Annotated in this window: 50 protein-coding genes and 1 tRNA gene (1 of these 51 running past the window's edge); 19 read left to right on the top strand and 32 right to left on the bottom strand. The window is 66.3% G+C overall.

From position 1 onward, the window contains the following. A protein-coding gene (gene eccD / locus EII42_RS08375; protein WP_158676455.1) for a type VII secretion integral membrane protein EccD crosses the window boundary here: on the bottom strand, window positions 1-667 show its beginning. 746 nt of this gene lie to the left of the window's left edge; the window shows 667 of its 1,413 coding nt (coding positions 1-667); its start codon is at window positions 665-667; the stop codon falls past the left edge of the window. Between the two features lie 56 nt (window positions 668-723). Beyond that, a complete protein-coding gene (locus tag EII42_RS08370; protein ID WP_125171670.1) occupies window positions 724-1,587 on the bottom strand; it encodes a DMT family transporter in 864 nt (287 codons plus the stop codon). 113 nt (window positions 1,588-1,700) lie between these two features. On the opposite strand from EII42_RS08370, the gene eccCa reads away from it, so the two are divergent. From eccCa to pheA, 3 genes are read left to right on the top strand one after another with little or no spacing between them, the layout of a single operon-like run. Next, window positions 1,701-5,780 (top strand): type VII secretion protein EccCa, encoded by a 4,080-nt coding sequence (eccCa, locus tag EII42_RS08365; protein WP_125171669.1) that lies wholly within the window; start codon window positions 1,701-1,703, stop codon window positions 5,778-5,780. Beyond that, complete coding sequence (locus EII42_RS08360; RefSeq protein ID WP_125171668.1) at window positions 5,777-7,102, top strand: S8 family serine peptidase; 1,326 nt, start codon at window positions 5,777-5,779, stop codon at window positions 7,100-7,102. The genes eccCa and EII42_RS08360 overlap by 4 nt, the downstream gene beginning before the upstream one ends. A gap of 15 nt (window positions 7,103-7,117) precedes the next feature. After that, the gene (pheA, locus tag EII42_RS08355) at window positions 7,118-8,020 is read left to right on the top strand and encodes a prephenate dehydratase (protein WP_125171667.1); all 903 of its coding nucleotides are present in this window, start codon (window positions 7,118-7,120) and stop codon (window positions 8,018-8,020) included. Window positions 8,021-8,061: 41 nt separating this feature from the next. Here the strand turns inward: pheA and EII42_RS08350 are convergent, their stop codons facing one another. Beyond that, window positions 8,062-9,561, bottom strand: a complete 1,500-nt coding sequence (locus EII42_RS08350) for a diacylglycerol kinase family protein (protein WP_125171666.1) — start codon at window positions 9,559-9,561, stop codon at window positions 8,062-8,064. Between the two features lie 60 nt (window positions 9,562-9,621). Between EII42_RS08350 and serS the strand changes: the two genes are divergently transcribed. Together serS and EII42_RS08340 are read left to right on the top strand one after the other, a co-directional pair. Further along, window positions 9,622-10,884, top strand: a complete 1,263-nt coding sequence (gene serS / locus EII42_RS08345; protein WP_125171665.1) for a serine--tRNA ligase — start codon at window positions 9,622-9,624, stop codon at window positions 10,882-10,884. Between the two features lie 34 nt (window positions 10,885-10,918). After that, window positions 10,919-11,704: an HAD family hydrolase gene (locus EII42_RS08340; protein WP_125171664.1), complete on the top strand. Its 786-nt coding sequence runs from the start codon at window positions 10,919-10,921 to the stop codon at window positions 11,702-11,704. On the opposite strand, the gene EII42_RS08335 is transcribed toward EII42_RS08340, so the two are convergent. The 5 genes from EII42_RS08335 to EII42_RS08315 all read right to left on the bottom strand — a co-directional run bounded on the left by EII42_RS08335 (window position 11,701) and on the right by EII42_RS08315 (window position 16,917). Further along, window positions 11,701-13,245, bottom strand: a complete 1,545-nt coding sequence (locus EII42_RS08335; protein WP_233558326.1) for a DUF6056 family protein — start codon at window positions 13,243-13,245, stop codon at window positions 11,701-11,703. The genes EII42_RS08340 and EII42_RS08335 overlap by 4 nt on opposite strands. 67 nt (window positions 13,246-13,312) lie before the next feature. Beyond that, entirely contained in the window at window positions 13,313-13,792 is a 480-nt protein-coding gene (locus EII42_RS08330) for a WhiB family transcriptional regulator (RefSeq protein WP_158676454.1), read from the bottom strand. Window positions 13,793-14,238: 446 nt separating this feature from the next. Further along, the gene (locus EII42_RS08325; protein ID WP_125171661.1) at window positions 14,239-15,222 is read right to left on the bottom strand and encodes a Gfo/Idh/MocA family protein; all 984 of its coding nucleotides are present in this window, start codon (window positions 15,220-15,222) and stop codon (window positions 14,239-14,241) included. Between the two features lies 1 nt (window position 15,223). Further along, window positions 15,224-16,315, bottom strand: coding sequence for a DegT/DnrJ/EryC1/StrS aminotransferase family protein (locus tag EII42_RS08320; protein WP_125171660.1), 1,092 nt, complete (start codon window positions 16,313-16,315; stop codon window positions 15,224-15,226). Further along, window positions 16,312-16,917 carry an acyltransferase gene (locus EII42_RS08315; RefSeq protein ID WP_125171659.1) on the bottom strand — a complete coding sequence of 202 codons (606 nt, stop codon included), beginning with the start codon at window positions 16,915-16,917 and terminating at the stop codon, window positions 16,312-16,314. Before EII42_RS08315 ends, EII42_RS08320 begins: the two co-directional genes overlap by 4 nt. Before the next feature lie 180 nt (window positions 16,918-17,097). Between EII42_RS08315 and EII42_RS08310 the strand changes: the two genes are divergently transcribed. The 4 genes from EII42_RS08310 to EII42_RS08295 are packed head-to-tail and all read left to right on the top strand — an operon-like array spanning window position 17,098 to window position 21,368. After that, window positions 17,098-18,294 (top strand): hypothetical protein, encoded by a 1,197-nt coding sequence (locus EII42_RS08310; protein ID WP_125171658.1) that lies wholly within the window; start codon window positions 17,098-17,100, stop codon window positions 18,292-18,294. Next, entirely contained in the window at window positions 18,291-19,274 is a 984-nt protein-coding gene (locus EII42_RS08305) for an ATP-grasp domain-containing protein (RefSeq protein WP_125171657.1), read from the top strand. The genes EII42_RS08310 and EII42_RS08305 overlap by 4 nt, the downstream gene beginning before the upstream one ends. A 26-nt stretch (window positions 19,275-19,300) precedes the next feature. Then, window positions 19,301-20,419: an AI-2E family transporter gene (locus tag EII42_RS08300; protein ID WP_125171656.1), complete on the top strand. Its 1,119-nt coding sequence runs from the start codon at window positions 19,301-19,303 to the stop codon at window positions 20,417-20,419. Continuing rightward, window positions 20,385-21,368, top strand: a complete 984-nt coding sequence (locus EII42_RS08295; protein ID WP_125171655.1) for a 5'-nucleotidase — start codon at window positions 20,385-20,387, stop codon at window positions 21,366-21,368. Before EII42_RS08300 ends, EII42_RS08295 begins: the two co-directional genes overlap by 35 nt. On the opposite strand, the gene EII42_RS08290 is transcribed toward EII42_RS08295, so the two are convergent. From EII42_RS08290 to EII42_RS08265, 6 genes are all read right to left on the bottom strand, one after another. Further along, complete coding sequence (locus EII42_RS08290) at window positions 21,340-21,816, bottom strand: hypothetical protein (RefSeq protein ID WP_125171654.1); 477 nt, start codon at window positions 21,814-21,816, stop codon at window positions 21,340-21,342. The genes EII42_RS08295 and EII42_RS08290 overlap by 29 nt on opposite strands. Next, complete coding sequence (locus tag EII42_RS08285; RefSeq protein WP_125171653.1) at window positions 21,792-22,151, bottom strand: hypothetical protein; 360 nt, start codon at window positions 22,149-22,151, stop codon at window positions 21,792-21,794. The genes EII42_RS08290 and EII42_RS08285 overlap by 25 nt, the downstream gene beginning before the upstream one ends. After that, window positions 22,148-23,419: a hypothetical protein gene (locus tag EII42_RS08280; RefSeq protein WP_125171652.1), complete on the bottom strand. Its 1,272-nt coding sequence runs from the start codon at window positions 23,417-23,419 to the stop codon at window positions 22,148-22,150. The genes EII42_RS08285 and EII42_RS08280 overlap by 4 nt, the downstream gene beginning before the upstream one ends. Further along, window positions 23,413-23,718: a hypothetical protein gene (locus EII42_RS08275; protein ID WP_125171651.1), complete on the bottom strand. Its 306-nt coding sequence runs from the start codon at window positions 23,716-23,718 to the stop codon at window positions 23,413-23,415. The genes EII42_RS08280 and EII42_RS08275 overlap by 7 nt, the downstream gene beginning before the upstream one ends. A gap of 254 nt (window positions 23,719-23,972) precedes the next feature. After that, on the bottom strand, window positions 23,973-24,584 hold the full coding sequence (locus EII42_RS08270; protein WP_125171650.1) for a sugar transferase: 612 nt from the start codon (window positions 24,582-24,584) through the stop codon (window positions 23,973-23,975). After that, window positions 24,581-25,738, bottom strand: coding sequence for a DegT/DnrJ/EryC1/StrS aminotransferase family protein (locus EII42_RS08265; RefSeq protein ID WP_125171649.1), 1,158 nt, complete (start codon window positions 25,736-25,738; stop codon window positions 24,581-24,583). The genes EII42_RS08270 and EII42_RS08265 overlap by 4 nt, the downstream gene beginning before the upstream one ends. Before the next feature lie 118 nt (window positions 25,739-25,856). On the opposite strand from EII42_RS08265, the gene EII42_RS08260 reads away from it, so the two are divergent. After that, window positions 25,857-27,113 (top strand): O-antigen ligase, encoded by a 1,257-nt coding sequence (locus EII42_RS08260; RefSeq protein ID WP_125171648.1) that lies wholly within the window; start codon window positions 25,857-25,859, stop codon window positions 27,111-27,113. 36 nt (window positions 27,114-27,149) lie between these two features. Here the strand turns inward: EII42_RS08260 and EII42_RS08255 are convergent, their stop codons facing one another. Further along, complete coding sequence (locus tag EII42_RS08255; protein ID WP_125171647.1) at window positions 27,150-27,782, bottom strand: hypothetical protein; 633 nt, start codon at window positions 27,780-27,782, stop codon at window positions 27,150-27,152. A gap of 149 nt (window positions 27,783-27,931) precedes the next feature. On the opposite strand from EII42_RS08255, the gene EII42_RS08250 reads away from it, so the two are divergent. Next, window positions 27,932-28,978 carry a glycosyltransferase gene (locus EII42_RS08250; RefSeq protein WP_125171646.1) on the top strand — a complete coding sequence of 349 codons (1,047 nt, stop codon included), beginning with the start codon at window positions 27,932-27,934 and terminating at the stop codon, window positions 28,976-28,978. Here the strand turns inward: EII42_RS08250 and EII42_RS08245 are convergent. Continuing rightward, on the bottom strand, window positions 28,944-30,185 hold the full coding sequence (locus EII42_RS08245; protein ID WP_158676453.1) for a glycosyltransferase: 1,242 nt from the start codon (window positions 30,183-30,185) through the stop codon (window positions 28,944-28,946). The genes EII42_RS08250 and EII42_RS08245 overlap by 35 nt on opposite strands. Before the next feature lie 54 nt (window positions 30,186-30,239). Here EII42_RS08245 and EII42_RS08240 point away from each other — a divergent pair, with 54 nt between their 5' ends. Genes EII42_RS08240 through EII42_RS08230 form a run of 3 tightly spaced genes read left to right on the top strand, consistent with a single transcriptional unit; the run spans window position 30,240 to window position 32,545 of the window. Beyond that, window positions 30,240-31,307, top strand: a complete 1,068-nt coding sequence (locus EII42_RS08240) for a glycosyltransferase (protein WP_125171644.1) — start codon at window positions 30,240-30,242, stop codon at window positions 31,305-31,307. A 60-nt stretch (window positions 31,308-31,367) separates the two neighbouring features. Then, entirely contained in the window at window positions 31,368-31,832 is a 465-nt protein-coding gene (locus tag EII42_RS08235; protein WP_125171643.1) for a GtrA family protein, read from the top strand. After that, window positions 31,829-32,545, top strand: coding sequence for a glycosyltransferase (locus EII42_RS08230; RefSeq protein WP_125171642.1), 717 nt, complete (start codon window positions 31,829-31,831; stop codon window positions 32,543-32,545). Before EII42_RS08235 ends, EII42_RS08230 begins: the two co-directional genes overlap by 4 nt. On the opposite strand, the gene EII42_RS08225 is transcribed toward EII42_RS08230, so the two are convergent. Genes EII42_RS08225 through EII42_RS08215 form a run of 3 tightly spaced genes read right to left on the bottom strand, consistent with a single transcriptional unit; the run spans window position 32,526 to window position 37,502 of the window. Next, entirely contained in the window at window positions 32,526-35,072 is a 2,547-nt protein-coding gene (locus EII42_RS08225; RefSeq protein WP_125171641.1) for a YfhO family protein, read from the bottom strand. The two genes, EII42_RS08230 and EII42_RS08225, sit on opposite strands and share 20 nt — an antisense overlap. A 52-nt stretch (window positions 35,073-35,124) precedes the next feature. Continuing rightward, window positions 35,125-36,243, bottom strand: a complete 1,119-nt coding sequence (locus tag EII42_RS08220) for a glycosyltransferase family 4 protein (protein ID WP_125171640.1) — start codon at window positions 36,241-36,243, stop codon at window positions 35,125-35,127. Beyond that, on the bottom strand, window positions 36,240-37,502 hold the full coding sequence (locus tag EII42_RS08215; protein WP_125171639.1) for an O-antigen ligase: 1,263 nt from the start codon (window positions 37,500-37,502) through the stop codon (window positions 36,240-36,242). Before EII42_RS08215 ends, EII42_RS08220 begins: the two co-directional genes overlap by 4 nt. Before the next feature lie 91 nt (window positions 37,503-37,593). On the opposite strand from EII42_RS08215, the gene EII42_RS08210 reads away from it, so the two are divergent. The 3 genes from EII42_RS08210 to EII42_RS08200 are packed head-to-tail and all read left to right on the top strand — an operon-like array spanning window position 37,594 to window position 42,150. After that, complete coding sequence (locus EII42_RS08210; RefSeq protein ID WP_125171638.1) at window positions 37,594-38,952, top strand: lipopolysaccharide biosynthesis protein; 1,359 nt, start codon at window positions 37,594-37,596, stop codon at window positions 38,950-38,952. Continuing rightward, entirely contained in the window at window positions 38,949-40,295 is a 1,347-nt protein-coding gene (locus tag EII42_RS08205; RefSeq protein ID WP_125171637.1) for an O-antigen ligase, read from the top strand. Before EII42_RS08210 ends, EII42_RS08205 begins: the two co-directional genes overlap by 4 nt. Beyond that, complete coding sequence (locus tag EII42_RS08200) at window positions 40,288-42,150, top strand: nucleoside-diphosphate sugar epimerase/dehydratase (RefSeq protein ID WP_233558325.1); 1,863 nt, start codon at window positions 40,288-40,290, stop codon at window positions 42,148-42,150. The genes EII42_RS08205 and EII42_RS08200 overlap by 8 nt, the downstream gene beginning before the upstream one ends. A 75-nt stretch (window positions 42,151-42,225) precedes the next feature. Here the strand turns inward: EII42_RS08200 and EII42_RS08195 are convergent, their stop codons facing one another. From EII42_RS08195 to EII42_RS08170, 6 genes are all read right to left on the bottom strand, one after another. Further along, window positions 42,226-43,671, bottom strand: coding sequence for a catalase (locus tag EII42_RS08195; protein WP_199729837.1), 1,446 nt, complete (start codon window positions 43,669-43,671; stop codon window positions 42,226-42,228). Next, complete coding sequence (locus EII42_RS08190; protein WP_125171635.1) at window positions 43,668-44,102, bottom strand: Fur family transcriptional regulator; 435 nt, start codon at window positions 44,100-44,102, stop codon at window positions 43,668-43,670. Before EII42_RS08190 ends, EII42_RS08195 begins: the two co-directional genes overlap by 4 nt. A gap of 129 nt (window positions 44,103-44,231) precedes the next feature. Next, entirely contained in the window at window positions 44,232-44,897 is a 666-nt protein-coding gene (locus tag EII42_RS08185; protein ID WP_125171634.1) for a WbqC family protein, read from the bottom strand. Beyond that, complete coding sequence (locus tag EII42_RS08180) at window positions 44,894-45,532, bottom strand: PIG-L deacetylase family protein (protein WP_125171633.1); 639 nt, start codon at window positions 45,530-45,532, stop codon at window positions 44,894-44,896. Before EII42_RS08180 ends, EII42_RS08185 begins: the two co-directional genes overlap by 4 nt. A gap of 223 nt (window positions 45,533-45,755) precedes the next feature. Beyond that, window positions 45,756-46,850, bottom strand: a complete 1,095-nt coding sequence (locus EII42_RS08175; protein ID WP_125171632.1) for a glycosyltransferase — start codon at window positions 46,848-46,850, stop codon at window positions 45,756-45,758. Next, entirely contained in the window at window positions 46,850-48,148 is a 1,299-nt protein-coding gene (locus EII42_RS08170; protein WP_125171631.1) for a nucleotide sugar dehydrogenase, read from the bottom strand. The genes EII42_RS08175 and EII42_RS08170 overlap by 1 nt, the downstream gene beginning before the upstream one ends. Window positions 48,149-48,238: 90 nt before the next feature. Between EII42_RS08170 and EII42_RS12940 the strand changes: the two genes are divergently transcribed. Then, window positions 48,239-49,285, top strand: a complete 1,047-nt coding sequence (locus EII42_RS12940) for a glycosyltransferase (protein ID WP_158676451.1) — start codon at window positions 48,239-48,241, stop codon at window positions 49,283-49,285. Between the two features lie 7 nt (window positions 49,286-49,292). Here the strand turns inward: EII42_RS12940 and EII42_RS13295 are convergent, their stop codons facing one another. From EII42_RS13295 to EII42_RS08135, 6 genes are all read right to left on the bottom strand, one after another. Beyond that, window positions 49,293-50,552, bottom strand: coding sequence for a L,D-transpeptidase family protein (locus EII42_RS13295; protein WP_199729836.1), 1,260 nt, complete (start codon window positions 50,550-50,552; stop codon window positions 49,293-49,295). A gap of 493 nt (window positions 50,553-51,045) precedes the next feature. Beyond that, on the bottom strand, window positions 51,046-51,726 hold the full coding sequence (locus tag EII42_RS08155) for a hypothetical protein (RefSeq protein ID WP_125171630.1): 681 nt from the start codon (window positions 51,724-51,726) through the stop codon (window positions 51,046-51,048). Then, window positions 51,726-53,099, bottom strand: a complete 1,374-nt coding sequence (locus tag EII42_RS08150; RefSeq protein ID WP_158676450.1) for a M15 family metallopeptidase — start codon at window positions 53,097-53,099, stop codon at window positions 51,726-51,728. The genes EII42_RS08155 and EII42_RS08150 overlap by 1 nt, the downstream gene beginning before the upstream one ends. A gap of 376 nt (window positions 53,100-53,475) precedes the next feature. Continuing rightward, complete coding sequence (gene argG / locus EII42_RS08145; RefSeq protein WP_125171628.1) at window positions 53,476-54,900, bottom strand: argininosuccinate synthase; 1,425 nt, start codon at window positions 54,898-54,900, stop codon at window positions 53,476-53,478. Between the two features lie 53 nt (window positions 54,901-54,953). After that, a complete protein-coding gene (locus EII42_RS08140) occupies window positions 54,954-55,925 on the bottom strand; it encodes an NAD(P)H-quinone oxidoreductase (RefSeq protein WP_125171627.1) in 972 nt (323 codons plus the stop codon). A 54-nt stretch (window positions 55,926-55,979) separates the two neighbouring features. Continuing rightward, window positions 55,980-56,804, bottom strand: a complete 825-nt coding sequence (locus EII42_RS08135) for a pseudouridine synthase (protein WP_199729838.1) — start codon at window positions 56,802-56,804, stop codon at window positions 55,980-55,982. Between the two features lie 168 nt (window positions 56,805-56,972). Between EII42_RS08135 and EII42_RS08130 the strand changes: the two genes are divergently transcribed. After that, window positions 56,973-57,057 (top strand) — tRNA-Ser (locus EII42_RS08130). A gap of 201 nt (window positions 57,058-57,258) precedes the next feature. Here EII42_RS08130 and EII42_RS12935 read toward each other — a convergent pair. Beyond that, a partial coding sequence (locus EII42_RS12935; RefSeq protein ID WP_158676449.1) for a hypothetical protein occupies window positions 57,259-57,671 on the bottom strand: 413 nt, incomplete at its 5' end.

Raw genomic sequence — 57,671 nt, 5'->3', positions numbered from 1 at the left:
TCAGCACCATCGACGAGGACATCAGGATGTTGATGTGCATCGCGGGGTCGACGGCGATCACGTAAGCCAGGTTCCAGCCCATCAAGCCCGCCAACACAACGCTCACCCAGGCCAGCACCGTCGCAGTGGGCACCTCCTTCGCGGCCCGAGCCAGCGAAACCGCCGCGACGAACGCCCCGAATGCGATGATGCCCGTTGCCGCCAACACCAACGCTTGCAGCAGGCGACCCTGCTCCAGCACGGAGGCGAACGTGATGATCGGCGGGAACACCAGCATCATTGCCATGCAGATCAGGCCGATCACCTGCGAGTTGTTCTGCGTCCAGGAGGGCCGCGAATTCGTGGCCCCCGCGACCGCGTCCACCACGTCGTCGAACGCGGCATCCGGCATCGCGTTCTCCCGCTGCCGTAGGTGCAGGGTCTCGCCGTCACGGATGCCCAGCTTGCTGATCGGGGAGTACAGGTCGAACGGATCCTGCCCGAAGCGCTGCAACACCCAGGCGTGTACAGCGTCCGTCGGGCTGTTGGCGTCAATGCCCGCGAACTTCAGCATACTGGGCAGCAACTCGCTCAGGCTCACGGAGCCCGGCAGCGCCAGGTCGACGCGTCGGATCGACGAGATGATCGTGACGCGCGTCAGGTCTTCCTCTTGGATCGGGGTACTCACGAGAAGCAAGCCTAGTTGCACAAGGGGCTAACGAACAGCTAACCAGCCCCAAGTGATCAATACCGGGCAGCTTTCTGTCTGCTGGCTGCCCGCACCACCAGCACATTCGCCACGCAGATCACGCCCAAGCCCGCCAGCTCGGCCAGACCCAACCGCTCGTCGAGGATCAACCAGCCAAACAGCACCGCCATCACCGGGTTCACACTCATCATCGTGGACGCGACGTTCATCGGCACCCTCCGGAGTGCGACGATGTCGAAGGCGTATGGCACCGCCGACGACGCCACTCCGGCCGCCAGCCCCGTGAGCAGCACCGGCCAGGACAACTCGCCGGGCACGCCAAGGTAGGCCACCGTCGGCAGCAGCACCACTAAGCCGAGCAAGCTGGCCATCGCCGTGGGTGTCAAGCCGCTGAGCCGCGCCCCCGCGACGCGAGCGGCCACCAGGTAGGCCGCCCAGCTAGCTGCCGCCAGCGTCGCCCAGAACACGCCCAAAGGTGTCGCGCTACCTGTGGGCCCTGTGACCAGCACCATCCCGATCGCTGCCAGGCAGGCGCCCACCCAACCCGGCCAACTCCGGGCCGTGACCACCGCGAGCAGGATCGGCCCCAGTAGCTCGATCGTCACGCTGAGCCCCACACCCATCTGCTCGAAAGCGAGATAGATGGCGGTGTTCATCACGATGAGCGGGACGGCGACGAGCATCCCCCAGCGCCAATCCGGCAGCCGGGCCGAGGCTAGCCCCTTCCAAGCCAGCGGCACGTGCACCGCAGCCTGAACCAGGTAGCGCACTACGACGATGCCCGCCACCCCGGTCGCCGGGATGACGCTGGCCCCGAGTGCAGCCCCTGCCTGAACTGACACCGCCCCGAGCACCAGGAGAAGCACGCCGATTGCGAAGGGGGAAGGGTTTGGCCGCACGAGTTAAGCGTAACGTCTGAAAAATACTCCACAGCTGTCGGCGAAGAGATGCTTCCTGACCGCAATGGGCAGTAGGTTTAGACGCGGAAAGTGTCCTCGGAGGATTGAGAGCAATGGGTGTCATCACCTTCCATCGCCCGAAGCGGGTAACGCCACCGGCGATGCCCCGCGGTGACCTGCTGCTGGAGTCGCCGCCCGAAATCCCGCCGCCGTCGCCGTCCAAGCCGTTCGGCGCGGTGCTTCGCATGCTGCCGATGGCGGCAGGCATGCTGGCCATGGGCCTCATGATGTTCGGCGGCTTCACTGCGGGCATGGGCGGTTCCAACGTGCTGCGCCCCATCATCATGGGTCTCTATGCGGTCTCCATGATGGGCATGATGCTGACCCAGACTGGCCGCCAGAACGACGACCAGTCCGCCCAGCTGGACGCCAACCGTCGCGAGTACTTCCGTTACCTCGCCCAGACCCGACGCAACTTCTCCAAAACCGCTGATGAGCAGCGGGCCTCCGTCGCCTACCGTCACCCGGAACCGGAGTCACTGTGGACAGTGGTCGGCGGTATGCGGATGTGGGAGCGCCGCCCCGACACCGAGGATTTCGCCTCGGTGCGGATCTCCGTGGGTCTGCAGCAGTCCGCGAAGCGCATCACGCCGCCGGAGTCCCAACCCATCGAAGACCTGGAGCCCCTCACCACAGGCGCCCTACGCCGCTTCATCCGCACCCACCGGTTGATCCAGTCGGTGCCGCTGTCCGTCGACCTCCGTGGCTTCCACGCCATTCGGCTCGTGGGTGACGAGGAGGTCTGCCGACGCATGGCGTACTCGATGGTGGCGCAACTCGTCACCTGGCACGCGCCCACGGACGTCGCGTTGATGGTGGCCGCAAGCAAGGAGCGCCAGGAGGACTGGCAGTGGGTGAAGTGGTTGCCCCACCTTCAGCACCCCACGGAGGTTGACGGGGTGGGCAGTGTGCGCATGTTCGCCACCGGGGCCTCCGAGATCAGCCAGCTGGGCACCTCCGCTCAGGCGGCGGACGCGCCGCCGTCGCTGATGGTGATCCTCTCCGATGGCGTCGATGGGGTGAACGCGCAGCAGTTCGTCACCCCCACCACCCGGGCCGTGAGCGTGCATCTCACCGGCGAGCGCAACCTGCCCCGTTCCATGGAGATCGGCGTGGCATACTTCCTGGTTCAGGAGGACAGCGTGGTGCTGCACCGGCGCACGTCCAAGATCCAGCACGCCACCACGGGCTTCGGCCGGCCTGACCAGACCAAGCGGCTCTACGTCGAGATGCTGGCCCGTGCGATGTCGCCCTACCGGATGCCCTCGCTGGTGTCCGCCGACGACGGCGAGCCCGCTGAGGTGGTGTTCGAGCCGCCCAAGGATTACCCGGCGATGTTGGGGGCCGGTGATCCGCTGACCCTCGACCCGCGCACCGCCTGGCGGCCCCGACCGCTGCGCAACCACTTGCGCATCCCCTTCGGTACCGCCGACGACGGCACCCCCGTCGAACTGGACATCAAGGAGTCCGCCCAGGGTGGCATGGGCCCGCACGGCATCTGCATCGGCGCCACCGGCTCGGGCAAATCAGAGTTCCTCCGCACCCTGGTGCTCGGCCTCGCCATGACCCACTCCACCGAACAGCTGAACTTCATCCTCGTCGACTTCAAGGGTGGCGCCACGTTCCTTGGCTTGGAGGAGTTGCCGCACGTCTCGGCGGTCATCACCAACCTGGAAGGCGAGCTTAGCCTCGTTGACCGTATGCAGGACGCCATCGGCGGCGAGCTCGACCGCCGCATGGAGGTACTGCGCGCCGCGGGCAACTTTAAGAACCGCGAAGACTACGAGAACGCCCGGCAGGCTGGCGCGGACATTCCCCCGATGCCGAGCCTCCTGATCGTCGTCGACGAGTTCTCCGAGCTGCTGAGCGCGCGCCCCGAGTTCATCGATCTGTTCGTGCAGATCGGACGCGTCGGACGGTCGATCGCGGTCCACCAGCTGCTCGCGTCGCAGCGATTGGAGGAGAACAAACTGCGCGGCCTGGACACGTTCCTGTCCTACCGCATCGCGCTGCGTACCTTCTCGCCGGCGGAATCCCGCACCGTCATCGGCGTCCCCGACGCTTACGAGTTGCCTACCCCGCCCGGCAACGGCTATCTGAAGTTCGACACCACGGGCATGACCCGCTTCAAGGCAGCCTACGTTTCGGGCCCCTGGCACGGCACGACCACGGTCACACAATCCAACCAACAGCCGATGGACGAGGTGGCGCGCGTGGTCAGCCGGGCCTGGACGCCGCCCGCGCTGGAGTTCACCGCCGACTACGTGATCCCGGTGGTCCCGCCGGAGCCCGAGGCGGTGCGCGTCGACTCCGCCGACCCGGGGGCCCCCATACAGCCAGACGTCATCGTGGAGCCGGAGGAGGACGAAGAGGAGGAGACGCTGCTCTCCATCTGCGTCAGCCGCCTCAAAGGCCACGGCTGGCCGGCGCACCAGGTGTGGCTGCCTCCCCTGAACGAGCCCCCGACGATGGACCAGCTGCTCAACGACCTGGAGGAGAGCGAGCGGGGACTGCAGGCTGCGGAGCGGTCCTGGCTGGCCAAGCTGCGCGCCCCGGTCGGCATCATCGACCGGCCGCGCCACCAGCGGCGGGACCCGTGGTGGATGGACTTCTCCGGCGCAGGCGGCAACCTCGGTGTCGTCGGCGGCCCGCAGTCGGGCAAGTCGATGGCGCTGCGCGCGGCCATCGCAGGCCTCTCGCTCACCCACACCCCGAAGGAAGTGGGCTTCTACTGCCTCGACTTCGGCGGCGGCGGCCTGATGTCGATGCGTGAACTGGCGCATGTTGGCTCCGTCACCGGCCGCCTCGACATCGACCGGGTGCGACGCACCGTCGCGGAGCTGACCAGCCTCCGTGGCCGCCGCGAGCAGCAATTCGCGGAGTTGGGGATCGATTCCATGGCCACCTACCGCAGGGGGCGTGCGGACGGCACAATCACGCCCGACCGCTTCCCGACGGACGTGTTCCTGGTGATTGACGGGTGGGCCACTCTGAAAACTGAGTTCGAGGAGATGGAGCCGCAGGTGCAGGCGCTCGCTGCCGGCGGCCTGGGTTTCGGTATCCACGTGTGGGTCAGCGCGGCCAAGTGGTCGGAGATCCGCGCGGCGACGAAGGACATGCTGCAGAGCCGCATCGAGCTGAAGCTCGGCGATCCCTTCGATTCGGAAATTGACCGGAAGGTTCAAGGCATCATCCCCGCGAACCGCCCCGGTCGCGGCATCACCGAAGGTGGCCTGCACACCCTGATCGGCCTGCCGCGTGTCGACTCCGTCGAGAGCGCCGACGATGTCAGCGTCGGCCAGAAGGGCTTCATCGAGCTGGTCAACCGGGCCTGGAAGGGCCCGCGCGCCGCCGAGGTTCGCATGCTGCCGGAGATGTTCAGCCACAAGGATCTGCCGCAGATCACGCACGACCCGGAAGACCGTCGGATCCCTTGGGCCATCGACGAACTGGAGCTCGAACCGGTCTTCCTGGATCCGCGCCACGATGCGCACCTGGCGATCATCGGTGGGCCGGAGTGTGGCAAGACCACCATCCTGCGGACCCTGGTGCACGGCATCGTCGCGCGCTACACCCCGAAGGAAGCCAAGATCGCGATCGTCGACTACCGGCGCACGCTGCTCGGCGAGCTCGACTCGGAGCATGTCATCGGCTACTACGCCTCGGCCTCCGCAGCCACCGACAATCTGCGTCAGCTGGCCGAGGCGCTGCGCCGTCGCCTGCCCGGGCCCGACGTGACCCAGCAGCAGCTGCGTGACCGCTCCTGGTGGACCGGCGGCGAGGTGTTCGTCGTGGTCGACGACTATGAGCTGGTGGCGACCCCTTCCGGCAACCCGCTGGCGGCCTTCGCGGACCTGGTGAATCAGGCCGGCGACATCGGCCTGCACATCATCGTCGCGCGCTCCTCCGGCGGCGCCTCGCGCTCGGTGTTCGGCGACCCGATCATCGCGAAGATGCGTGAGCAGATCAGCCCCGGACTTGTGATGTCGGGCTCGAAGGACGAGGGCAAGCTGTTCGGCGATGTCGTCGGCAGCCGGATGCCGCCCGGCCGGGGCACGCTCGTCACCCGCACCTTCAAGGGGCTCGTCCAGGCCGCCTACCGGCCGCCGGTGGATGAGGAGGGGCAGCAGTGAGCAGGAGACGATTCCTCGCGGGCCTCCTTGCGCTGTTGCTCACCTGCACGCAGCTGACGCTGAACGCGCACGCGGAGATCGTGGTGTTCACGCCCTACGACTGCGCTGCGGCGAAGAACGATAAAGCGGAGAAGCCGCCGAAGTCGTGGCACATCGACCGGATGCGGTTGGAGGAGCTGCACCACGTCGCAACCGGGCGGGGCGTGAAGGTGGCGGTGATCGACACTGGGGCCGCCATCGAGGGCACCGTCTACCTGAAGGACGGCGACCGGAGCCGCTTCGTCCACTATGACGGACTGGGCGGGCGGAAGTCCTACGACGACAGCGAGGTGCTGGAATACGACTGCGTGCACGGCACGGTCGTGGTGTCGCTGCTGGCGGCGGGCAAGAAACCCGACGGTCAACCCTACGACGAGCACGTCGACTTCTATGGCGTCGCGCCAGAGGCGGAGGTGGTGCTCTACCGCACGCTGATGAGGTCCGGCAAGCCGGAGCCGAACGACCCACCGGTGCCGCTGTCGCCGCTCACCGAGGCCATCCGGGACGCCACTCGCAAGGGCGTGGACGTCATCAACATCTCGCAGGCCTTCTACGGGGACCTCCCCGGCAAGGGTGAGATGGAGATCGCGATCAAGGAGGCGATCGACGCGGGTGTCGTCGTGGTGGCGGCGGCAGGCAACAAGGATCAAGGCAACGGCCAGGACGCCTATCCCGGAGCGTTCCCGGGCGTGATCTCGGTGGGCGCGAGCAATATCAACGATGCCCCTTCGGAGCAAGCCCAAACCGGCGGCAAGGTCGACATCGGCGCGCCCGGCGAAGGGCTGGTGGCGTTGGCCCCGTCGCGCAGGGACGAAACAGCGGGTATGAGCAGCCAGGTCTACGCGTTGAACCAGGTCGGCTCCAGCTTCGCCACACCAATCGTCAGCGGGGTGGTGGCACTCATGATCGAGAAGCACCGGCTGGATATCCAGAACGGCGTGCTCAAGAGCGACGCCAAACTCACCCCCGCCGAGATCCGCAAGCGGATCGTGCTGACCGCCGATCCGCCGCCGCGTTCGACGAGCGATCTCCAGCTGGGCGGGGGCATCATCAACCCTGTCCGGCTGCTCTCCGGCGACGCAGGTTCGCTCAGCAATCACAAGGACGGACCCCCCATCAACCCTCCGGTGGTGCTACCGGAGGAGCGACGCGTTGACCAGGTGCCGATCGTCGTCGGCATCGCGATGGGCGTGGCCGCGGTCATGATGGTGGTGGCCGGCCTCGTGCTGGCGATCGTCCTGCCGGCCGCGAAGCGGGCGCGGGCCGCGGAGAGGCGCCGCTAGAAGTACGCTGGGGCGATGCACGGATACTTCGGCCCCGCAGGCACATTCACGCACCAGGCGTTGCTGAGCATCACCGACGATGAAGCCCGCCCGTACAGTTCGGTTTCCGCGGCCTTGGCGGCCGTGCGCTCCGGGGAGGTGACAGCCGCCGTCGTGCCCATCGAGAACTCGGTGGAGGGCGGGGTGTCGGCCACGCTGGACGAGCTGATCAACGGCTCGCCGCTCATGATCCGCCGCGAAATCCTGGTTCCGGTGTCCTTCGGGCTGTACGCCCGTCCCGGGACGGCGCTGGCGGACGTCCGGCAGGTGCTCACACACGGGCACGCGGCCGCGCAGTGCCGAAGGTTCCTGGTCGGGCTGGCTGGTGCCCAGGTCACGGAGGCGGGTTCGACGGCGGGTGCGGCCCTGGAGGTCGCCCGGCCGGAGTCGCGCTTCGACGCCGCCATCTGCGCGCGCGTGGCCGGGCAGCTCTACGGGCTGAGTGAGCTGGCGTGGCCGATCGAAGACAACACCGGGGCGGTGACCCGGTTCGTGGAGGTGTCGGCGGCCGGCGCGCCCGGCCCGGTGACCGGGACGGACAAGACCACGATCGTCGCCTACCTGGACGAGGACCGCTCGGGCGCATTGCTGGAGATCTTGGAGCAGTTCAAGGTGCGTGGGGTGAACTTGACGCGTATCGAGTCGCGCCCCACGAAGACCCTCCTGGGCTCCTATTGCTTCTCGATTGACGCCGAGGGGCACGTGCGGCAGCGGCGCATGGCGGAGACGTTGGAAGGCCTGGCTCGGGTGTGCCCCCGGGTGTACTTTCTGGGTTCCTACCCGCGGGCCGACGAGCGGCCGCCCACGCTCGACGAACGGTTCTCCGAACAGTCGTATGAGCTGGCCAACCGCTGGCTGAAGACGGTCGCCGAGGGCTGAGCGCTCCTGGGCCCGGGGCGGGGCGGCGGGTGTGCCAAACCTCAGGGCAGCACCAGCTGCACGGCACCGGGGAGAACCTCGAAGGTGACGTCGGACACCTCGCCGACGACGTCTCCGTCGATCTGGCACAGCGCCCGCCCGTCGATCTGCAGCCGCACCCGCCTGCCTGTGTAGCGGGCGACGTGGTTGCCGCCCTCGGCGTCGAAGAGTTCAGCGATCATCTGGGCGGTTTCCAGTGTGCTGTTCGGCGTGGCGACCAGCACGTCGAGCAGGCCGTCTTGGGCGCTCGCGTCAGGCATGATCGCCACGCCCTTCTGCAGCTCGCCGACGTTGCCGACGGACACCAGGGTGGCCTCGGCGTGCACGGGCTCGGCGTCGTCGAGGGTGATGGTGACACCCATCCGTTCGCCGACCAGGCGTTTGGCGCCCGCGACGATGTAGGCGGCCGGCCCGATGGCCCGCTTGAGGTCTTCATCGGTGTTGTCGAGGATGTTGGCGTCGAGTCCGATGCCGGCCATCACCGCAGCCAGCTGGGGGCCGTCGGGCAGGTCGACGCGGATGATGTCGATGGGGGTGACGCGGCCGTTGACTGCGGTGCGCAGCGCTAGCTCCAGGTCGAGCGGGATTTCGAGGTTGCGCGCCAGCAGGTTGCCCGTTCCGGCGGGCAGTACCGCGACACGCTGGCTGGTGCCGGCGAACTCGCCCAGCACGACGCGCACGGTTCCGTCTCCGCCCGCGACGAGCACCAGGTCTACTTTGGCGGCGAGCGCCCGCCTGGCCATTTCGACGCCGGGATCCTCGGCCTCCGTCGGGAGCCAGGAAACGTCGCCGTAGCCCTGCTCGGCAAGCAGGTTGTCCACCAGGCTGCGGAAGGCTTCGGTGTCGACTAGTTTCACCGGGTTGAAAATGACGGCGGCGGTTCGGTCACCGGAACGTTTCTCGCGGACCAGGTGCACGTCGGCGATCAGGTTGGCGACGCCCGCGGTGGTCACGCCCAGCAGCAGGCCGCCGATCACGTCGGTGAGGGAGTGCGCCCCCATGATGAGCCGGTTCAGACCCACGGCGGCGACGGCGAGCGTCCCGCCAACGAGCCAGGGCAGCAGCCGGGTGCGCCGGATCGAGGCGAGCGAGACGACCATGACGGCTGCGGCGCTCCACACGGTCACGTGGATCGACGGGTAGCCGAAGCCCTGCTGGGTGATGATCCCGGCGAACGGGGAGTCGGGCCTGGGCTGCTGGACTAGCGGCTTGAGGACGGTTGAGGTGGCCCAAGACAGAATCATCGCCAGGATGAGCGCGCCGGAGATGTTGAATAGCCGACGGCGGCTCGCCCAAGCGGCGACGCAGGCCGCGCCGATGAACACCAGGATGGGTGAGGTGGCGCCGGCCATGATCACCATGACCTGACCGAAACTCGATGACGGGTCGGGCCTGGTGAAGCCCCACCAGCCGTCGATGTTTGGCAAGGTGATGGTCCAGAGTATGGTGGCCAGCCCGCCCAGGACCGTAGCTACCAGGGTGGTGGAACTTTTGGGCTGCATGTGCTCAGCCTACGTGCTGGCGAGTCCGTTGCGAGCGGTCAGGAGACGTAAGATTGTCCCATGATTGATCCGAAGATGCTGCGCACAGATCCCGACCGCATCCGTCGTTCGCAGGAGGCCCGTGGGGAATCCGTTGAGCTGGTGGACGAGTTGGTGGCGGCCGACGAGGCGCGCCGCTTGGCGATCGCGTCGTTCGAGAACCTTCGGGCTCAACAGAAGACGATGGGCAAGGATGTCGCCCGAGCCAAGGGTGAGGAGAAGGCGGCGCTGCTGGCGGACATGAAGCAGCTGGCTGCGGACGTCAAGGAGGCGGAGGCGGCCGTCGGGTTCGCCGAGGAGCGGTTCACCGAGTTGGCGAAGCGGGTGGGCAACCTGGTGATCGACGGCGTGCCCCGCGGTGGGGAGGATGACGGCGTCGTGCTCTCGACGCACGGCACGCCGCGCGATTTCGCGGCGGAGGGGTTCGAGCCGAGGGATCATCTGGAGATCGGCGAGCTGCTGGGCGCCATCGACATGGAGCGAGGGGCGAAGATCTCGGGCTCGCGGTTCTACGTGCTCACGGGCCTGGGGGCGCAGCTGGAGTTCGCGCTGCTGAACCTGGCGATGAGCAAGGCCACCGAGTGGGGGTTCACGCCGATGATTCCGCCGGCCCTGGTCAAGCCGCAGGCGATGGAGGGCACCGGGTTCCTGGGGCAGGCGGCGCAGGACGTCTACCACCTGCCTGCCGATGACATGTATCTGGTGGGCACGTCGGAGGTGGCGTTGGCGGCCTACCACTCGGACGAGATCCTGGAGGAGCTGCCGAAGCAGTATGTCGCTTTCTCGCCGTGTTTCCGCCGGGAGGCGGGCTCTTACGGCAAGGATACTCGCGGTATCTTCCGCGTGCACTGGTTCGACAAGGTGGAGATGTTCGTGCACTGCGACCCTGCCGATGCGGCCGCCTGGCATGAGCGGCTGCTGGGTTTCGAGAAGGAGTTCCTCACGGCGCTGGAGATTCCGTTCCAGGTGCTCGACGTGGCGTCGGGCGATCTCGGGCTCTCGGCCGCGCGGAAGTACGACTGCTACGCGTGGCTGCCCACCCAGCAGCGCTACCGGGAGGTCACGTCGACGTCGAACTGCACCGATTTCCAGGCGCGACGCCTGGGCATCCGGGGCCGATTCGCCGATGGGGTCAAGCCGATCGCGACGTTGAATGGCACGCTGTGCGCCATGACCCGCATCATCATCATGCTGTTGGAGAACCACCAGCAGGCCGACGGCTCGGTGTATGTCCCGGAGGCGCTCAGGCCGTTCCTGGGCGGTAGGGCGGAGCTGTCGCGCTGACTCGCGTCGTCGGATTTTCTTATTCAGGGAAGTTATGTCTTTTTCGCCGCAGCTTGTCGCGCTCGACATTGATGGCACGCTGGTCGATTTCCAGGGACGAATGCCTGACGCGGTGCGCGACGCGGTGCGCGACGTTGTCTCGGCTGGGGTGCCCGTCGTGCTATCGACGGGGCGCAGCTGGATCGGCACGGATGAGATCGCCCAACAGCTGGGGCTGCCCCCGGGGTGGGCGGTGTGCTCCAACGGGGCGATGGTGCTGAGCTACCCGTCGGTGGTGATCCATCATGATGTTCGCTTTGATCCGCGGCCCTGTGTGGAGAAGGTGATGCGGATGCGACCGAACGCCCGCCTGGCGGTGGAACGAGGGCTGGAGCGTTACTGCACCAAGCCCTTCCCGGAGGGGGAGCTGTCGGGGACCGTGCACGTTGTCGATTACGAGGAGTTGGTATCCGGCCCGGTTTCGCGGCTGATCATTCGCGAGCCGGAGGCGGCTGATGAGGAAGGGCTGTTTGACTCGCTCCTGGCGGAGCTGGGGGTGCACGAGGTGTCCTACTTCGTCGGCTGGTCTGCTTGGCTGGACATCGCTCCGGTGGGGGTGGACAAGTCGTATGGCTTGGCCTACGTGTGCGCTCAGTTGGGGGTGGATCGTGGCGACGTATTGGCCATCGGAGACGGCCGCAACGACATCGAGATGTTCGAATGGGCGGGGCGGGGAGTGGCGATGGGGGATGCGGCCGCAGATGTTCGGGTGGTGGCGGATCACGTGACCGGCAGGTTCGACGAGTTGGGGGCTGTCGAGGAGCTTCGGCGCTGGTTCTAGTTCCCGGTGATGATGTGCACGTCGCTGGGAAGCCCGTAGTAGGTTTTCAGCGACTCCTCGTAGCGGGGGAGGAGGAAAGCTCCGTAGTAGTTCATGTTTGGTGCGGGAAGCGTGGGCGGGAGAATCACTTCGCCGCCGGGCTGCGCCGCGAGCAGCCGGGGTTTGATTTCCTCTTCGACGAACATGTGGTTGAGCTTGGTGCCGAAGAGGGCCAGGTCGTACCAGGTGGCCGTCGTGGCTGCCATTGCGACGACGAGCGCCCAGCAGAGTTTGCGGGCCGCGTGTGGCGCGGTGTGCGTCAACAGGTCGAGGGCCAGCCGGACGACCAGCAACAGCAACAGCAGGGTGGGGACGAAGTGTGCCCGGTGACTACTGACTCCGGAGCCAAACACAAACAGACAGCTTCCGATGAAGCCGCCCCATAGAAGTAGCGGTGCAGAGCCGATGGTGTGGCGCACGTGGGCCAGTGCGTACCATACCGCGAGGAAGGCGACGGCCATCGTCGCGCAGGCCAGGATCGCGTGCGGAAGCACATGATCGGGCAACGGGCCTTGATAGTCACCTTGGATGGAGCGCCGGTGCCAGAAGACCTGGGAGAGGAACCCGAAGGCGGTCGTTGCGCCGATCGCGCTCAGGAGACCGATGCGTGCCTTGCGTTCGCTGGTCTGGAACCACAGCAGCACCAACAGGGCTAGTAGCGCGAACCAGAGCCACCAGGTGCGTTGCCAGAGCAGCGACGATGACTGCGCGGTTCCGCGGAGCAACCTGAGAAGCAGCGGGTCATCGGCGGCCTCCGAGATCAGCCCGTTGCGGCTGCGTAGCCCGGGGTTGGTGATGTGCACAGTGAAGGCTGCTAGGGTGGCGGCGGCGAGTACCCAGGCCTTGCGGTCAAGCTGTCGTCGGTGGGTGATCACTGTCACTGCCACGGCTCCGGCCAGGGTGCCTGCAGGCACCTCCATCAGGGCGTCGGTTGCGATGGCGGCGACGGCGGTGGCGGCAATGGCCGGCCAGGAAAGGGCCCGGCCATCGAGAAGGGTGAACCAGTTCCCGAGCACGATCCCGACGCCGATCAGCGGGAGTACGTAATTGATGGCTCCGGCGGTCCACAGGACAGCGTCTCCAGTCATGGGCGGGTTGGCCCAGAGAATGGTGGGGATGGCGAGGAGCCCGACGATGTAAGGTGCAGGGCCTCGACGCTCGGCGCCTCGGCTGAGCAGCAGGCCAAGTGCCAGGCCCACCGCTGTGAACATGAGTGGCGCGAACAGCGGGTAGAAACTCGTCCCGGGGCGAAGCACCAGCCGGAGCAGGGAGTCAGCCAAGCGGCCGTTCCGTTGGGTCCAATCGATGGAGAGTTCCCTTAGCCATGTCGAGAAGGTGAATCTGCCTCCGAGGTCGCCCCCCGCCGTGGTGAGGAGGTAATCGTCGCCGGCCATGATCCACCACCGGTGCAAGTACCACCAGGCAACAAAGCTTAGGACTGCGGCTGCGGCGACGATGTAGCGATCTCGATGAGAAGCTAGTGCTTTGGGGAGGGACGGCATTCGGCTTCCGTTTCGGTGGCGGGCAGTGCTCCCCACAAGATAGCCCGCTGAATCTGAAACGTGTGAATCAGGCTGCCCGCTGTGTGACGGAACCCTTCATGGCGTTCAGGGTGGCGAGGATGATCTCCGGGGAGGGGATCGGCTTGGGCTTTTTGGGGACGAAGTTGCCGTCCTCGATGCGGCGGAGGTGGCGCTTGACGGTGGATACGGAGCAGCCGAGGCGCTGCGCGATCATGCTGAGGGGCTGGTTGGGGTTGGCGGCGCGGAGACGTAGGATCTCGGCTCCGTCGTACTGGCGGCCGGAGTTTACCCCTGCGTAGGCGTCGAGGTCTTCGCTGGCAACGCTGATGCCCAGCCGGAGCCGCAGGTCGTGGCGTTCCTTTCGGGTGGTGCCGGCAACGTAGCCCACGACGTCGAACTTGGTCACTGCGTCGGACAGGCATTGGGCGGCGAAGGGGCAGCCGGCGCAGAGCCGCTCTGCCTGGGAACGCAGCATGAGCATCTCGTGCCGCTCTGCGCGGCTGGCGGGCGAGCGGGTCTCTTCCATCAGGGGGTGTTGAAAGACGTCCTTGGCTTGGATGCAAGGTGCCGTCGCGTCCATGATTCGTTTCCCTCTCGTCGGCTTTCGGGTGGTGCTGTTTCCAACACAAGGTTCCCATTGTTTTGCCTTGAAAAGTGCCGAAAAGTCTAGGGCTCCGTGCTAGTTCTTTCTAGGTATTCGACCTGCCGCCTCTAAGTACAAATACTCACATCATCAGACAACAGACGTCTTCGGCGAATCGAGAAATCGCTCTGACAAGGGGAAATGATGATGGGCGGCCTCCGGGTCGTCGCAAAAGGGGTATGAGTACCTAGGTGAGTACTCCCGAGTCAAATACCCGATACCTTCATTAGGCATATTTGACGGCATGGCCCTCGGAAAACGCTCGACAGACGCAACGGCGCCTCCTGCCAGCCGGCAGGAGGCGCCTCAGGCTCCCGGTATCGGGTGAGCTAGCGCACGTCGATGAATTGCCCCGTCCTCGACGACTCAATCATCGCCTCGCACACCTCGACGACGCGCGTGCCCTGCTCCAGGGTCACGATGTCCGCAGACTTGCCCAGCACAGCGTCGCGGAAGTTCTCGTGCTCGGTGCGCAGCGGCTCCGGTTTCTCGAACGCCAACCGCAGCACCTCGCCCTCCGTCACCCCGCGGAACTGCGCGAGGTCCTCCCAGGTCTGCTTCACCGACCCGTTGGAGTAGAAGGTCAGGTCGGCTGTCAGGGTGTCCGCCACGAACATGCCCTTCTCGCCCGTGACGATCGTCAGGCGCTCCTTGGTCGGCGTCAACCAGTTCACTAGGTGGTTGCTCATCAGGCCGCCTTCCAACTGGCACGTCGCGGACACCATGTCCTCGTACTGTCGGCCAGACTTGAACATTGAGCGCGCCGCCACCAACTCGTAGCGCCGCTGGGTCACCCAAGCGGTGAGATCAATGTCGTGCGACGCCAGATCCTTGATCACCCCGACATCCGCGATCCGGTTCGGGAACGGTCCCTGGCGACGCGTGGTGATCTGGTAGATCTCACCCAGCTCGCCCGCCTCCAGCCGACGACGCAACTGCTGAAGTGCGGGGTTATAGCGCTCGATGTGGCCGACGGCGCCCACCAGGTTCGCACGCGAGAACGCCTCGGCCAGCGACCGGGCTGCCTCCGTCGTCTTCGCGAGCGGCTTCTCGATCAGAGCGTGCACCCCGGCGGCGGCCAGCTTGAGCCCAGCCTCCTCATGGAACTCCGTGGGCAGGGCCACGACGCAGTAATCAATCCCCGCCTCGATCAACGCGTCGATGCTGGGTAGCACCTCCAGATCCCCGGCGACGCCGTGCGGGTCGCCCACCTGATCGGCCACCGCGACGAGATCAACCCCGTCGATGGCCCGCAGATTGCGGGCATGGTGGCGGCCCATCATGCCCAACCCGATCAGACCAGCGCGCAGCATGTCACGCACCTGCCTTCGCCAGCGCGTTCACCGCAGCCACGATCCGCTCAAGATCTCCCTGGCTGAGCGACGGGTGCACCGGCAGCGACAGGCACTCCAGCGCCGCCTGCTCGGTGTTGGCCAGGTGTACATCCACCTGGAACGGCTTCAGCCGGTGGTTGGGCACGGGGTAGAACATCCCCGAGCCGATGTTGTACTCCTCCTTCAGGGCGCGCGCCAGGCCGTCGCGATCCTCGGCGACGCGGATCGTGTACTGGTGGTAGACGTGCACCGCGCCGTCGGCGACGTGCGGCACGGTCACCCCGTCGAGGTTCTCCGAGAGGAACGCCGCGTTGGCCTGACGCTGGGCCGTCCAGCCGTCCACCTTCGTGAGCTGCACCCGGCCGATGGCGGCATGGATATCGGTCATGCGGTTATTCAGGCCCACGACCTCGTTGTGGTACTGCTGCAACATGCCCTGGTTGCGGTACAGGCGCACGTTGCGTTCGATCGTCTCGTTGGCGCACGAGACCATCCCGCCCTCACCGGAGGTCATGTTCTTGGTGGGGTACAGCGAGAACATCGCAAACTCGCCGAAGGCGCCGACGGGGGTGCCGTCGAGCGAGGCGCCGTGCGCCTGCGCGGCGTCCTCGAACAGCAGCAGGCCGTGCCTGTCCGCGAGAGCCTTCAACTCGGCCATCTTCGCCGGGTGCCCGTAGAGGTGCACCGGCATGATCGCCTTGGTGCGCTCAGTGATCGCCGCCTCCACGGCCTTCGGGCACAGGGTGAAGTCGTCGAGCGCGATGTCGGCAAACACCGGGGTGGCCCCCGTCAGCGCGACGGAGTTCGCCGTCGCGGCGAACGTGAACGACGGCACGATGACCTCATCGCCGGCGCCGATCCCGCTGGAGAGCAGCCCAAGGTGCAGCCCGGACGTGCCCGAGTTCACCGCGACGCAGGCGCGGCCAAGCTTGAAGTGCTCGGCGAACTCGGTCTCGAATGCGGCCACCTCCGGGCCCTGGGCGATCATGCCCGAGCGCAGCACGCGGTCCACCGCGGCACGTTCCTCGTCGCCGATGATGGGCTTTGCCGGGGGAATGAAGGGTTCGGTCATTTCGCTTCCTTTACAAGCTGCAGGGTCTCGCCGGCCTGTTCAAACTCGTCGCCGGTCTTGGGATCTACGAAGGTGTTCTCGCCGGTGGGCTCCAGGGGGAAACCGGAGCGGCCCACCCACTTGATTCGGCGCGCCGGTACGCCCGCGACGAGCGCGTAGGCGGGCACGTCGCGCGTTACCACGGAGCCGGCCGCGACGGTGGCCCACTCGCCGATCGTGACGGGGGCCACGCACACCGCCCGTGCGCCGACGGAGCAGCCGCGCTTGAGGGTCACGCCGATGGGCTCCCAGTCGTCGGCGCTCTTGATGGTGCCGTCCGGGTTGATGGCGCGGGGGAAGGTGTCGTTGGTGAGCACCGCCGCAGGGCCGACAAACACGCCGTCCTCCAGTACCGCGGGCTCGTAGACGAGCGCGTAGTTCTGGATTTTGCAGTTGTTGCCGACGCTGACGCCGGTGCCGATGTAGGCGCCGCGGCCGACGATGACGTTCTCGCCCAACTGTGCCCCGCCGCGCACCTGGGACAGGTGCCAGATCGAGGACCCGTCGCCGATGGACACGCCGTCGTCAAGGTCTGCGGAGGGGAGGATTCGAGGTTCTGCCATGCATACTCCTGTCTGGGTGCCCGCACGTGGCTGCGGGCAGTGCCAGTCTAATGCTCCCAGCGGGAAGATTCGTACTGGAGCCGGTTGTCCGAAGTTCCGTTTGTTGCTTGGTTGAGGCATCAGCTTTTTCCTGGTTGGGGTACGTAGCTACGATGACAGCTGACGTCGAGAAGGATTGAGATGACAGCAACAACCACACCGGCATTCGTGGTGGATGAGGCCGCGCTGCTCGGACAGGTGCACTCTTTCAAGCAGGCTCTGGCAGACTCCTGGCCTAACTCGGTGCTCAGCTACTCGGTGAAGACCAACTCCCTGCCGTGGCTAGTGGCCTGGATGGGCAGGCACGGCGTGCCGGCCGAAATCGTCTCCGAAGAGGAATGGGATCTGGCGGTCGCTGTGGGCCACCATCCGGAGCGCATCGTCGTGAACGGCCCGACGAAGTCGCGCCGCCTCGTCGATGAGGCGCTCGACGCGGGCGCGGTGGTCAACCTGGATTCCCGCCGCGAACTGCGCTGGGTGCTGGAGCGTGCCGCCAGCGGGCGACGGGTGGACACCGTTGGCGTGCGGGTCAACTGGAACGTCGACGGCGACGCGCCGGGGCATACTGCCTCCGGGGCGGAGGGGCTGCGGTTCGGTTTCCACGTCGACAATGGCGACCTCGACGACGTGCTCGCCCAGCTGAGCGAGGCCGGGGTACGCGTCGCCGGGCTGCACCTCCACGTGACCAGCCTGACGCGCGCGTTGGACACCTACGTCTCGGCCGCCCGCACTGCTTGCCGGATCATTTCGCGGCATAAACTCGAACTGGATTGGATCGATTTGGGTGGGGGATTCTTCGGCGGGGACTCCGACCAGTTCCCGAGCCCGGAGGAGTACATCTCCACCATCCGCGCAGAGCTGGTGGATCACGTCAACCCGGACCGCACCACGCTGATCATCGAGCCGGGGGCGGCGCTGATCGCGGTACCCGTCGAGTTCCACACGAGCGTGATTGACGTCAAACCGGTGCAGGACCACACAATCGTGGTCACCGACGGATCACGAACCAACCTGGATACGTTCTTCCGCAAGTCAGGCTACGAGCACGAGTTGCTGACCGACGGCGAACCTACCGACATTCCCCAGGTCATCTCGGGTTTCACCTGCCTGGACAACGATCGGCTGATGACCTTGACAGACGCCCCCGCGCTCGCAGAGGGAGACCGGGTGGTCTACCACAAGGTGGGCTCCTACACGATGACCTTCAACCCGCTCTTCATCCAGTACCTGCCCCGGGTCTACGCCCGCCGCACCGACGGCAGAGTACAGCTGGTGCGGGAGCGTTGGGGCGTCGAGCACTATCTGGCGGGCAACCACTACAGCGAAGAGGACCTATGAACATCCTTATCCTTACCGCGGGCAGCCGCGTGCAGACCGTGACCTACTTCAAGCGGGCGCTCGCGGGCCGGGGGAAGGTCATCGCCACCGACGCCAGCGAGCTGGCCCCGGCGCTGTACGCCGCCGACAAGCACTACGTGGTGCCGCTGATCACCGCGCCCAACTACCTGGAGACCATCATCCGGATCTGTCGCGACGAACAGGTCTCCCTGGTGCTCAGCCTCCTCGACCCGGAACTCAGCCTGCTGGCGCGCCACGTCGAGGAGATCGAAGCCACCGGCGCGCGCGTCATGATCTCCCCCAGCGAGGTGGTTGAGCGGGCCTTCGATAAGTGGTTGATGTTCCAGTGGCTGGAGGACAACGGCTTCCCCACCCCGCGGTCGTGGATTGAGCTCGACGCGGTGGAGGCCGACGTCGCGGCCGGGCGGGCGGCCTTCCCGCTGTTCGTCAAGTCGCGCACGGGCTCCGCCTCCGCGGGAATCGCCCGGGTGGACACCCTCGACGAGCTGCGCGACCAGATGCGTCAGCACGAGGGGCTGATCGTTCAGGAGTTCATGCCCGGCGAGCCGGTGGACGTTGACGTCTTCATCGACCTGGTCTCGGGCGAAGTGGCGGCCATGTTTGCCAAGAAGAAGCTGCGGATGCGCGCCGGAACGGCCGACAAGTCGGTGTCGTTCAAAGACGATTCGCTTTTCGAACTGGTGGCGGACTTCGCGAAGCGCTGCGGCTTCCGGGGCGTGATCGACATCGACCTGTTCTCGACGGAGCAGGGCTGGTCGATCCTGGAGGTCAACCCCAGGTTCGGCGGCGTGTACCCGCACGCCTACGAGTGCGGCGTGGACTTCCCCTCGATGCTGCTCAACAACCTTGAGGGTCGAGCGAACGAGCCGCAGATCGGCGCCTACGAGGAGGACTGGGCCATGCTCGGCTACGACGGCGTCATCATGCAGAAGTTCGACGGGCTGGCCACCAGGAGCTGACCGGAAACAGACAAAAGGAGACCCCGATGAAGGAAGCGTCCGGCAGGAACACGCTGCTCAACATCACGCTCGGCACCTTCCTCGCGGTCCTGCTGGGCTGGCTGCTCTACCTGGGCCAGAACTTGCTGATCCCCATCGTGATCGCCCTGCTCTTCGCCTACCTGCTGTTCGCGGTCGACGAGCTGATGGGCCGGGCGCCCGTGGTGCGGCACCTGCCGCTGTGGCTGCGCCGGGTGGTCCTGGTGCTGGCCGCGATCGCGGTACTCTCGGCGCTGGCCGCTCTCATCACCGTCACAGTGCAGGAGCTGGTCGCCCGGGCCCCGCACTACCAGGTGAATCTGGAGCGGCTGATCGGCGAGGTGGCCCGGATGGTCGGCTTCGAACGAGTACCCGACTGGGAGACCATCCGCCAGCAGGTGGTGGGCCGGATCAACATCCAAGCCTGGCTCACCTCGGCAGCCGGGCAGATCGGCTCCATCGGCGGGGTGCTGTTCCTCATCATCATCTACATCGCGTTCCTGCTCAGCGAGCGCGACGAGTTCGTCGAGAAACTGGATGCGGCCTTCCCCGAGCCCGAGAAGGCGCGCCGGATCAAGCAGGTCATCGGAGCCATCAACGAGCGCGTGGGCCAGTACCTGGCCACCAAGACGCTGGTCAACGCGCTCCTGGGCCTCGCCTCGTATGTCATCATGCTGGCCTTCGGCCTGGACAATGCGGCGTTCTGGGCTCTGGTCATCGCGCTGCTGAACTACATCCCCTACATCGGCTCGATCATCGCGCTGATCCTGCCGGTGGCGCTCAGCATCGTGCAGTTCGGCTCCTGGCCGATGACCATCGGACTCTACGCATGCCTGCAGGTGCTGCAGCTGATCGTCGGCAACTTCCTGGAGCCGGCGATGGTGGGCCGCAAAGTTAACCAGTCGGCCTTCGTCGTGTTGGTGGCGCTGTCGTTCTGGTCGGCGATCTGGGGCATCACCGGGGCGATCCTGGCGGTTCCCCTCACGTCGATCCTCATGATCATCTTCAACGAAATCCCGGCGACGCGCCCGCTCGCGGTGCTGATGAGCGAACGGGTCCGCCACACCAGCAAGTCGAGGAAGGGGAGAGCAGATGGCGTCGGCGAAGCTGACGGTGGGGCTGGCTAGCAGCGCGCTGTTCCAGCTCGACGAGTCGGACCGAGTCTTCCGCGAGCGGGGCAAGGCCGCCTACCTCAGCTATCAGCGCGAGCACCTGGACGACACCCTCCGCCCCGGCGTCGCGTTCGCGTTTGCCGAGCGGCTGCTCTCGCTCAACGAGGTGCCCGGCGTCGAGGTGGACGTGGTGGTGCTGTCGCGCAACAGCCCGGAAACGGGACTGCGGGTGATGCGTTCCATCGAGGCGCACGGCCTGCCGATCAGCCGGGCCGTGTTCAGCGAGGGTCGCAGCCCCTACGGCTACATGGATGCGCTCGGCATGTCGCTGTTCCTGAGTGCCAACGGCGACGACGTGGCACGCGCCATCGAGGAGGGTCGCCCGGCGGGTCAGGTGCTGCACGGCACCCTCGACGACGAAGGCGACGAGTTGCGCGTCGCCTTCGACTTCGACGGGGTGCTCGCCGACGACTCAGCGGAGCAGGTATTCGCCGACGAAGGGCTGGTCGGGTTCCAGAACCACGAGCGGGAGCTGGCCCAGGTGGCGCACGAGCGGGGTCCGCTCGCGGCCTTCCTGGCTGGGTTGAACGAGATCCAGCGGGCGGAGGACGAGCTGACCGAGCAGGACGCGGGCTACCGGCGTCGGCTTAGGGTGTCCATCGTCACCGCGCGCAGCGCCCCGGCGCACGAGCGGGCGCTCGCCAGTCTGCGCGCTTGGGGGCTGCGCGTCGATGACGCGTTCTTCCTGGGCGGGCTGCCGAAGCCGCCGGTGCTGAACCTGCTCCGCCCGCACCTGTTCTTCGACGACCAGCTGAGCCACCTGCCTGCCGACGCGTTGCGCACGCCTGCGGTGCATGTGCCCTTCGGCGTGCGCAACGCTCAGAGCCTGTCCACGGAGGTCGTGCCGGGGCGCGTCCTCCGTGGAAAGCCCTTTCCTAGCCGCAGGAGTACGACGGGCTGTTGACGCGGATGGTGATCGAGGTTTGCAGCCTCACCATTAGTTCCGCGCCCTCCGCGTTCGTGTTGAGATAGGCCGCCAGCTGGGATGGTACATGGCCGATGCTGTCCCGCGCCTCGAAGCCGTAGGCCGTGACGATGTCGTTGACCCGCTGCAGGAGCTCGTCATCCCAACGGATCCAGTGCTCTCTGGTCCACTGATCGTTCTTCTCAGCAAGGAAGTAGATGGACACCCGGCAGTTGCCTTCCGACCTGTAGGCCTGTGCCTGCGGGACCTCTCCCCACGTGTACATCGACGAGCGGCTCGTCAACTCATCCTTGATGCTTTGCACCATCGGCGCGTAGCGCTCGTTCATCTGCTGCGGCGTGAGCGGAACGGTGACGGCACCGGAACAGCCGGCCAGCAGCACCACGCCCGCCAGGAGCGCGCTCAGTTTTGTGGCACGTCGATCCACAGTTCCATTCCTTCCCTGCCCCGCCACTGCACCGTGAAGTGGTCGTTTCGCCGACTCGCGGTCAGCACCAGTTCGCCCCAGGAGCTGCCGGACACCTTCTCCTCAGGGAAGCTGTAGCCGACCAGCACCCGGTTCAAGGCCTCGGTGCAGGTTGGGATGTCCGCGGCGTGCAGCAGCGGCCCGTCGGCGCGCGCTGCGCAGATGCGCAGCACCCGGGAGCCACCCTGGGTGGCCGGGTGGTCCGGCCGTTCGGGGCCCCATGCGAGATCGGGGTAGGCGGCGCTGAGCGATTCTCTGAGCAGCTTGGCCAGCTCGCGAAGGGTTTCGTACCTCATGGCACCATCCTTGCGGTCTGGGTGAACACCTCGCGGAACTCCTCCTCGGTGAGGTGCACCTCGCCCGGGTAGTCCAAGCCGTCATTTCCCCACACGCCCCCGCCGGGGCCCCAGGGGTTGACGAGGATGATCCTGCCCTTATCGTCAAAGCCCTTGACCCAGTAGGCGTGCCTCGGCACGATCCGTTTCTCGTAGGGTTGTTCGGCGGGATCCGGGTACGGCCAGATGCCCGGGTTGGTGCCCGCGGAGACCGCACCAGGTGGTTTCCCCTCCATGGTGCGCCTGATCTCGGCGAAGCTGTGCGGGGTCAACAGGGTGCTGTCCGGATCCTTGCCGGTGAAGGTGGACATCCCCCAGGAGGGCAGGCCTCCGGTATTGGTGAGGATTGTGCCGTCGAGGGTCTTGCGGTAAGCAGCCTCGTAGATGCTGAGGAAGTTGATGCGGCGGTCAGGGCCCAAGACGGGTCGCTCTCCTTCATCGTCCAACTTATCGATGTTTCTTTCCAGCTCGTATGGGTCGACGCTGACCTCGCGAGGCACCGCGCCAAGGGGCGTGCTCATGTACACGGTCACCTTGTAGGTCTGGCTCTCGGGATCCCACCTGAGGCTTTTGCGGATGAACTCCGGGTCGGCATGCGCGACGCCCGCGAGCCCGGAGAGAAAGAAGCAGTCACTGTGCTCCCCCTGCATCGAGGTTTCCGCCTGGAGACGGATGTCCGCGTCGGTCAGCCTCACCGGGCCAGTGTCGGGCAGGATGTCGTAGGGCGACGGCAGCTTCGCGTTCTCGTAGAGCAGCGCCGCCGTATGCTTGAGCATGGCGTCGGTGCGTGTGAGCAGGTCGTAGTACTGGTGCGTGAGGCGGGCGGCGTGGCTGCGCAACTCGGCGACGACCCGCGGTTCCTCCAGATAGCTCAGGGGAATCAGCGCCACCACTCCGTAGTCATCCACTTGCAGTCGTCGGCCGCGCACCACCAAATCGAGCTGGGTCAATTCCGCCTTCGCCTGCTCAACCTTGTCGGCGCACTCTGACATCAGTCTCGCCATCCTGGCGAGAACGTCTGCCTGTTCCCGCAGCTCCTTGACCTGGTCGAGTAGCTTGGCTGCCGCGCTCTCGCCTGTCGTGCCGGGCCACGAGGACCTGACCTTCCCGGCCTGCTTCTCGTGGAAGTGGGCCTCCGAGTTCAGCCGGATCTGTTTCTCGCTCGTGACCGCTGCTGCTCTGCGGAGTTTGTTTGGGTTGTAGCTATGTAGTTGTGAGCGAGTCAGCATCCCAGCCTCCGCTCGAACTTCTCGCTCAGCTGGGCGTTGTGGGTTTCGACCTGCTCGTACTCCTCGCCCGACAGCCGCAGCTTCTGGCCGATGTCCGCGCAGCCCTTGCCAATCTCCGCGATGTTGTCGGCAATCGACGTGGCAACCGCTTCCAGCGCCACATCGACGGGGATATTCGGGTCGCAGCCAGAACCTAGCTCCTGGAAATCACCAATCGTTCCAATTAATGTATCGGCGGCGGTAGAAACCTCGGCGCCAATCGCCTGCAAGGCACGGTAATGTACCTCGATGTTGCTCATGCTTTTCCTCCTTTGACTAGCTGGAGCACAGCCAGTATAGGAGCGAGGCGGGGTCACCAGGCCGGCGAAGCAGCCACGGGTTCCACGTGCAACGGAGGCTAAGGCCTGTTACGAAAATGCTGTCGGGACGGGGAAGCTCCGACGGGAAGAGCCCTCAACATCTGCCTCCTGCGCTGGACGTAGGGGCCAGGACGCCGGGGTGCGGGCCATCCGACCTGGTGCGCCGCAGCCCCGGCATGACCTTCGGAACGGGCCTAAACCTCGACGTCGTCCGCGCCGCTGAACTCGGTGACAGTCGCGTGCCCCTCCTCGGTGATTCCCTCACGCTTCAGCACCACCCTCACGGTGTCCAGCATGATTCGCGCATCAAGCGCGAAACTGCACTGCTCGACGTAACGCACATCCCACGCCAGGCGCTCCGCCCAGGGCATGTTGTTCCGACCCTTGACCTGGGCCAAGCCGGTCACACCCGGTCGCACCTCGTGGCGGCGCATCTGCCTGGGCGTGTAGAGCGGCAGGTACTCCATCAACAGCGGGCGGGGGCCCACCAGCGACATGTCGCCCTTCAGGACGTTCCACAACTCCGGCAACTCGTCGAGGCTGGTCGAGCGCAGGAGCGCACCGAAGCGGGTGAGACGGTCCTCGTCGGACTCCATGCCCGGAGCCGGGTCACGCATGGTGCGAAACTTGATCATGGTGAAGGGCTCGCCGCCCAGGCCGGGCCGCGTCTGCTTGAACAGCACCGGGTGGCCGAGATTGATGCGCACCAGCAGGGCCACCACCAGCTGGACCGGCAGCGTGGCTAGCAGGATCGTGCCGGCGACGACGATGTCCAGCGCGCGTTTCACGAACTCGTAAGGCCTCATCGTCGATCCAACACCTTTCGGATGGTCGCCTCAACCCGATCAAGCTGGGCATCGCTGAGTACCGAGCCCGAGGGCAGCGAGATTCCTTGCCCGAACAGCCGGTCTGAATTGCCGTTCACGTAGGCATCCAGGTGGGCGAAAACTGGTTGCGCGTGCATCGGCTTCCACACCGGCCGAGACTCGATGTTGTCTTCGGCCAGCGCGCCGATCAGGTCGTCGCGGCTGAACCCCGCCTGCTGGGGGTCGATGATGATCGAGGTCAGCCAGAAGTTGTCGTGGTCGTGGCCGGAGCCAACCGGCTGCTCGGCCCCGTCGGGCTGGCCGAAGAAACGCACCCCGGGCACACCGTCGAAGATCGCCCGGTAGCGCTGCCGGTGCGCCCGGCGGCGTTCCAGCATCTCCGGCAGCCGCGAAAGCTGAACCCGGCCCAGCGCGGCAAGCAGGTTGGAGAGCCGGTAGTTGTAGCCGATGTCGGTGTGCTCGTAGTGCAGCACGGGTTGTCGAGCCTGCGTCGCCAGGTAGCGCACGTGCTTGGCCACCTCCTCGTCGTCGGTGAGCAGGGCGCCGCCGCCGGAGGTGGTCATCACCTTGTTCCCGTTGAAGGAAACGATGGCGATGTCGCCGAAAGCGGCCGCCGGCCTGCCGAGCCGCACCGCGCCCAGCGACTCCGCAGCGTCGCTCAGCACGACGAGACCAAACTCGTCGGCGAGCGCGCGGAACCCCTCGTGGTCGACGATGTGGCCCAGCAGATCCACCGGGACGATGCCCTTCATCCGCGCGCCCTTGGCGAGCTGGTCCTCGATGGCGACCCGGGTCAACTCCACGTCCATCGACCCCTCGGGGTCGCTGTCGACGAGCACCGGCGTCGCGCCAGTGTAGGTGATGGCATTGGTGGTGGCCGCGAACGTCATCGAGGCCGTGACGATCGTGTCGCCGGGGCCGAAGCCCAGCGCCAGCCCCGCGAGGTGCAGCGCAGCGGTGCCGGAGGAGAGAACGACGGCGTGCTTGCGCCCGCAGTACTCGGCCAGCTCCGCCTCGAATGCATCCACCTCCGGCCCGAGCGGCGCTATCCAGCCGCTGTCGAAAGCGCGAGTGACCGCCGCGCGTTCGGCTTCGGTCATGTCGGGGGAGGACAGATAGATGCGATCACTCATGGTTGGCAGGATACTCTTTCTGCCACCGGCGTCGTACTCACATGCGTGAAGCTTGGCTACGACAGGCCAAGCGGACGGGGGATAGGCTGTGATGGACAAGCACAGAATAGGAGCGGCAGTGAGGGAGAGAACCATTCCCGTTCGGAGCACGCGTCTGGTGGGCGGAGAGTTCTTCTTGGCCTTCATGAGCCTGGCCGTCATTCTGCAGTTCCCAGGGAACACGTTCCTGGCGCTTGGCCTGCCTATCCTTGCCCTGCTCTGGAACGGAATCCAGCGCCACTACCTGCCCCGACCCTGGGTGGGGGGAGTGGCGGTGGCCTGGCTCGCGGTCTCGTCGGTAGCCGCACTTTTCGCCCTGGCCAAGTTTGATGTGCTGCTGGATCGCAACTATTTCCTGCTGTTTGTCTCGCTCTTGGTGACTGCTCTGGTGCTGACCATGGGGCAGAATCGTCCAGTTGTTGCGAGCCTAGCAAGGTGGATATACATCTCCTTCCTGCTCCTGACCATCATCGGCGTGGCAGAGGTGCTGACCGGGTTCAAACTGGTGTTCATTCGGTACCCCGACACGACCGTGTGGTGGTGGGTGGCAAATTACCGATGGATCACCACCGCTGTTTACGCGAACTACAACGACTTCTCCGTGGCGATCGCGGTATTCGCTCTTTTCCTGCTCGCCCGGATGCTGCTGGCCCCGAAGGCCGTTCCGACGCAGCTCCTGCGAGGTCTGAGCGTCTTGACCATAGCCGTTTGGATTCTCGCCATGGGATCCAGAGGGGCGCTTCTGGGCCTCGTGGTGGGGGCCGCTGTGCTGCTGTTTATCGCGGCGAGGGCGCGCGACAGCCGAGCATTCCCGCCGTGGCTCATTGTCACCGGAGCGAGCCTCAGCCTGCTAGGCGCGACTGTGCTGGCCCAGAGTAGCTACATCCAAGACGGTGACACGGCCGCGCGATTCCGCATTATCAGCCGGATTTGGAGCCTGCTCAGCGAAGACCCCGCCAAGGCGTTGACGGGGTTTGGCTCGCCGGAAGTCCTGCAGAAGCTTGCGGAGAACAGACTAGAAAATCAGCTAGTCAACCCGCACAACATGCTCGTCGAAGCTTTGCTCTGGGGCGGGTTTCCGGCGCTCACTGGGCTGCTGATCCTGTGGGCGCTGGTGGTGTGGTTTTCCCTCACCAACCGAATCGAGAAGAACTGGTACGCCATGGCGTCTGCGGCCTTCACCGTCGCGATGCCGGTATTCGGTTTGGCCCCCAGCGTCTTCCTGCACTACCTCTACCCTCAGCTGATCATGCTGGTAGCGGCCTGCTCAGTTTCCCCACGTCGGCCAGCAGCAGAAGCCAGAGATGGGGATCGGGAACCGACGATGCCTCGATAGGGACAACGAGACAGTCCCCGGCCCAAGCCCCTTCCCTCAGGCTGCGTTCCGCTTCCGCTGCGCCCGGACGTCCAGCGCGGCGGCGGCGATGAGCCAGGCGGCAAACGCGGCCACCAGGCCCAAGAATGCCATGGTGATTCGGCTGGAGGTCTTCTCCGCTTTGTCGACGTCCGCAGGAGCCGTCAACTGGTATTTAGTGACTCCCGACTCTGCCGCGTCGCGCGCGGCCACATGAGTACGAAACGCCTCGGCGAAGTCGTTCGCCAGCAGGGTAGCTGTCTGGGCGCTGTTGCCGTGGGCAGTGAACAGGATCGCCAGGCCGCCGGCCTGCCGTACCTCAACCAAGTTTCCAAGTTGCATCGCGTCCAACTCCGGGTGCTGACCTACCACCGCATGCGCAATCTGAGGGTTAACCTGCGCCACCTGAACATCCGCCAGCACGGTGCTTTCCAACACCGAAGACAGATAGATCGCCTCAGCCTCCGTGGAGGGCCGCGGCGCAACTGCGCCGACTATGGCCTTCGCCTGCCACGACTCGTCGCGGGTCAGGATGATCGGTACGGCGATAGCCAGTACCACCAGGAAGGCCGGAAGCGCGCGGAGCCACTGTCGCAGCAACCTCAGGCAGTAGGATCGGAGGTCGATGATCTCATTTGCTTCATTGGACACGTCGTCATCGTACATTGGATTAGCCGACCGACGAGGCGGCTAGACTGTACCACCCAGCCCGCGGAAGGGAGCGCCAGGAAGTGCGAGCCATATTTCATCACCCACTGCCAGTGGTTGAAGATGGAGCTTCGGGCAGCAGTATCCGGCCGATGAAGATGCTTCAGGCCTTGCGCCAGTTGGGTGAGGTGTGGGTGGTGGCGGGCTCATCGGCACAGCGAGCCAAGCAAATCCGTCGGATTCGTTCTGCGGTGAAGGAAGGGGTCCGTTTCGACTTCGTCTACTCCGAGTCCGCCACCTTGCCCACGGCACTCACCGACGATGACCGCATCCCCCGCAGGCCCCTGCTCGACCTGCGTTTTTTTGCCTTCTGCCGAAGAAAAGGTATACCGGTTGGGCTGTTCTACCGCGACGTGTTCTGGCGATTCCCGGAATTCATGGCCGGGCAGAATCCTGTCAAGCGTTTTCTGGCAAAAGCTAGCTACCATTTCGACCTGTTCTGGTACCCCTTCGCTGTGGACATTCTTTACCTGCCCAGCCTGCCCATGCTGGAGCACGTGCCGATCTCCCGCAGGATCTCGGTCCAGGCACTGCCCCCCGGGGCCGATGTGGGTGGCATAGCGAAGCCCGATACCGACGGGCATCTCGAAGTGCTGTACGCCGGAGGGCTGAGCGCGACCTACGACAATCGTCGGTTCGTGGAAGCCCTCGCCGACATCGAGAACCTGCGGCTCACCATCTGCACCCGGGACTACGAATGGGAGGCGGAACGCGGCAACTACGAGCCGCTGATGGGTGCTAACACTAAGGTGGTGCACCAGTCGGGGGAAGAGCTGCGCCAGACGATGATGCGTTCCCACATCGCGACCGTCTGCAGCTGCCCGAACCCGTACAGGAAATTTGGGGTCCCGGTAAAGGTCTACGAGGCATTGGGGGCGGGCCTACCCATCGTCGCCTCCTCCGACACCCTCGCGGGCGAGATCGTCGAGGAACTCGGAGTCGGCTGGCAGGTGCCCTACGAAGTGGACGAGATGCGCGACCTGTTCACCCGCCTGGCCGCTGACCGGTCCTTGGCGGAGGAGAAACGAGCCCGCGCCGTCGAGCTCAGGCAGGAACACAGCTGGGTGGTCAGGGCACAGCAGGTTGCCGACGAGCTGGGCGCGATCAGGTCTCGCACGTCGCCAGCACCGCCCGAATGAACCGCTGATGATTACGCGCCTCGTCCCAGTTCGAGAGGATCTCTTCCCTGAAACCAGCCCGCCAGGAAGGGTCACAAGTCCTGGGCAAAGCCTCGACGATCTCCGCCGCCCAGCGCGCCGGGGGATCGTCGGGAGGTAGGAGCAAGCCACCCGGAGGAGAGATAAGCTCGGGGGTGCCACCGACGGCGGTGGCGGCCACCGGGATACCGCCCGCCATGGCCTCCATCAAGGAGATCGGTACGCCCTCCGAGCTGGAAGTGTTCAAGGCTAGATTCCAGGCGGAACCCAGGATTGTTTCGTTCAGCTCCTCCCGGCTCAACTGCCCCAGCCAATCGACCTTCGCATTGGGCGGCAGCAGCTCCGAGGCGAGGCCGGCCAACTCCGGCAGCGCATCCCCGGAGCCGGCGTGCGTCCAACTGATCGTTGAACCGGGCAACAGGCGGGCAATCTCCGCAACCGTCTCGACGAGCGCAGGCAGGCGCTTCACCGGGTGGGTGCTCGAAATGGAGAGCAGGCGGACGGTGGCGAGATCCGCCGGACAGGGGGAGCACCCGTCGGGAATCGTGACGCCCAGCCGATGACAGGCCGAGGTGCTCTCCGGTGCGGCGTAGCGGTGGCGGACATACTGCAGGCCAGTTGAACTGATCGGCGCGAGAAGGGACACCCGCCTGGCCATCTCCCGTCGGAAGGGCAGGCGCCCGTCGGGGGACCTCTCCTCGTAAAGGTCGTAGCCGTGTGCCCGGCTCACCACCCGCCGAACATGCCCGCGGCGGGCGGCGGCCAGCGCACCCAGAGTCTGGTGGTCGAACCAGTACGAGTAGGCGACATCGAACGGCCCTCGCGAAGCCGCGAGATCGGCCAGAGCCCTCTCCGTGAGGCCGGCGGCCGCGCTCGGCACCAACGCGCGCCACAGCGTCCGCGGAGCAGCTTTCCCCGCCCGCACGCTGCGCGCGGCCTCAGCCCAGAACCTGCCCGAGAACAGCTGCCCCGCCAGAGCTAGCCGCCATCCGCTGCGGCGCAGGCGATCGAGTCGGTCGTCGACGACGATGCCCTCCGGCACCGGGCGGCGCAGCTCCGTCGACTGCCAGGGCAGGATGGTGAGCTCGACGTCGTCGCGGACCCAGTGGTGCAACTCGGGAGCAATGAACTCTTCTCCCGGTCCCCAGGGATATAGGCTGGTCAGGAGCACCACTCGGCGACGCGTCATGGCGCCAACCATACCGTCGGCTTCCCCGAAGAGTGGGCCAAGAAGGGAACGAAAATGCGTATTCTTCACCTGATCAACGGCCTTGGCACCGGTGGGGCAGAAATGCTCGTCGTTGACCTGGCGGACGCGATGCGGCGTCACGGCCATCATGTACGTATCGCGGTGCTGAGCGATGTTGACGGGGTGCCCAGCCAGAAGGCGGAGCGCCTCGGGCTGGATGTCACGGTGTTGGGCGCCCACCGGTACGACCCTAGGCTGCCGCTCAGGGTTGCGCAGGTGGCGAAAGGCGCCGACGTGGTGCACGCCCACCTGTTTCCCGCCTTCTACTGGGCGGTGGTGGCCCCGACGAGGACGCCGGTGCTCTTCACCGAGCACAACACCTGGAACCGGCGGATGGAAAAGCCGCTGTTTCGGGCCGTGGACCGGCTGATCTACCGCGGCCTCGACCGAGTGGTGGCGATCAGCCGGGGCACCGCGGCCAACCTGGCCGCAGCCCTGGGCACGTCGCCCGACGACTACCCGATCGTGTTGAACGGCATCAGCGACGGACTCGTCGAGGGCCCAGCCGCGGAACGCCCCGGCCAGCAGAGGGCGATCATCGTTGCCAGTCTGGAGAACCGCCGCAAGGACATCTCGCGGGCGGTGCGCGCCATAGCGGAGCTCCCGCAGGCGTCGCTCACCGTCGTCGGCGAGGGGCCCGACCGGGCGGAGATCGAGGCGCTGATCGCCCAGTTGGGTGTTGAGGACCGGGTGCGGCTGCTCGGCAGGCGCGGTGACGTGCCCGAATTGCTGCGCCAACACGACGTCTTCCTGTCCACCTCACGCGTGGAAGGTTTCGGGTTGGCCGCCGGCGAGGGGATGGCCGTGGGGCTGCCCGCCGTCGCGCCCGACATCCCGGGCATCAGCGAGGTGGTCACCGACGACGTGTCCGGCATCCTCTACGACCCGGCCGACGCCGCCGAGCCGGCCGCCAGCCTGCGGCGGCTGTTCAACGACCCGGAGCTCGCCAACCGGCTCGCCAAGGATGCGCGGAGCGAGGCGGCCAAGTTCACCGTTGACGCGTGTGCGCGCAACTACGAGAAGCACTACCAAGAACTCGCAGGCGGGAGCGTCACCGGGTAGGCACTTGCGCGGTGTGATCGTAGACTAGCTGCGAGCGACCCCACTGCAGGAAGAGGACGAGTGAGCATCCAGCAACTGCTGAACAACAGCGCGATCAGGTATCTGTTCGCCGGAGGCTTGGCCTTCGTGTTCAACGTGGCGCTCCTGAATCTCTTCCGGGAGGGGTTTGGCTGGGACCTCAGCCTGTCCGCAGCTCTCGCCTTCTGGGGCACGTTCGGTTTCAGCTACGGCATTCAACGGATCATGGCTTTTCGCTCCACGTCGAGCATCACGGGATCCGTGATTCGTTATTCGATCCTTGTTGCCTTCAACTCGGTGGTGGTCACCGCTGTGGTCACCGTCTGCAACGGGTATCTGTCGCTGGGCTTGGGCACCGCTCAGTTGATTGCCACCGTGCTGACCACCACCTGGAACTACTTCGCCTACAAGCACTGGGTTTACAAGAACAAACAGGAGACGAATGCGTCGGGCACTGCTGAGCAGCCCAGCCTGGACGCTGCTGGGATGGAGGAGAGTCGCCCATGAAACGGCTGTCGGTCATACTTCCCGCCCACAACAGCGGGCGGCGGTTGGCGCACGCGGTGGAGCAGCTTGGTGGTTACTCCGGTGATCTTGAGCTGGAGGCCATCATCGTGGAAAACGGCAGCAGCGACGACACCTGGCAGGTTGCGCAGGAGCTGACCCTCGGGGGCTTCGGCTTTCCCGTGCTGGCTACCCAATCGGATAAGGGACTCGGCAACGCCTACCAGCAGGGCATCCGGGAGGCTTCGGGCGACGTGGTGCTGCTGACCGCTGACGATCTGCCCTTCGGGCTGACCGACATCGAATCCTGGGAACGGGTGGGGAAGCCCAACGCGCTCGTTGTGGGCTCGAAGGCGCACCCGGACTCCGTCGTGCCCCGTTCCTTCGCGCGCAACGTGATGTCCTTCGGCTACCGGACCCTGCGCAGGCTGCTGCTCGGCATGACGGTGGCGGATTGCCAGGGCACGCTGTTCATCCCCGCGGACTGGGCCAAAGCCAACGTGGACAAGCTCAGCGAAAGCGGATACCTGTCGAGCACTGAGATTGTTTATCTCGCCCAGGTGCAGCGCTTCCCCACCCTGGAGGTGCCGGTCACCCTGGATGCCGGACACGGCAGCAGCAAAACCCGAATCACCCCCAAGGACGTCGCGAGCATGGCGCTCGGCCTGCTCGGCCTGCGCCGACGGCGCTCTCAGCTCAGCCGTCGGCCTTCGTGACGCCGCGGCGGAGCGGGAACCGAGCCAGAACCAGGTAAGCGGCCAGACCCAGCAGGCCAAGCAACCCGATCAGCAATCCCGTGCTCAGGCCGGGCTGCGTGTATGCGCAGCTGAGTTCACGTTGACCGTCGGCCGGCACCGCCAGGAAACCCTGACGGTCTTGAACTCCGACGGGTGCGCCATCCAGGGCGCAATGCCAGCCCGGATTTGCCGCAGTGGCCACGGTGATCGTGCCGCGCTGCGCGTCGGAGAACCTGGCGAACAGCGTTCGCCCACGTACGATGATCTCCTCCGGTGCGGGCACGCCGACCAGGCTCTTCTCGAATGCTGTGCTGTCGTGGCACTTGAAAGCATCGGCTGGTGGCGGAACCTGCCTGAACGTGCTGAGTGTGATTTCCACCGGGCCGCGCGCCGGAAACTCCTGAATGCCTGTGGAGCTGTGATAGTTGCTGGCCAGCACACGGTCGTCGCCAGCCACCGTCAGCTCAGCGTCTTCGAGGCGCCGGGAGTCGATGGACAGCACGTCGCCCGTCGGGCAGGTTGCGGTCAGCCTGAACTCCGTCAACTGGGTGGCTTTCGGTGGAACGTCCTCCCACCTGTTCGGGAAGGAAACGGGCCTGCCCTGGGTGTTCACGGCAGTCAGCTGCGCCTGATGATAGATCGGCTCCGGGAGCAGATTCTCGCGGGCGGCGAAAGGGGAGTCGGCTTGCTGGGCGGGCCTGTCGTAGGTTCGCACCAGCGGCAGGGCTGGCGAGACCAGTGTCGTCGCGGTTTCGAAGTCGTGGCGTGCGCGGATCGAGAAAATCGCGTCGCCCACGGAACCCGACCGGTCAGCCACCATCCGCCCAGCGGACGCGTAGTGCATGCCGAGATCGATGAACGCGGCGCTCGTTGCGCGCGGCATCATGCTCGACGAGTAGGAAACCCCGGCAAACCTGTCCCGAGCGGACAGGTTCAGATCCAGGTAAAACGGCTCTCTGGTCGGCGATGGAGCCCCAGCTCGGAAGCGCGGCCACTCGCTTGCCGCCTGCACTTCCTGGGCGGCGGGCAGCGACTCACGGGCAGTGATGACAAAACGCTCGCTGGAGGCCAGGAAATCTCGGTTGGCCTCGTTGATCCAGTTAGCATTCAGCGCCGTCTCCGTCAACGTGATTATCGCCAGCAGCACAACTGCGGCGGATCGTGACCATCGACCGCTGGCTCGGAAAAGGAACAGCGCGCCCAACGCCAACAAGGGGTAGATCAGCAGAGACGGATCCAGATAAATCCGCTCCAGAGGTTTGTAGTAGGCGCCGAGGTGCGGTTCGAAGTCGCGCGGCATGGCTGCCAGCAACGTGGACAGCACGACGGCTGCCACGGCGAGCTGCGCCCAGCTGGGGGATCGGAGCCTGCCTTCCTCCCACAGGGACTGCCAGGCGACCGCGATGAGCCAGCCCACCAACACGAATGCGTATCGGTAGGCGTTCCCATGCGGGCTGACGAACGCGCTCCAGACCAGCACGAGAGAAGTCGAGAGCGCGCTGAACACCAGCAGCAGCGCCGTGGAAGACCACCACACGACCCGGCGGCGCACCGAACCCGCGCCAAACAGCGCGGCCCCCGCCAACAGCAGCACCAGGCTTCCGGCGAACAGGGCCGGTGAGTAAGCCACGCCGGACGTGCCGGGCAACAGGCGGGTTGCCAGCAGCTCAAGCGGGTAGGGCCGGAGGTGCGGCGACGGTGCGCTGGTGGAGTCCAACAGGATTAGCGCGGTCGGCACCAGCACGGGAGCCGCGAGCAGGGCCCCCAGCACTCCGCGCAGAGCAAACACGGCAGTGCCTCGCAGAGCCACACGGACGGGCGTGGCCGTCGCCAGCAGCCAAGTCACGAAGAACAGTACCCCGCCCAGGATGGCCATGTAGGACGTGTAGTAGTTGGACCACAGCACCAGGGCAACGCCCAGCACCGAAAGCAACGCATGGCGGCGCTCCACCGAATACATCCCCACCAAACACACCAGCGGGAAAGCTATAAGGCCCCCCAACCACATCGGCGTGTAAATGGCCATCTCAAACACCCAAGCGCTCGATCCATAAAGAGCACCGAAAGCGGCGGCTGCCCAGAAACTGCCCGGCTGGAGCTTGCGCAGCAGGACAGCCATGAGCGCTCCCGCAGTTGCGCATTGGGTCAGCACCATCGTCGTCAGGCCCAACTCCGCCAGGTGCGGCGGAAAGAGAGCGATCAGGAACGGAAACGGACCACCGACATAGTTGGTGATGTCCCCAAAAACTGGTACACCAGCCCCCGAGGTCCAGGAGAACAGGAAATCCGACAGATCGTCGCCGCGTAGAATCCGACCGAACTGGGCATGAAAAGCCAAGTACTGGGTGACGTAGTCGCCCTGCCCGCGTGCCAACGTGCCAAACGGGTACACCCCGGAAACAATCATTGCTAGGACGTGAATCGCTACAGTGAATGCTCCGGCCAACGCAGCCAGCGCCCAACTGCTTCTGATCCGGGCACTCCAGTTTCTGGGGCGGTTCTCCATATCGAGCAGCTTACCGGAGCGGTCCTGACCAGCTAATCCGCTGGCCGCCAGGTCAGCTCAGGTAGAGCTGGTCCAGGCCCCGCCAGATGATCTCCGGCGCGAACTCCTTCCGCGCCCGCTCCCTGGCCGCCTCGCCCATGCTGGCCCGCCGCTGGGGGTCGGCCATCAGCTCCTCGATCGCCGACGCGAGCCCTCGGGCATCGTCGACGTCGATCAGCCGGCCGGTCACCCCGTCAATCACGGAGTCGACGGCTCCCGTGGCCCGGGTGGTGATGGTGGGGATGCCTGCGCTTGCCGCCTCCAGCACCACATTGGGGAAGCCCTCGCGACGGGTGGGCAGCACCAGCACATCCATTGCGGCCAGATGCCCCCAGGGCTGGTCGACGTAGCCCGCCCAGACCACGTTGCTCGCCGACTCCAGCTGCGCGGCCAGCCCGCCCTGCTCCTCGTTGCCGAGCACCAGGCAGAAGATGTCGCGCCCGCTGAGGGAGCGCAGCGCGTCGATTAGCGTGTGAATGCCCTTGTCGTGCACGAGCCTGCCCACGTAGCCGACGACGAAGGCCTCCGCGGGAATGCCGAGCTGGGCGCGCATCGGAGCCCGTCTGCCGTCGGCGCCCGCGGCGATCGCTTCCGCGTCGACACCGTTGCTGCTGCCCGAGCCGATCAGCGGCTGGAGGCGCCTGCCGCCGACGAGCCGCTCGCGGCGCAACACCCGAAGCATGCTGTCGCTGATCGGCAGCACGTGGGTGGCGGTGGCCATCGTCAGCCGCTCGATCGCCCAGAAGATGCGCCGCTTCAGGCCCTGGAAACCCTCGAAGCGCAGCCCCCACACCACGTTCACGCGACGCGGCACGCGCGTCAACCAGCCGGCCAACCCGCCCAGCAGGCTGGCCTTCGGGGTGCCGAGGTTCAGCACCTCCGGCCGGAGCCCGCGCAGCAACCGGACCCACTGCGCGAGCGCCTTGAGATCCTTGAGCGGCGACGGCTCGCGCTCCATCTCGATCACGTGCACCGTGACGCCCGCCGCACGCACCTCGGCCAGCTCCGGGCCGTCGGACGAGACCAGGTGGACGTCCCAGCCCCGATCCCTCATCCATTCCAGCTGCCCTCTGAGCAGGCTGGTGCTCGTGGGCACAGTGACGCTATACAGCAGGCGACCGCGTTTGCTCATGCAGTAAGCGTAGTCGCGCGTCGTGCGCGGCGACGCACTTCGTCGGCAACAACGAACAACAGCGTCACCTCGAACATGCTCCACGACAGCGGCATCCAATGGCTATTGGCCAGGCCGATCAGCGGCCACAGCGCCACGACGGCGGCCGCCCCCGCGCCCAGCCACCGGCCCTGCGCGCTCGCCCAGTGCAGCGTTGCGGAGCGCACAGCCCACAAGAACACGGCACCCAGCAGCGTCGCGAACGCGAGGCCGGGCAGTACGCCGTAGGCCACGAGCACCTCGACGACCGCGTTGTGCGGGTTCACGAGCTGGAACGTCTCGTGCGGCAGATCCGCGGTCGCGCTCCACCGCGCGTAGCCGCCCGGGCCGACGCCCAGACCCCACGTCTCGCGCAACATGTGCAGGCCGTTCAGGGCCAGGTTGGCGCGCGGGTTGTCGCTGCCGAGGGGATCCTTGTCGGCGAACAGCCCGGTGGCGGCCACCAACCCGGGAGCGGCCAACGCCGTCGCCAGCGCACCCGCCGCCGCCACCGCCACCAGGATCCGCCCCCAGCGCCACAGCAGCGCGGCCACCAGCAGCTCGATCGCCAGCACCAGCAGGCCGGTGCGCGACTGGCTCAGCCACACCATCGGGGGCACCGCGGCCGTGGCCGCCAGCGCCGCAAACCGCCACGGCTTCGATTTGTCCGCCAGCGCAGCCCACGCCGCCACCGGGCCGGCGACGACACACAGGTGCGCGAGTTCGTTGGGATTCGCGAAAGTGCCCGCCATCATGAACCACACGCCCATGAAACGGTCGTCGTCCCAGACGAGGGCGAACGTGGGCAGATGCAGGCCGGAGAAGTACTCCCACGCGACGACCCCCGCCTCCGCGAGGAGGGTCAGCACCACGCCGCGCGCGACGACGAGCAGCCGCCGGGCGGCGGGCACCAGGGTGAGTGCGGCGGCAGCGCAGACGAGCGCAGCCACGAGCGAAAGCAGCTCGATGAGGCCGTCGGCGGGCCAGCCCGGCCACAGCCACGTGATCCCGCTCGACAGCAGCGTGAGCGCCGAGAGCCCGCCCGCCGCCAACGCGAGCGGGTGCCGGGCACGGCGCCGCAGCAGCACCACCACACAGGCGACGATGCCCGCCACCAGCAGCAGCCGGTAGGCGAACACCGAACCAACGCCCGCGAGCGGGCCAGCCGCCGCCGCAGGGGCGAGCAGCAGCAGCCACGCCTCGGCGAGGCGGGGCAGCGGGAAACGGGCAACGGAGGTCATCGTCGGATCATCTTCTCATCCCAAGCCCAGAAATGGGCAGCGCGGCAGTTGGGCGGAAGCCAGGCGAGCCGGCGCGATTACACTGAACCGCATGGATTCAGCAGGTCAGCCGCCCACCAAGCGGGAACGTTTCCGCCAGTCCCGCGTCGGGCGCTGGCTGGATCGGCACGAGTTCGTGAAGCACGTGCTGACCCTCATGACGGGCACCGCTTTCGCCCAGGCCGTCGGCCTGCTGATCTACCCGATCGTCACTCGCCTGTTTACGTCGCACGACATGGGCGTGTTCGGCATGTTCTCCGCCATCGTCGGTTTCCTCGTCACCGTCGCGGCGTTGCGCTACGAGTTCGCCATCGTGCCCGCGAAATCCGACGACGAGGCCCGCGCGCTGCTCACGCTCGCGACCCGCATAAACCTGGGAGTCTCGCTCGGTTCCAGCGTGTTGCTGGGCGTTTTCGGTGGCTGGTTGGCGGGGCTGCTGAACACCCCCGGGCTGGGGCCCTGGCTGTGGCTCGTCGGGCCGCTCGTCTTCGTCACCGCGCAGGTGATCATCTACACCCAGTGGCTGAACCGGAAGAAGTACTACTCGTTCGTCAGCAGCAACCACATGACGCAATCGCTGGTGATGTCGACCACCCGCGTCGCCTCCGGCATCCCAGGCAGCTCGGTGCTGGGGCTGATCGGCTCGCAGTTCCTGGGCCAGGCGGTCGCGCTGATCCGGGTGTTTCGCCGCACCCGCGACGAAGTCCGCGCCCCCCGGGCGGCCACGCTCAAACACGTGGCGCGCAAGTTCCGCCGGATGCCGCTGGTCAACGGGCCGAACGCCGTCGTCGACGCCATCCGGCTCAACGGCATCACGGTGCTGATCGGCGTGTTCTTCTCCACCAAAGTTGTGGGTAACTTCAACGTCGCCTGGCTGCTGATCCAGGCGCCGCTGAGCCTCATCAACGGGGCACTGTCGCAGGTGTTCTTCCAGAAGCTGGCCGTCACGCCTCGCGGCGAAATGTTCTCGCTGGTGGCGAAGTCGCTGCTGCGTTCCGTGCTGCTGGGGATCGTGCCCTTCGCGCTGATCTACTTCCTTGCCCCGCCGATCCTGCCGTGGGTGCTGGGCCCCGAGTTCCCCTTGGTAGGTGATCTCGCCGCAGTTCTGGTGCCGTGGCTGTTCTTCAACCTCGCCACCTCCCCGGTCTCGATGCTGTTCATCGTCGTGCAGAAGCAGGGCGTGATGCTCGCGTTCTCCGTGGTCTACATGGTCACCCCGCTCAGCATCCTGTGGCTCCACCATCCGGGCATCCTGGAGACGATGACCGTGGTGTCGTGGGCGATGGCCGGGCTGCTGGCGATCTTCTGCCTGCTGGCGCTGTGGGCCGCGCGCGAATACGACCGCGGCCGGACCGTCAGCATCGAGGAGGGGCTGGCCGCGAAGGACCGGGTGGCCGAGGACGCCGAATGACGACCGAACGCGGCCGCCGACCCGGCGGGGCAGCCGCCCGGGCCTTCGCCTGGGCCGCGCCGCTCATCCTGATGGTGGCGAGCTGGTTCAACGGGCAGGAGGTCATCGTCGAGGAGCCGGTGGGGCTGACCGCCTGGCTGCTCGGCGCCGGGGCAGCTACCACCGTCGGGCTGGCGCTGCTGGCGTGGCTGCCGGGGCGCGCACAGCTGTGGCGCGCCACCTGGCCTGGCCTGCTGGCCTTCGGGCTGCTGCTGGCGTGGGCGCTCGTGCGTACCCTCGGGTTCGCCACCTGCATCGCCACCCGCGACGGCGAGCCGTGGCCCGCCTGCTACCCGACGTGGGTCGCGTGGGTGCCCATCGTGCAGGCGGCGGTGACCATGCTGCTCGCGTGGCTGCTCGTCGCGGCCACGCGAGCCGGGCGCAGGGAGGGCTGGCTGGTGTGCTTGGCCCTCACTATCGTCGGGATGGGGATGGTTGGCCTGGTGCGGGCACTGCTGGACCCGCGTGGTTTCAACCGGCTGGGCACGGGCCTGGGCGGGGCGGCGGTGCTGTCGTGCGCGCTGGTGTTGGCGGTGGTGGTTCTGGTGCTTGCGGGTGTGCGGTCGTCCGGCCGCGCGCGATGGCTGCTTGTGGCGGCGACGATGGGCGTCGCCTTGACCGTGCTGACCTTCTCCCGCGCCGGATTGGCGCTGCTGGTGCTCACCGCCGTCGCCCTGCTCGCCCTCGGCGGCCGACGGCTGTCCGGCCGGGCGCTGTTGGCGATAGCCGGTGCCGTGGGCGCGCTGTCGGTGGGGGCGGTCACGGTGTTTCCCGAGCTTGCGGCGCGGCTGCTGACCCTGGGCGATCCCGGGCGGGCCACCAACTTGGCGACGGCGGTGCAGCACTGGTGGTCCTCACCGGGCCGGGTGCTGTTCGGGGCTGGTAACGGTGCGGTGTGGCCGTGGTTCGGGGTGGACGCCAACCTGATCTGGGCCCCGGAGACGGGGGAGTTGACCGTCGAGGGCATTGGCGGGTCGCTGTTGGTGAACCCGCACTCGCTGTTCCTCGGGGTGCTGGTGGAGTTGGGGGTGGTTGGTTTTGTCGCGCTGCTGGGGCTGGTGTGGTTTGTGCTGCGCGTGGCGGTGCGGGAGGTGCGGCTGGGGCGCGCCGGCGTCGGGTTGGCGTCGGCGGTGTGTGTGGTGGCGTTCGTGTTCGACACTTATCTGCTGCGCAATCCGGGAGTTTCCTTCGTGTGGTGGCTGGCGGTATTCGCGGCCGCGAGCGAGTGCGAGGCGCGGCGGAAATCCGGGAAGCCGGCGGTAGACTCGGCACCAGCTGTGTGCGAAGGAGAAAATTGTGGCTGAGTTCAGGAGCACGCGCGCTCGCCTGGAGCGGGTGGCTCTAGCGGTCTGGGATGCCGGTTGTTGGGTGGTGGCCGCGCTCGGCCTCGTGGTCATGCGCTACAACTTCGATCTGTCGAGTGAGCAGACCCAGATGGTCCTGGTTTACGCGGGGCTGGCGATTACGCTTCAGGTGCTGGTGGGCACGGCGACGAAGCTGTACCGCGGCCGCTACCGGGTGGCTTCCTTCGAGGAGGCGACGCACCTGGCGGCGGTCGGGCTGGCGGTCGGCGGCGTGCTGGCCCTCGGTTTCGCGTGGGTGGCCCCCGAGTACTACCCGAGGGTGATGACTTTCACCGTGCCGTTCGCCGCACTGATCCTGATGGCGGCCGGGCGCTTCATCTCCCGCACGATCTCGGGTCATCAGCAATCGGGGGCCCCGGCAGAGCCGGTGCTCGTCTACGGCGCGGGCAACGCCGGCGCCCAGCTGGGCCGGCTGCTGGAGTACGATCCCGACGCGCCGTACCAGATCGTCGGATACATCGACGACGACCCGAGCAAGCGCAACCTGCACCTGTCGGGCGCCAAGGTGCTGGGTGGTCGCGAGAAGCTGGTGCCCGCCGCGCTGGAGCGCGGGGTGCGCACCATCATCGTCGCGCTGCCGACCGCGTCCAGGGAGTTGCTGCGCGAGATCAACGCGCTGACCGAGCCGGAGGGCCTGAAGACCCTGGTGATGCCTCAGACCAAGGATCTGATCTCGGGGAAGGTCGAGCTGTCGAGCCTGCATCAGTTGGATGTGGCCGATCTGCTGGGGCGGGCCCAGATCAAGACCAACCTTTCGGAGATCTCCGACTACCTCTCCGGCAAGGTGGTGCTGGTCACCGGGGCGGGCGGCTCGATCGGTTCGGAGATCGCGCGCCAGGTGCACAAGTTTGGCCCGAAGTCGCTGGTGATGCTGGACCGCGACGAGTCCGGCCTGCACGGCACCCAGCTGGCCATCTTCAACCAGGGGCTGCTGGACACGCCCAACATGGTGCTGTGCGACATCCGCGACGTGGCGGCCCTGGACAAGGTGTTCGCCGATCATCGGCCCGACGTCGTCTTCCACGCGGCCGCGTTGAAGCACCTGCCGATGCTGGAGCAGTATCCGCTTGAGGGCTGGAAGACGAACGCCATCGGCACCCTGAACGTGCTGCGCGCCGCCGAGAAGTATGGGGTGCAGCGTTTCGTGAACATCTCCACCGACAAGGCCGCCGACGCCACCAGTGTGCTCGGTAAGACCAAGCGCATCGCGGAGGAGCTGACCGCCTACTACGCCCGCAAGACCGGTCACCTGTGGGTGTCGGTTCGTTTCGGCAACGTGCTCGGCTCGCGTGGCTCCATGCTGCACACGTTCCGCGCGCAGATCGACAAGGGCGGGCCGCTCACGGTCACGCACCCGGACATCACCCGCTACTTCATGACCATCCCCGAGGCCTGCGAGCTGACCATCCAAGCGGGCGCGATCGGCCAACCGGCGGACGTGCTGGTGCTGGACATGGGCGAGCCTGTGCGCATCCTCGACGTGGCGAAGGGCCTCATCGCGCGCTCGGGCAAGGACATCGAGATCATCTTCACCGGGCTCAGGCCAAACGAGAAGATGCACGAGGTGCTGTTCAGCGACGACGAGGAGCGCACCCCCACCAGCCACGAACTCATCTATCGGGTGCAGGTGCCGCCGCTGGATCCGGAGTTGCTGGGTACTGTCGACGGCGCCGACCCGGATTCGCTCGTCGCGCTCACCCAGCAGAGCCACGCGGCCGAGGCGGCGCGGCGCAATCTGGAGGAGGCGCGAAGCGGCCTCGACGGGGTGCAGCTCACGCGGCCGGCGAGCGAGTAGCCGCCACCAGCCGTAAACGCCGGAGGGGGGTGCTGCGTGTTCCCACGCAGCACCCCCCCCTCCGGGTTCTTTAAATCAGTTCTTGACCGCTGCCTCGATGGCGGCGCCCACCTCAGCGTCGATGTTCTTCCAGTACTGGAAGGCACGGCTGAGCACGGGCTCGGCCACCCCGGACAGGGCGCCGGCCACGGTCTCCACGAGGCGGGCGCGCTGCTCGTCGCAGAACACCTCCCGCACCAGGGTGTGCGCCTGGCCGAAGTCGTCATCCTCGGCGTGCAGGGTGTACGCGGAGCGGACCAGGGTGCCGTCGGCCTCCCAGCCGTTCTCCGCCGGGCCCTGCGTGTCGGCGTAGGGACGGCCGAAGGAGTTGGGCGCGTAGACCGGGGCGGAGCCGTTGTGCACGAACTCCATGTTGCCCTGGTTGGCGTAGTTGTTGACCGGGCAGGCCGGCTGGTTGACCGGCAGCTGGTGGAAGTTGGTGCCGATGCGGGCGCGGTGCGCGTCGGGGTAGGCGAACACGCGGGCCATCAGCATCTTGTCGGGCGAGATCCCGGTGCCGGGGATCATGTTCGACGGGCTGAAAGCCGCCTGCTCGATCTCGGCGTAGAAGTTGGCGGGGTTCTCGTTCAGGGTCATGCGACCCACCTCGATGCGCGGGTAGTCCTTGAATGACCAGACCTTGGTGAGGTCGAACGGGTTGTAGCGGTAGTCCTTGGCGTCCGCGTAGGGCATGACCTGCACGTGCAGCGTCCAGCTGGGGAAGTTGCCCTCGGCGATGGCGTCGAACAGGTCGCGGCGGTGGAAGTCAGCGTCCTTGCCGGCCAGTTCGTCGGCCTCGGCGTTCGTCATGTTCTCGACGCCCTGGTCGGAGACGAAGTGGTACTTCACCCAGAACTTCTCGCCCTCGGCGTTCACCCACATGTAGGTGTGGGAGGAGTAGCCGTTCATGTGGCGCCAGGTGCGCGGCAGGCCGCGGTCGCCCATGAGGTAGGCCACCTGGTGCGCGGTCTCCGGGGACTGGGTCCAGAAGTCCCACTGCATGGTGGCGTCCCTGAGCCCGGAGGCGGGCATGCGCTTCTGCGAGCGGATGAACTGGGGGAACTTCAGCGGGTCGCGCAGGAAGAACACGGGGGTGTTGTTGCCGACGATGTCCAGGTTGCCTTCGGAGGAGTACCAGCGCACCGAGAAGCCGCGGACGTCGCGCCACGTGTCGGGGGAGCCCTGCTCGCCGGCGACGGTGGAGAAGCGCACCAGCATCCGGGTTTCGGTTCCCGGCTGGAAGCAGGCGGCCTTGGTGTAGGCGGTGACGTCGCCTGTGACGGTGAAGGTGCCGAAAGCGCCCGAGCCCTTGGCATGCGGGTTGCGCTCAGGCACCCGCTCCCGGTTGAAGTGGGCAAGCTGCTCGACGAGGTGCACGTCGTGCAGGACGATCGGGCCGTCGGGGCCTACAGTGAGCGAGTGGGCGTCGGTTTGAACCGGGGAACCGTTGAGGTGGGTGGACGGGGTGTTGATCGTGTTCATGCTTCTCCTCCATCTTCGATGCATGCGGGGCAGGTGCCCCAGTAGATCACCTCTGCCTCATCCACGATGTAGCCGGCGGCGTCGTGTGGGGTGAGGCAGGGGGCGTGGCCGATGTGGCAACTGACGTCGCGCAACGCTCCGCAGCGGCGGCATATGAGGTGGTGGTGGTTGTCGTCGGCCACCTCGTAGCGGGGCGTCTGCCCGGCGGGCTCGATGCGACGGATGAGCTGGCGCTCGTGCAGAGCGGACAGCACGTCGTAGGTGGCCTGCACGGATAGGGAGCCCAGGTGGCTGATCGCCCGGTCGCGTACCTCGCTGACCGTGGAGTGGGGGTGCTCGTCCAGCACCCCCAGCACCGCGATTCGGGCTGCGGTGACCCGAAGGTCGGCTGCTCGGAGCCGGGCTGCTGGGTCTTGGAATGTTGCGGACACGGTGTCACAATAACACCTAAAGTAGAAAGATTCCAAAAAAGGAAGCCTTCAGGGAAAGCCTGGGGAGGGCACGCTGACGCAGGTGGGATTCGCCGGGAGATTTTTGCGCGGCCGGTTACGGCCGCCGGCCTACCACCAGACCGGAGCGCCGTTGGCGAGGTGGTCCAGCATGCTCAACCCACCGACGAAATCCGCGCCCACCTGAGGGTAGGGCGTCGGCGTGAACGAGTGGTACTCGACCGCTATCCCCAGTCGGTCGAACACCGACCGATCCAGATAGTTTCGGCCCGAAGGGCCGGAGAGGTACACGTCGCCCCCGAGCTCTGCGACGATGTCCGCCAGCAGCTGCGAAGACGACCCCCGGGCGGACAGCTCGGACGCGCGCACCAGCCGGGTGCCGAGGCCGTAGCGGGCATGGAATCGTGTGATCAGGGCGATGCACAACTCCGCGAGGTTGGTGCTGGGGCTCGCGTAAACGGCCTCCAGCAGCTCGATGGCCTCGGAAACATTGCCCGCCTTGCCGTAAAGGGTGCGCAGAGTCTTCACGTGGTCGCCGCGCCACGGGCGGGCCTCGTTGGTCTCCACCTCGTTCGTCGGCTGCCCCAGCCGCCCCTTGGTGATCACCGGCACGGTCAGCCACTGTGGCCCGTTCGGGCCCTTGATCCGCACCCGGTTCTGGTAGCCGCCCTTAGTGAACGGCACCGTGTCCAGCAGGACGAACACGTCGGAGCGGGCCATCTTGTCGAAGTAGCCGGTCCAAGGCGCGAAGTTTGGCTGGTGAATGGTGACGATCACAGCACGATCCGGATCAGCTCGAAGGCCTCCGCCCACTCGTGTTTCACCTGAAGGCCCCGCACCCGGGCCAGGGAATCGTGGAACTCGGGCGTGAAGTAGGTGCGCCCCATCTCCAGCTGCGACTCGTACTTCGTCAAGGCCGCCCACTTTGTGTCCAGGTGGCGACGCTCCAGGGTCACGAAGGCCGACGCGGAGAAGGTGATGTGGTTCCATGGCAGTTCGTAGCCGAGCAGGGTCTTATGCTTGAAGGCCCGCAGCGCCTCGTCGTGGATGGTGGCGTGGTCTTGGTGGAGGTCGGCCCCCGACGGCGCCAGCACCCAGTCCGGATCAATGTCGCGGCCCAGCTGCACCAGGTGCTCCAGGACCTCCTGGCGGTGGTAGCTGAGCTTCCGGACTGGGTAGCTGAGGATCGTGCGGTTCCCGCGCGGCACCCCCAGCACGTCGAGGGACTCGTGGCACTCGTCGGCTAGCCGAGTAGGCGCTGACCCCTCAGGTAGAGATTCTTCTGCGGTAGAGAATACGGCGACGTGGACTTCCACCCCGGCCTCGATCCACTTCGCGATCGATCCGCCCGCACCGAGCTCGGCGTCGTCAGTGTGTGGGGCAAGCACCAGGATGGTTTTGGGCAGTAGCATCGAAATCCTCTCGTAATTCAAGGTCCCCTGAACTCTACCCTCTCAAGGCGGTGCGTGAGTTATGGGGGGAGCTGTCATACCGCATGGTCGCTATGAGGAATTGGCCGGCGGACATCGAAGCTGGTCTATGCGCAGGCGGCGTCGGGGCAAATCCAGGTGTTGTCGAGTGCGACGATGACGGTGGAATGGCTCGCTGGCTGTTGTCAGGTGGCCGACGGGAGCCTCAGAGCCGCTCGTACAGGTCCTTCAGCTTGGCGAACTCGGCGTCCCAGTTGTAGCGGGTCAGGATGGCCTGACGGCCGTTCTCGCCCATCCGAGCTGCCTCCGCTGGGTCGGCGAGCAGCGATTTCAGGGCCGCGGCCGCAGCGTCGGTGTCGAAGGGGTCGACGGTGATGCCGCAGCCGGCCTCCCCGACGATCTCCTGCCACAGCCGGAAATCCGAGCAAAGCACCGGCAGCCCGCACGCCATGTACTCGAACATCTTGGTGGAATAGCCTTCGACGTAGTTGCTGATCGGGTGGTCCAGCACAATCCCGACCTGCGCGTCGCGCAGCCCGGCGACGATCTCCTCGCGCTGCACCAGCCCCGCGTAGTCGACGCGGCTCCAGCCGGGATGGGCCTCGGCGCGGTCCTGATGGTGCTTGAACCTGCCCGCGATCCAGCCGCGCACGCCGTCGGGCAGCTGGGCGACGGCGTCCAGCATCTCGAACAGCCCCTGCTGCACCGACAGTCCGCCGACGTAGATGAACGCGTGGCTGCGCGCCTCGAAGGGGACCTCGTTGCGCGTCGTCGCCAGCCCCTTCTCCGGGAAGTTCTGCACGACGACGGTGCGTCCTGGCGGGAACTTCGCCGCGATCGACGGGGTGGCCGCGACGATCCCGCTGAGCAGCCGTCCCGAGATCCCCTCCAGGACCCTCACGATCCAGGCCAGCGGACGCTTCGCCCAGTCCGGGATCCAGGTCTTGTTCATGATCTGCAGCGGCACGTCCTCGTGGACGTCGTAGACGACCTTCTTGCCGCACAGCCTAAGCGCCAGCCCCACGCCCATGAGCTCAGGGTCGTGGAAGTGGTAGATGTCCGCCTTCTCCTTGAGCGCCCGGAAGAAGATGGCCCATGTCTTGACCAGGATCCGGTGGATGCGGTTCCGGGGCGCGCCAAGCCCGATAACCGGAACACCTGCGACGGTGGTGTCGCCGTCGTGGGTGTTGATGAGCGCCACGTCGTAGCCGGCTTCCTCGAGGCCCCCACACTCCTTGTAGGTCACGCGAGTGTCGGTGATGTCGTGGACGCTGGAAAGGTGGCGGATCCGTCGGGGCATCAGTGCTGGCCGTTGCCGATGGCGCGATAGGTCACACCCTCCCACTTCGCCGCATCGAGGCAGCCGCGGCCGTCGACGATGACCTGCACGCCCGGCAGGTCGGTCGGGGTCCACTCCAGGTACTCGGGGTGGTCGGCCTGCAGGATGGCCACGTCGACGGGCTCGCCCCGGTGGTAGGCGGTGAAGCCGTACCCGGCGAGCTCCTCGTCGGTGAACATCGGGTCGTGGACCGTGACCTCCGCGCCGCGGGTCTTCAGCCCCTCGGCGGTGGGGAAGACCCCGGAGAACGCGGTCTCCTTCACCCGGCCCCGGTAGGAGGCGCCGAGCACGACGACACGTTTGCCCTTGAGATCCCCGACGGCGCCCTCGGCCAGTGCGATGGCGTACTCCGGCATCGTCATGTTGGCCTCGCGGGCGGTGCGCACGATGGTGGCCTCGGGATCGGTGTACAGGTAGAGGCGCGGGTAGACGGGGATGCAGTGGCCGCCGACGGCGATGCCCGGCCGGTGGATGTGGCTGTAGGGCTGCGAGTTGGAGGCGTCAATGACCTTGTTCACGTCGATGCCGTGGGCGGCGGCGAACTTGCCGAACTGGTTGGCGAGCCCGATGTTGACGTCGCGGTAGGTGGTCTCGGCAAGCTTGGCCATCTCGGCGGCCTCGGCGGTGCCCATGTCCCATACGCCGTTGCCCTGCGGCAGGTCGGGGCGGTCGATGAAGGTGAGCACCTGCTTGTAGAACTCGATGCCCTTGGCGGTGCCCTCAGGGGTGAGGCCACCGACGAGCTTCGGGTACTTCTTGAGGTCCTCGAAGACGCGGCCGGTGAGGACCCGCTCGGGGGAGAACACGAGGTGGAAGTCCTTGCCCTCCTTGAGCCCCGAGATCTCCTCGATCATCGGCTTCCAGCGTCCCCGGGTGGTGCCGACGGGCAGGGTCGTCTCGTAGGAGACGAGGGTGCCGGGGGTGAGGTGTCCGGAGAAGGAACGGGTGGCGGACTCCATCCAGCCGAAGTCTGGCTGCCAGGTCTCGTCGTTGACGAACAGCGGCACGACGATGACGATCGCATCCGCCCCGGGGATGGCCTCGGAGTAGTCAGTGGTGGCGCGAAGCCTGCCTGCGGGCACCAGTTCGGCGAGCTTCTCCTGCAGGTGAGCCTCGCCGGGGAAGGGCTCCAGGGCCGCGTTGATCTTGTCAACGACGCCCTGCTGCACGTCAACGCCAATGACCTCGTGGCCCATGTCGGCGAACTGCACGGCCAACGGCAGACCGATCTTGCCCATAGCGATAACGGCGATCTTCACGCTGCTTCCTTCCACCAACCTGAGAACTTGTGTGAGCGTTGCACCGAGTCTACTCGTATCAGCCCGGCTTCAAGACGCTAGCCTTGGCGCATGGGTAGCGTGTGGGCGGTGGGGCCGTCGAACTATGCGGGACAGGCGCATCGCTGGGCGAGGGCTGCGCAGCGAAATCTACCGGTGACGGCGTGGTCGTTCTCGGGCGTGCCGCTGCGCGGCGGCGGATACTCCTTCGACATCGACCACCTTCTCAACCGGTTCGCGTTCCGCACCCCCCTGTTCTGGGGCGCGCGAACCCGCAGGCTGTTCGCGGAGACGACCCACGTCGCGCTCGACGGGTTCAAGACCTTCGCGCGCTGGGATCGGCACGCCCACTTTCCAGCCGACGCCCGGCGGCTCGCAGAGCTCGGGAAGCGCATGGCGCTCATCGCCCACGGCTCCGACGTGCGCGACCCCGCCGCTCACATGGCGCGCGACGAATGGTCCTACTTCACCGTCGGCGACGACGCCTGGCGGGCCACGTTGGCGGAACAGACCGCGCGCAACCGGGGCTTCGCCGAGGAATGCGGCTGGCCGGTTTTCTTCTCCACCCCGGACCTCGCCTTCGACCTGCCCTCCGGCACCTGGCTGCCCGTCGTGGTGGAGGTGGAGCAGTGGGCGAGCCCGTATCCGGTGCTGGAACGTGAACGGCCACGGGTGCTGCACGTGCCCAGCCAGCGCAATCCGCCCATCAAGGGCACGCACCTGATCATGCCGGTGCTGGAGCGGCTGGAGCGGGAGGGCGTGATCGAGGTGGTGGCGCCGTCGGGGCTGCCGCACGCCGAGCTGCGCACCCTCGTGCAGGGGTGCGATGTCGTCATTGACCAGTTGTTGTTCGGCTCCTATGGCGTGGCTGCGGTGGAGGCGATGGCGGCGGGCCGGGTCACTGTCGGGCGCATGATCGACGGTGTGCGCGCCAAGATGCCGGAGCCCCCCGAGATGCTGGAAGCCACCCCAGAGACCCTCTACGACGTGCTGTCCTCCGTGCGGGACCGACGCGACGAGTTGCGTGAGCAGGCGGAACGGGGTGTGGCTTTCGCGAAGAGGTGGCACAACGGCGACGAGGCAGCCCGCCGGCTGGCGGACTACCTCGTCGGTGGTTGAATCGGGCTCAGCGGTAGACCACTACCTTGTCGCCGATGCGGACCTGGTGGTAAACCCAGTCCAGCGTGGCGGCGTCGCGGATGTTGATGCACCCTGCTGAGCCGCCGGCTCCGGTTGGGTCGGAGGCAAAGCCCTCCGAGTAGTGGATCGCCTGGCCGCCGGAGAAGAACATCGCCCAGGGCATGGGCACGCCGAAGATGCTGGACACATGGTGCCTGGATTTGCGGAACACCTTGAACACGCCCTCACGGGTAGGAGTGCTCGGCCAACCGAACCGGGCATCCATGGTGGCTTTGATCTCGCCGTCAATCACCCACCACAGCTTGCCGGCAGACTTAGAAGAGCACAGCACCCTCCCCGTAAGGCAGCGACGATCCAGCTTGTAGCCCTGCGAGATGCTGTCGCGGGAGTGCAGGATATAGGAGTGCAGCGTACCGTCTTCGCGAATGGCCCAGAGGCGGTTGCCAGTCGGGCTGAAGGCCGAGTTCAAGCCTTTCATCTTCGACCAGCCGGTACCCAGCCGGAAGTGGGTGAAACCGCCGCCGTGCGCGTTGGCTGCAAGATAGCGGAGGGTTCCCTGGTGGTCGATCGCAGCGACGTCGCTCTGACCATTGCCGTCCCAATCGCCGACGCCGGTCACCAATCCCAGGTCTCTCCAGTCGTTGTCGATCAGGATTGGGTCGAGGAACTCCGTAGTGCCTTTGGTGGGGTACAGCCAGGAAGCGCCATCCTCGCGCACCCCCAAGAGAGCTGGGGAGTTATGCAGGCTGCGCGACAACACAGTGATGGTCCTGAACGGTTGCCAGCCCTGACCGATCTTCCAGTGGCTGCGCACGCCCCCACGAGCATCGCCGACGTAGAAGTGCACTTCGCCGTTACGGAACCGGGCCAGCAGATCAGGGTAGCCGTCTCCAGTCCAGTCTGTGCCCCCAAGAACGTCGAGGGCCGCTCCCCAGCCGTGGCCGATCTTGACCGGCCACTCGAACTGGTCCCACCCGAGCGAGCGGTAGAAAAGAAGATCACCAGAAGGCGTGATCAACATCAAGTCGGTTTTACCGTCCCTATCCCAGTCGCCGGGGAAAACGGTGCGGCGCGCGTTCCAGCCGTGCCCGATCTGCGCGCTGTACTCAAGCCGCACAAAGTCGTGGTAGTCGGTTGGCTGCACGGAGAGAGGAACGCGTTCAGAGAGGTCTTCTTCCTCGGGCGCTAGCTCGCTCTGCGGCTCTTCGCCGGTGGGAGCACCGTCGTCGAGGCTCGGCTCAAACACTTCTGCTTCAGGAGTGTGCAGGTCATCACCGGTCGAGGGCGGAGATGTCTCAGCGTCGCTGGGGGACGGCAGCGGAGTCTGCTCGGCTGTGGGCCCCTGAGTGGGCTGCGGCGCTGGAGTTGTAGGCGACGACGACGGCGTCGGCGACTGCGTCGCCTGGTCTTGCGGCCCACCTCCGTCTGTAGCATCATCCGCCCCGGCAGGAAATATTCCGAAGCTGAAGACGAGAAGAGCTAGAGCCGTGGCCGCAGTCGACCTGACCGTTCGCCGGTCCGTGATGGTTGAGATTCTCATGACCTGTAAACCCTGTGATGAATGGTGGCGCTTTCCGCCACGGTTGCATCAGTTTCTCATCTTTGATTGCGGCAAACAAGTCGTTGGGTAAGGCGTGGGCACCGCGTTGGCATGGCCCAAGAACCCCTCGACTGGACGCTGACAGGCCTCGGAAGCCGGAAGGAAGTGGGCCGGCTCGCGGCCAGTCAAATGGGGGAGATCAGCTTGGGAGCAGGGCCGAGAGTTGTTCGGAAGGGAACTCCCCCTGAACGATCATCAACCGGACGAAGCGTTCCTCCACCCACACGGCCTCGGAGTGCGGGTCTCCTGGGTAGTCTCGAACGGCGGTCAGCCCAGTGTCCGTCAGGTTGAGGTTCTTCGTCGTGAACCCCGCCTCGCCTGCGGTGCAGGCCTGCAGGGCCTCGGAAAACTCGGCGAACCACTTCTTGGCTTCCGAGTCAGACGCGAACTCCAGCACTAGGCCGTTACCGAAGCGGTCCTGCCCGTCGCGGTAGGAACCGGCCAACGCACCCAACGGCAGGGGAGGGGAAGTGTCCTTGCAGTAGGGGATGGCCTCGGTCGAGGCGATCGAAGGGTCAACCACATGCACCCAAGTCCCGTTGGGGACGAACTCTCCTTCCGTCGGTTCGACCACGGTGCCCGAGAAACCCAGCCAACTCGCGGGGAGGGAGTCGGCGGAAAGGGCCCCCACCGTCGAAGCATCTGGGCTCGGTGGCGCGGCAGGAGATTGGATCGGATCTGACACGTCCATCTCGCCGGATCCGTCGACGCTGGTGGGGCTCACCAGCACCGACGGATCCGGAGAATCCGGTGAGCTGGGCGGAGTGGAGCAGCCTGACCCAAGCAGGCAGAGCACGCCAATGACTACTGTTGCCCTCATCAGCACCTCTGCGTGGTGAGCTCGAAATGGTGGTAGTCACGGTAACAGCCGCCCCAGTGTCCGCCATGCCGGCGGAACTCGACGGGGAACACCGTGTCCGCCATGTGCATACCGGGGATGCTGGCGGAGCGTCCCGTCGAGTACGCGGCGGACGGGTACCACCGGCCGGCAAAATAGGGATTCTTCACCGTATTGATGTCCACGGCATACCCGTAGCTGTGCGGCGACACGCGGTAGGGGTTGCCCACCACTTGACGGCAGTTGAACGCCGACGTGTTGTCGTCGGCCATCATCGTTATGTCGTTTCCGTCGTAGAGCGCTGCCGTGCGCATCTTGCTTATCGGGAAGCGCTTCGCGAAAGCGGCTTTGAAGATGGTGGTGGTACGTGCGACCAGGTCTGAGCGCACTATCAAGTTTCCACGGCTGATTCTGCCGTGCGAATCCCAGAAATTCATGGTGATAACGCTCAGTTGTTCGGGGCCAACAGGGCACCCTGGGCGCCACGATTTGCCGAGATCATTCAGAGTTGCCGGACGCGACGCATAGCTGAAAACGGGGCGGGCCGTGCTCGCGGTGAAACGGAAGAACATGCCGTCTTGACGAATGCCTGCCAAGGAGGCGGCCCCGTTCTCCGCCTGGGTGACGCCCAACTTCAGGAAATACTGCCAGTTTCGCCCCACCTGAAACCGGCCAGTGATCCTGGCTCCAGCCAGGGGAAGGTAAACCAACCGACCGCTCCGGTCGATAGCGATCAGATCTGAATACGAGTTGCCATCCCAGTCGCCGGCTGCCTCCAACAGGCTGTACTCGTTGGCGTCCCTCGCCAAGGTGTGTGCTGGCGCGAAGTTGCCCACGCCGTCGGAGGGGTAGTAGAGAACCCGGCCATCCGAGTGCAAGCCGACGATCGCGGGGTAGCCGTTTGATGCTTGGGGCAGCAGGGCGATCTTATTGATGCCACCCCAGCCTCGGCCGATCTGGCTGGAGCGGAGAAAACCTCCAGAGCCGTCGCCCGAATAAAGAATCAGGCTGCCCGAGGTGAACCGCGCCACTAGATCAATCAGCCCATCGCCATCCCAGTCCGCCTGACCGAGGAGTTCCAACGCCGCGCCCCAGCCGTGACCGATGCGCACCCCCTCGTATAGCGACCCGTCGGCCCGGCCACGGTAGAACAACAGCTCGCCGCGCGCAGAGCGCATGAGCTGGTCGTCGTAGCCGTCACCGTCCCAGTCGCCGGGGAACGTCGTGTTGTCGGGCAGCCAGCCGTGGCCGAACTGGCCGGCATTGTGCACCTGGACCACCGGATGTTGCGGGAGGGCCGCCGCGAACGGTTCATGCTCCTGGAGATCCGCGGGTTCCTCGGTCTCGGCAGCCACCTCGACCAGCCCCAGTTCATCCCCGGGGCTAACCAACTCGTTCTCGGGCCTCGTGGGCGAGCTTGGCTGGCTCGTTTCCGCTGCTGAGGGCAGCTGGGTTGGCGTCGGTGCAGGGCCCGTCGAAGCCTGGTCCGGAGTAGGGGAAGGCGAAGCCGTGGGCGGCTGCGATTCCGGTTGGGAGGGCTCGGCCGTGGCCGTGGGAGGAGCCGGCGGCGCGCTCGGTTCCTGACTATGCGACGACGCGCTTGGCATGGGCTCGACCGTGTCATCTGCGGCTGCTGGGGGGCCCAGCGTGGTGGCCAGCGAACTTGCCAACACAACGAGGAACGTGTTGCGCCATCTGCTCATGTACCCTCCCAATGCTTTCTTCTGATGATTAGTCCGTACCGGAATCGAACGAGGAGCGCAGCCCGGCCGCGTCGATCACGTCGTCGCCCACCGGGGCGCCCAACTCGACGATGGCCGCCTTGCCGCCCGCCTCCAACTCGCCGATCAGGCTGGCCTGGGTGACCCCCAGGGTGCCCTGCATCGCGTAGAGCTCAAGTTTCTCCCGAGAGTCGGCGATGTCGAGGTTACGCATGGTCAGTTGGCCGATGCGGTCGGTGGGGCCGAAGGCGGCATCCTCGACCCGTTCCATCGACAGCTTCTCGGCCGCGTACGACAGGTGCGGGCCGGTGGTGTCGAGGATGGTGTAGTCGTCGCCGCGACGAAGGCGCAGCGCCACCTCGCCCGTGACCGCCGACGCCACCCAACGCTGAATCGACTCACGCAGCATGAGCGACTGCGGATCCAGCCAGCGGCCCTCATAGAGCAGCCGGCCCAGCCGCAGCCCCTGCGTGTGATAGTTGGCGAGCGTGTCCTCGTTGTGGATTGCGGTCAGCAGCCGCTCGTAGGCGATCCACAGCAGAGCCATGCCGGGTGCTTCGTAGATACCACGCGACTTCGCTTCGATGATGCGGTTCTCGATCTGGTCGCTCATGCCCAGACCGTGGCGACCACCGATGGCGTTGGCCTCCAGGACGAGCTGCACCGCGTCGTCAAAGCGTCGGCCGTTGATACTGACCGGGCGGCCCTGTTCGAAGCCGATGCGCACATCCTCGGTGTCGATGCGCACAGCCGGATCCCAGAACTTGACGCCCATGATCGGCTCGACCGTCTCCAACGAAACGTCCAGGGCCTCAAGCGTCTTGGCTTCGTGTGTGGCCCCCCAGATGTTGGCGTCGGTGGAATACGCCTTCTCCTTGCTGTCGCGGTAGGGCAGGTTACGCTGCGCGAGCCACACGCTCATCTCGTCACGACCGCCTAGCTCGCCGACGAACTGCTCGTCGAGCCACGGCTTGTAGATGCGCAGCTGCGGGTTGGCCATGAGGCCGTAGCGGTAGAAGCGTTCGATGTCGTTTCCCTTGTAGGTGGAGCCGTCGCCCCAGATCATCACATCGTCCTCAGCCATCGCGCGCACCAGCAGCGTGCCGGTCACGGCGCGGCCGATGGGGGTGGTGTTGAAGTAGGCGCGGCCAGCGGAGCGAATGTGGAAGGCGCCGCAGGCCAGCGCAGACAACCCCTCCTCGACGAGCGCCGACTTGACGTCGATCAGCCGGGAGATCTCGGCACCGTACTGGGTGGCGCGCCCCGGAACCGACCCGATGTCCGGCTCGTCGTATTGGCCGATGTCCGCAGTGTAGGTGCAGGGGTGAGCGCCGGCCTCGCGCATCCAGGCCACGGCCACCGACGTGTCGAGGCCGCCCGAGAACGCGATGCCGACGCGCTCGCCGACGGGAAGAGAAGTCAAAACTTTAGCCACGGGTTAACCCTAAGCCATGCGCGCGGCTGCGCCACCGTCGGCTCATGTTGGGTTCACAGCACCAGGATGATCTTGCCCACGTTCTCGCCGGAGCTGAGGAGTTCGTGGGCGGAACGGACATCGTCGAAGGGGATGCGGGTCTCCGGCGACGGCTTGATCTTCCCGTTGCGCAGCAGCGGCCAGACCTGGCGCTCTACCTGGGCGCAGATCTCTGCCTTCTCGTCGGCGGGACGGAAGCGCAGCGACGTCGCGCTGATGGTGCCCTGCTTGCTGAGCAGCAGTCCCACGTTGAGGGTGCCCTTCACGCCGCCCTGTAGGCCGATGACCACCATGCGTCCCCGGCGGGCGAGCGCCTTGACGTTGGCCTCCAGGTACTTGGCGCCGATGATGTCGAGGATGACGTCGGCGCCCCTGCCGCCGGTTGCCTCCTGCAACTGCTTCACCCAGTCTCCGTGGTAGTCGAGCGCGATGTCGGTGCCGTGCGCCCGGCAGTGCGCCAGCTTGGCCTCGGAGCCTGCCGTGGCCGCCACGCGCGCGCCCAACGCCTTCGCGTACTGGGTGGCGAAAGTGCCGATGCCGCCCGCGCCGCCGTGCACCAGGAAGGTTTCGCCCTCCTTCAGCCCGGCGAGCGCCAGGTTGCTCACCACCGTCGCGGCCACCTCAAGAACGCCCGCCGCGGTGACCAGATCCACGCCCGGGGGCGGGGAGATCAGCTGGCCCTCGGGGGCCACGAAGTACTCGGCGTACCCGCCGCCCGCGAGCAGCGCGACGACCTCGTCACCCGGGCGCCACCGCTCGCACCCGGCCCCTACCTCCTCGACCACGCCGGAGGCCTCCAACCCGAGGATGTCGGTGGTGCCGCGCGGTGGGGGGTAGTGGCCCTGGCGCTGCAGGATGTCCGCGCGGTTGACGCCGACGGCCACTGTGCGCACCAAGACCTCCCCCGGGCCGGGGGTTGGTTTGTCGGCTTCGCCGAGGATGAGCATCGAAACGTCGCCGGGTTCAGGAACGAGTACTGCCTTCATGGGTGCAACCTTGCCACAAGGCCGCCGCCCTTATCGAGGAAAATCTGATTGGTCTCAGCCGCGGTCCGGCCATGGCAGCCGCCTGGGGCTTTCGAATTGGCGCGGGACGCCGTCGATCGGGTCGACGAAGTGCAGCTCGCGGGCGAGGAGCCCCATAGGGTGCGTGAAATCGTCGATCTCCCAGGGTTGAACTACGGGATAAAGCGGATCGTTGTGCAGCGGGACGCCGAGCTCCAGGAAATGCATTCTGATCTGGTGCGTCTTGCCGGTGAGGGGGCGCACCTCGTAGCGGCCCCACCCGTCGCGCGTCTCTACGAGGTCGATGTCGGTGTGCGAGTTGGGCGGCAGGTCGAGCCGCTCGGCCTGCAACACACCCACCTCCTTCACCAGGTGCGACGACACTCGGCGCGGAAACTCCAGGCCGGGCCGCACGGGAGCTATCGCCTCGTACACCTTGCGGGTGGTGGGGGCGGCAAAGATGGAGTGGTAAGGGGCGCGCCAACGCTTCCGGGTGGTCATGAGCAGCACCCCGGCGGTGCCGCGATCCAGCCGGTGCACGGCGGAGAGCTCCGGCATGTCGAGCTGTTGGCGGGCCCGCACCACGGCCGACTGCACCACGTGGCGGCCGCGGGGGATCGTCGAGAGGAAGTGAGGCTTGTCGAACACGACGATGCGGTCGTCGCGGTGGATGACCTTGAGGTCGCCGGGGACGTGGGCCTCGTCGCGCAACTCTCGATGGAACCAGACGAAGGTGTGCGGGCGGTAGACCTCGTCGCCGATCCAGGCCTGGCCGGCGTCATCGACGAAGTCGCCGCGGGCCAGCATCGCGTCGACGCGGTCGCCTGCCGGGCCCAGCTTGTCGATCAGGAAGTCGCGCATCGTTGGCCAGGGCAGGGCGTTGGTCGGGTCCCGGTCCGGGGTGCGCACCCAGGCGGCCTGGAGGCCGTGGCGGGGCGGGAGCGGGGACTTGGGCGGCACGGGCCAAACTATATGCGCGCCCGGGCCTCGTGCCGGAATCGGTTGGATTGCGCTACGCTATGCGGGTCTGGCGAGATCGCATAGTGGACTAGTGCAACCGCCTTGAAAGCGGTCGAGGTGCAAGCCTCCGTGGGTTCGAATCCCACTCTCGCCGCTGGCTGGGGCCGTGGCACCGATTCGACGGTGGTGCGGCCCCTCGTTTTGGGTTCCTGGGGCATCGTCGTGGCGACCGTCCGGGGATGATTTGCTTGAAAGCCGCCGACCGGCTGGGGCGCGCGGGACTCGCTTGACTGGGCGCCCGTCGACCGCGATGCCGTGCGCCATGCGGCCGGCCAGATTCGGTGGGTGGTGGGCATTATGGGTTTCGTGCGTTGAGGGCGTGGTCGAGGTATTCGTTGGTCATCGCGATGATTTCTTCGTCGCTGATGCGGGTCACACCGCTGGATTCGCCCTGGATGAAGGCGTCCTCACCGTAGGCTACGCAAGAAAACTGTCTGGGATAGGTTTTGTCGTGTCCGCAGGTGAGGCGGCCGTAGTGTTGCGGGTCTACCATGGACTTGACCGCCATGATGTAGTTCTCGTGATTGCTGAGCCCGCGGCCCACTTTGAGGGCGAAGTTTTTGTCGTAGGTGCCGCTGCCGCCGTAGATGCCCCTGCCGTTGTAGATGGTGATGAAAGATGCTTGGGGGTTGAGGGGGAGGTTGCCGAGGGTTTCTGGGTGGTTGAATTGGTCGATGGGGAGGCCGTTGAAGAGTTTGGGGAGGGTTT

It is taken from the genome of Tessaracoccus sp. OH4464_COT-324 (assembly GCF_003932855.1).
GTDB lineage: Bacteria > Actinomycetota > Actinomycetes > Propionibacteriales > Propionibacteriaceae > Arachnia.
Note: the sequence above shows the minus strand (reverse complement) of the source record. Positions and strands in the feature narration are given on the sequence as shown.

Coding starts and splice junctions, on each gene's coding strand:
- eccCa (WP_125171669.1), top strand. CDS start 1,701: ATGGGTGTCATCACCTTCCATCGCCCGAAGCGGGTAACGCCACCGGCG.
- pheA (WP_125171667.1), top strand. CDS start 7,118: ATGCACGGATACTTCGGCCCCGCAGGCACATTCACGCACCAGGCGTTG.
- EII42_RS08350 (WP_125171666.1), bottom strand. CDS start 9,561: ATGCAGCCCAAAAGTTCCACCACCCTGGTAGCTACGGTCCTGGGCGGG.
- serS (WP_125171665.1), top strand. CDS start 9,622: ATGATTGATCCGAAGATGCTGCGCACAGATCCCGACCGCATCCGTCGT.
- EII42_RS08340 (WP_125171664.1), top strand. CDS start 10,919: ATGTCTTTTTCGCCGCAGCTTGTCGCGCTCGACATTGATGGCACGCTG.
- EII42_RS08335 (WP_233558326.1), bottom strand. CDS start 13,245: ATGCCGTCCCTCCCCAAAGCACTAGCTTCTCATCGAGATCGCTACATC.
- EII42_RS08330 (WP_158676454.1), bottom strand. CDS start 13,792: ATGGAAGAGACCCGCTCGCCCGCCAGCCGCGCAGAGCGGCACGAGATG.
- EII42_RS08325 (WP_125171661.1), bottom strand. CDS start 15,222: ATGCTGCGCGCTGGTCTGATCGGGTTGGGCATGATGGGCCGCCACCAT.
- EII42_RS08320 (WP_125171660.1), bottom strand. CDS start 16,315: ATGACCGAACCCTTCATTCCCCCGGCAAAGCCCATCATCGGCGACGAG.
- EII42_RS08315 (WP_125171659.1), bottom strand. CDS start 16,917: ATGGCAGAACCTCGAATCCTCCCCTCCGCAGACCTTGACGACGGCGTG.
- EII42_RS08310 (WP_125171658.1), top strand. CDS start 17,098: ATGACAGCAACAACCACACCGGCATTCGTGGTGGATGAGGCCGCGCTG.
- EII42_RS08305 (WP_125171657.1), top strand. CDS start 18,291: ATGAACATCCTTATCCTTACCGCGGGCAGCCGCGTGCAGACCGTGACC.
- EII42_RS08300 (WP_125171656.1), top strand. CDS start 19,301: ATGAAGGAAGCGTCCGGCAGGAACACGCTGCTCAACATCACGCTCGGC.
- EII42_RS08295 (WP_125171655.1), top strand. CDS start 20,385: ATGGCGTCGGCGAAGCTGACGGTGGGGCTGGCTAGCAGCGCGCTGTTC.
- EII42_RS08285 (WP_125171653.1), bottom strand. CDS start 22,151: ATGAGGTACGAAACCCTTCGCGAGCTGGCCAAGCTGCTCAGAGAATCG.
- EII42_RS08280 (WP_125171652.1), bottom strand. CDS start 23,419: ATGCTGACTCGCTCACAACTACATAGCTACAACCCAAACAAACTCCGC.
- EII42_RS08275 (WP_125171651.1), bottom strand. CDS start 23,718: ATGAGCAACATCGAGGTACATTACCGTGCCTTGCAGGCGATTGGCGCC.
- EII42_RS08270 (WP_125171650.1), bottom strand. CDS start 24,584: ATGAGGCCTTACGAGTTCGTGAAACGCGCGCTGGACATCGTCGTCGCC.
- EII42_RS08265 (WP_125171649.1), bottom strand. CDS start 25,738: ATGAGTGATCGCATCTATCTGTCCTCCCCCGACATGACCGAAGCCGAA.
- EII42_RS08250 (WP_125171646.1), top strand. CDS start 27,932: ATGAAGATGCTTCAGGCCTTGCGCCAGTTGGGTGAGGTGTGGGTGGTG.
- EII42_RS08245 (WP_158676453.1), bottom strand. CDS start 30,185: ATGACGCGTCGCCGAGTGGTGCTCCTGACCAGCCTATATCCCTGGGGA.
- EII42_RS08240 (WP_125171644.1), top strand. CDS start 30,240: ATGCGTATTCTTCACCTGATCAACGGCCTTGGCACCGGTGGGGCAGAA.
- EII42_RS08230 (WP_125171642.1), top strand. CDS start 31,829: ATGAAACGGCTGTCGGTCATACTTCCCGCCCACAACAGCGGGCGGCGG.
- EII42_RS08225 (WP_125171641.1), bottom strand. CDS start 35,072: ATGGAGAACCGCCCCAGAAACTGGAGTGCCCGGATCAGAAGCAGTTGG.
- EII42_RS08220 (WP_125171640.1), bottom strand. CDS start 36,243: ATGAGCAAACGCGGTCGCCTGCTGTATAGCGTCACTGTGCCCACGAGC.
- EII42_RS08215 (WP_125171639.1), bottom strand. CDS start 37,502: ATGACCTCCGTTGCCCGTTTCCCGCTGCCCCGCCTCGCCGAGGCGTGG.
- EII42_RS08210 (WP_125171638.1), top strand. CDS start 37,594: ATGGATTCAGCAGGTCAGCCGCCCACCAAGCGGGAACGTTTCCGCCAG.
- EII42_RS08205 (WP_125171637.1), top strand. CDS start 38,949: ATGACGACCGAACGCGGCCGCCGACCCGGCGGGGCAGCCGCCCGGGCC.
- EII42_RS08195 (WP_199729837.1), bottom strand. CDS start 43,671: ATGAACACGATCAACACCCCGTCCACCCACCTCAACGGTTCCCCGGTT.
- EII42_RS08180 (WP_125171633.1), bottom strand. CDS start 45,532: ATGCTACTGCCCAAAACCATCCTGGTGCTTGCCCCACACACTGACGAC.
- EII42_RS08175 (WP_125171632.1), bottom strand. CDS start 46,850: ATGCCCCGACGGATCCGCCACCTTTCCAGCGTCCACGACATCACCGAC.
- EII42_RS12940 (WP_158676451.1), top strand. CDS start 48,239: ATGGGTAGCGTGTGGGCGGTGGGGCCGTCGAACTATGCGGGACAGGCG.
- EII42_RS08155 (WP_125171630.1), bottom strand. CDS start 51,726: ATGAGGGCAACAGTAGTCATTGGCGTGCTCTGCCTGCTTGGGTCAGGC.
- EII42_RS08140 (WP_125171627.1), bottom strand. CDS start 55,925: ATGAAGGCAGTACTCGTTCCTGAACCCGGCGACGTTTCGATGCTCATC.
- EII42_RS08135 (WP_199729838.1), bottom strand. CDS start 56,804: ATGCGCGACTTCCTGATCGACAAGCTGGGCCCGGCAGGCGACCGCGTC.